Raw genomic sequence first — 57,671 nt, forward strand, 5'->3', positions numbered from 1 at the left:
CGAATCCACCGACGCCCGGCAGGCGGAGACCGCCGGCGACGAACTCCGCGACCAGGTGCGCGACGCGGCTCGGGCCGCTCGGGACGCCGCCGCCGAACTGGCGCTGCTGCCGCGAGGCGCGAAGGACGCGCTGCTGCACGCGATGGCCGATGCGCTCGTCTCCCGCGCCCCGGAGATCTTGGCCGCCAACGAGCTCGACGTCGCGCGCGCGGAGGACAACGGCACCGCCGCCGGGTTGATCGACCGGCTGCGGCTGAGCACCGACCGCGTCGAGGGGATCGCCGACGGGCTGCGCACCGTCGCCGGGTTGCCGGATCCGATCGGCGAGGTCGTGCGCGGCAACGTGCTCGCGAACGGCCTGCAGCTCCAGCAGGTCCGGGTGCCGCTGGGCGTCGTCGGCATCGTCTACGAAGGCCGTCCCAACGTGACCGTGGACGCCGCCGGGCTCACGCTGAAGTCCGGCAACGCCGTGCTGCTGCGCGGTTCCGCGTCGGCGGAGCAGTCGAACACCGCGCTGGTCGCGGTGCTCCGCGAAGTGCTCGTCGAGCACGAGCTGCCCGCCACGGCCGTGCAGCTGCTGCCCAGCCACGACCGCGCCTCGGTGCGGCACCTGATCACCGCGCGCGGCCTGGTGGACGTCGTGATCCCCCGCGGCGGTGCGGGCCTGATCTCCACGGTCGTCGAGCAGTCCACGGTGCCGACGATCGAGACCGGGGTGGGTAACTGCCACGTGTACGTCGACGCGCACGCCGACGCGGACACCGCGCTGCGCATCCTGCTCAACTCCAAGGCGCGTCGCCCGAGCGTGTGCAACGCCGCGGAGACGCTGCTGGTGCACCGGGACGTCGCGGCCGAGTTCGTGCCGCGCGCGGTCGCCGAGCTGCGCGCCGCCGGGGTCACCGTGCACGGCGACGACGAGGTCGTCCGCCTCGGCGGTTCCGGCGTGGTCGCCGCCGAGGAGCACGACTGGGACACCGAGTACGGCTCGCTGGACATCGCCGCCGCCGTCGTGGAGTCGCTGCCCGCGGCGGCCGAGCACATCCGCGCTCACGGATCCGGGCACACCGAGGCCATCGTGACCAGCGATGTCCGCGCCGCGCGCCAGTTCACCGCGCGGGTCGACTCGGCGGCGGTGATGGTCAACGCCTCCACGGCGTTCACCGACGGAGCCGAGTTCGGCATGGGCGCCGAGATCGGCATCTCCACGCAGAAGCTGCACGCCCGCGGCCCGATGGGGCTGCCGGAGCTCACCTCCACGAAGTGGCTCGTGTTCGGCGACGGGCACGTGCGGCCCGCGGGCTGAGCGGCGGCGCGCGGGGCGTGTGATCAGTCACCGTCGCGCAGTTCGCCGGCGCTACCTGGGAGGTCGCTGGATTAGGCTGTGCAGTCATGTCTCGTCGGCGCCGTATCGGGGTCATGGGTGGCACCTTCGACCCGATCCACCACGGTCACCTTGTGGCTGCCAGTGAAGTGCAGGCCCAGTTCGGCCTCGAACAAGTGATCTTCGTGCCGACCGGCCAGCCGTGGCAGAAGGGCCACGACGTGGTCAGCCCGGCCGAGGACCGCTACCTGATGACGGTCATCGCCACGGCGTCGAACCCCCGGTTCCTGGTGAGCCGGGTCGACGTGGACCGCAGCGGCCCCACCTACACCGCCGACACCCTCAGCGACCTGCGCGCGCAGTACCCGGACGCCGAGCTGTACTTCATCACGGGCGCCGACGCGATGGAGCAGATCCTGTCCTGGCACCGGGTGGAGGAGCTGTTCGAGCTCGCGCACTTCATCGGCGTCACGCGTCCCGGCTATTCGCTCGACGACGCGCACCTGCCGCAGGGCTCGGTGTCGCTGGTGGAGATCCCGGCGATGGCGATCTCCTCCACCGGCTGCCGGGAACGCGTGAACGCGGGCCTGCCCGTCTGGTACCTGGTTCCCGACGGGATCGTCCAGTACATCACCAAGCGCGGCCTCTACCGCGCCGAAGACGGCTCACCAGCACCGGAGTGGGGTCCGTGAGCGTCCGATAGGACCTCGATATCGCCGGTCAGGCGCCGCTGTCGAGGTCCAGTGCCATCAGGACGTCGTCGACGTAGTCGCCCTGCAGGAAGAGCTCGCCCCGCAGGGTTCCTTCGACCCGGTAGCCGTGCCGCTGGTACAGCGCCTGCGCGCGGGGGTTGGAGCCGAGCACCTTCAACGTGATCCGGCGTGCGCCGCGCGCGACGGATTCCTGCCGGATCGCGTGCAGCAACGCCGTCCCCACTCCGCGCCCTTGGTGTTCCGGGGCGACCGAACACCCGTAGATCAGTTGGACGTGGGCCGTGACCGAGCCGACCTTGGGCTGGGCGAGCGAGCTCGGGACCAATTTCGCGAAACCCAGCGGGTGCGCGTTCTCGACGGCCACGAGGACGTCCTCGGGGCGGACCGGCTCGGTGAAGGCGGGGGCGTCGAGCGGTGGTCGCGGGAACACCGACGATTCCGGCGACCACGCGGTGTGCACGATTCGTGCGAGTTCTGGTTCGTCGTCCTGAACAGCCGTCCGCACTCGCATCCGCCGACTCCTCTCGCTGACCTCACGTCCAGTTTCCTGTTCGGCGCAACCGATTATCGGGATCGACGGAAATCCGCTGCGGGTCTTCCGCGCCCGCGTCCCGGGGTCTCGGAACTCGTCGCAGTGGTCCACGTCCCGTGCGCACCCCGGTGGTCGTGGTGGGCGTGGTGGGGCTGGCTATCCTGGGGCGCGTGGGCGGAACCGTGCCCGCCTGAGAGGAGTGACGTGGCAGCCACTGAGGAAGCCCGCAGGCTGGCCCTCGTCGCGGCGCAGGCCGCGGCGGACAAGAAGGCGAACGACCTCGTGCTGCTCGACGTCTCCGAGCAGCTGGTGATCACTGATTGCTTCGTGATCGCCTCGGCGCCGAACGAGCGCCAGGTCGACTCGATCGTCGAGGCCGTCGAGGAGAAGATGCGCGCCGCGGGCACCAAGCCGGTGCGCAGGGAAGGCGCCCGCGAGGGGCGCTGGGTGCTGCTCGACTTCGTCGAGGTCGTGGTGCACGTGCAGCACGCCGACGAGCGGTCCGTGTACGAGCTGGAGCGGTTGTGGAAGGACTGCCCGCGCATCGACTTCGTCGACAGCGCCGTTCCCGCTGAGCAGCAGGACGGCGTCGAGTGAGCTTGGATCGCCTGGTGCTGTGGCGCCACGGCGAGACGGACTACAACGCCGCCGGCCGCATCCAGGGGCACCTCGACACGTCGCTGACCGAGAACGGCATCGCGCAGGCGCACCGCGCCGCCCCGGCGATCGCGGCGTTCGAACCGGAGGTCGCGGTCGGGTCGGACCTGCGGCGGGCGAGCGCGACCGCGGCGGCGTTCACCGAGGTCTCCGGCATGCCGGTGCGGCAGGACAAGCGGCTGCGCGAGACCCATCTGGGCGAGTGGCAGGGCCTCAGCGGTGCCGAGGTCGAGCACGGCTGGCCGGGGTCGATGGCGGTGTGGCGATCCGATTCGACGTGGGCGCCGCCCGGTGGCGAGTCCCGCGTGGAGGTCGCCGAGCGCGCGTTCGAGGTCGTCGACGAGCTCGACTCCGCTCATCGGGCGACCGCGCTGGTGTGCGCGCACGGTGGGCTGATCACCGGGTTGACGGCTCGGTTGCTGGAGTGGCCGGTGGAGATGTGGACCGGTCTCGGCGGGGTCTCGAACTGCCACTGGGTGGTGCTGACGCGGCACGCGGTCACCGGTCGGTGGCGGCTGACCACGTACAACGGCGGTATGCCTGCCTGAGCGCCTGGTCACCCTTGAGGGTGCGCGCGGCGGCCGGACCTTAGGGTTGCGCGCGTGTCCGTAGCCGTCGTCACCGATTCGACCGCGTACCTGCCGACCGGGTTCGCGCAGCGGCACGCGGTCCAGGTGGTTCCGCTGCACGTCAGCGTGCAGTCCGCCGAGCCTGTCCCGGAGCACGAGTTCGATTCGGGACGGCTGCTGGCGGCGTGGGACCGCAAGCAGCGGGTGACGACCTCCGGCGCGAGCGTCGGCGAGTTCGCGGCGGCGTACCGGGAGGCGTTGTCCTCCGGTGCCGACGGAGTGGTCTCCATCCACCTGTCCCGCCGGCTGTCGGGCACCTGGGACGCCGCGCGGCTGGCGGCGAGGGAGGTCGACCCGGAACGGGTGCGCGTCGTCGATTCCCGTTCCGCCGCGATGGGGCTGGGTTTCGCCGCGTTGGGGGCGGCGGAGAGCGCCCGCTGCGGGGCGAGCCTGTCCGCGGTGGAGAGCCGGGCCGCGTTGATCGCGCAGCGGACCAGGACGTTGTTCTCCGTGCAGACCTTGGAGCACCTGCGCCGCGGTGGCCGGATCGGTGCCGCGGCGGCCGTGCTGGGCACGGCTCTGGCGATCAAACCGCTGCTGCACGTGCACGAGGGCCGGGTGGAGCTGCTGGAGAAGGTGCGCACCACGGCGCGCGCGCACGCCCGGCTGCTCGACCTGGTGTGCCGGTCCGCGGAGGAGGGGCCGGTGTCGGTGGCGATCCACCACTTGGCCGCTCCCGAATGGGCGGAGCGGCTCGCGGAGCAGTTGCGCAGGCACGCGTCGGCGGCGCTGGAATGCGTCGTGTCCGAGGTGGGGCCGGTGGTAGGGGCGCACATCGGCCCTGGAGCGCTGGGTGCGGTGGTGTTGCCGGGAGGCTGGCGGCCGACTGCTTGATCCTGCGATTCACTCTGATGAATAGCGGATACATCTGCTTTCGAGTGAATTCGACGTCGAGTTGTCCACAGGTCATCGATTCATCCACAGATTCTGACATTCGGTCTGGGCGCGGCCGGAACGGACTTCTAACGTCGATGGCATGGCTGCTCCGACCCGCCTTCGTGGCGTTCTCCACGATTCCCCCGAATCCGCGACCACCCCGCGAGCTCGCCTGCTCGCGCTGAAGCAGCAGGCCGATCGCGAGTCCCGAACCCAGGAACGGGATTCCCGCGAGCACGACGACACCGCGGTTCCGCTCGATTCCGGAATCGAGCACGATTCGCGCGCCGGCCCCGAATCCTCCGGACGGCATTGCGCCACGGCGGAACCGGACACCCGGACGCGACGGGTGCTGCAGCGGTGGCTGCCCGAATCCGTGCTGGGGGCCAGGCTCGACCCCGGCCGCGCGGGACGGCTCGGCCTGCTGCTCGCGGCCGCGCTGGCGCTCATCATCGTCATCGTCACGACCTGGGTGGATCGCCCGGTTGCCGAACCCGCTCCAGGACCGCCGCTGCCCGTTCAACCGGCCCCGGCCGCCCCTGCACCACCCCCACCGCCGCCGGAATTGGTGATCAGCGTCGTCGGCGAGGTCGCTCGCCCCGGCCTCGTCACCGTGCGGCCCGGCGCCCGCGTGGCGGACGCGCTGGAAGCGGCGGGCGGTTCGAACGCGGGATCCGACATCACGGCGCTCAACCTGGCGCGGCGGCTGGCCGACGGCGAACAGCTCTACGTCGCCGTCCCGGTACCACCGGGCGCGAACACCGGGCAGGCCGAGTCGAGCCCCGGAACTGGGACGTCCTCGACGAAGGTCGACCTCAACACCGCTACTGAGGAGCAACTCGATGCGCTGCCCGGAGTCGGCAAGGTCATGGCGGAACGGATCGTGCAGTGGCGCACCGAGCACGGGCGCTTCGGCTCCATCGATCAGTTGCAGGACGTCGACGGCATCGGGGAGACCCGATTGTCCAAGCTGCGCGAACTGGTCCAGGTGTGAGGGCCACGTCCTTCCCGCACTCGGCTCTGCTCGACCTGCGGCTGGTTCCGGCGGCCCTCGTGACCTGGGCGGTGACGCTGGTCGGGCTGCTCGGCGGCTGGGTCCCGGCAGCGGTGCTCGCGTGCTCGTCGGCGGTGCTGCTGGTCGCGGCGTGGTCGGTGCGGGGCCGGGCGTGGCGCAACGGCCTGCTCGCCGTGCTGATCATCGCCGGGGTCGCCGCCGCGGGTGTGGCGGTGCGCGCCCACGCGGTCAGCGCGCACCCGCTGCGCGTCGCGGCACAGCAGGGCGAGCGGGTGACGCTGCGAGCCACGCTCGCGGAACCACCGCGTCCGCTGCAGGGCGCGTCCTACGGGGCGCGGCGTGCCCAGGACCGCTCCCTGGCGCACGTGCGGCTGAGCTCCGTCGACACCGGCGAGGGGAAGACCCGGGTCGGTGGCAGGGCGTTGCTGCTGGTGCCCACGGCGCAGTGGCGGACCTTGATCGCGGGCCAGGAGATGACGGTGACCGGGAGGGCGGTCCCACCGCGCGGCGGGGAACTGCTGGCGGCCGCGGTCCAGGTCAACCGGCCGCCGACCCAGGTGCTCCCGCCGCCCGGCTGGCAGCGGGTGGCGGAAGACCTCCGCGAAGGACTGCGGTCGACTTCGCGAGCGGTGCTGGGCCCGGCCGCCGCCGGACTGCTGCCCGGACTGGTCGTCGGCGACACCGGTCGGTTGCCACCGGAAGTCGTGGAGCAGTTCGACACCGCGGGGCTGACCCACTTGATGGCCGTCTCGGGGGCGAACCTCGCCATCGTGTGCGGAGCGGTGCTGCTGGTGCTGCGGCTGGCCGGGGCGGGACCGGTGCCGTCCTCGGTGGGCGCCGGGCTGGCGATGGCCGGATTCGTGGTGCTGGCCGGACCGGAGCCGAGCGTGCTGCGGGCGGCCGTGATGGGCGCGATCACGCTGTTCGCGCTGGCGCTGGGACGGGAGCGATCGGCGTTGCCGACCTTGTCGGCCAGCGTCATCGGCCTGTTGCTGCTCGCCCCGGGCTTGGCGACCACGGTGGGCTTCGCGCTGTCGGTGGCGGCGACGGCCGGGCTGGTCCTGCTGGCACCGGTGTGGGCGGGTGCGATGCACGCCAGGGGAGTGCCGGTCGGGATCGCCGAGTCGCTGGCGGTGCCCGCGGCGGCGCACCTGGTCACGGCCCCGCTGGTGGCGGCGATCTCCGGGGAGGTCAGCCTCGTCGCGGTGGCGGCGAACCTGCTCGCCGGGCCGCTCGTCGCGCCCGCGACCGTGCTGGGCGTCGCGGCCACCGTGCTGGCTCCGATCTCCGCTGCGCTGGCCGCCGCGCTGGTGTGGCTGGCGGGGCCGGAGCTGGAGTGGGTGCTCGCCGTGGCGCGGCACGCGTCGGCGGTGCCGGGCGCCTCGTTCGGCTGGCCCTCGGGAGTGCTGGGCGGGGCGTTGCTGGCGGTGCTCTCGGTGATCGCCCTGATCGTGCTGCGCGGTCGCATCGCCCGGCTGGTGCTGGCGAGCGTGGTGCTGATCGTCGTGGTGGTGGTGATCCCGATCCGGCACCAGGTGGCGCCGTGGCCGGTGCCGGGCTGGGCCGTGGTGGCCTGCGACGTCGGCCAGGGCGACGGCCTGGTGCTGTCCACCGGGCGCGATCGCGAAGCTGTCGTCATCGACACCGGGCCGGATCCGGTGCTGATGGCCGAATGCCTGCGGCGGCTGCGGATTCGCAGCGTGCCGCTGGTGCTGCTGACCCACCTGCACGCCGATCACGTCAGCGGGCTCCCGGCGGTGCTGTCCGGCCGGGAGGTGGGCTCGGTCGCCGTCGGGCCGCTGAACGAACCCGCGTGGGCGGCGCAGGAAGTGCGGGCGACCGCTCGCGCGCACGGGGCTCACGTGCTCCCGCTGCACGCGGGGCAGCGGCTGCGCTGGCCGGGGCTGGTGCTCGACGTGCTCGGCCCGAGGGGCGAGTTGGCGCGGACCACGTCGGCCGACGACGCCAACGACGCCTCGTTGGTGGTCAAGGCGACGACTCCGGCCGGTCGCGTGCTGCTCACCGGGGATGTCGAACTGCCGGGCCAGTCCGAACTGCTGGCGGCGGGGGTCGATCTCCGCGCGGAGGTGCTCAAGGTGCCGCACCACGGTTCGCGCTACACGTCGCCCGCGCTGCTCGCGGCGGTGCGGCCGCGGGTCGCCGTGATCAGCGTCGGCGCGGGCAACGACTACGGCCACCCCAGCCCGTTGATCCTGGGCGCCCTGACCAGGATGGGCGTGCGGATCCAGCGGACCGACCAGTCCGGGGACATCGCCATCGCCGCCGAGGGCGACGGCCGCGCGGTGGTCGAACGAGGAGATCCGGTGCGGCCGGACGAGAACTGACCGGGGTGGTACGCGCACCACCGTCACGGCCCACGAATCAGGTGGCCCGCCGACTCACCAGAAGCGCAAGATTCGAAGCACGGTGGAAGCGTGGATCCGGCCGAAGCCGAACAGCATCTCCACCCCGTCCGCCAACATGCGCGGGTCGTGTCGCGCGGTCCGCAGCAGTGCGGATGCCCACCGCGGGTTGCGCAGTAGCCGCTGCGAAACGAGGGAGGAGACGAAGTGGGCCCGGTAGCGTCGGCGGAAGTCCGCCTCGAAGCCGGTCAGCGCCGCAGCAAGCGCGGCTCCGTCGTCGAGGCTCGGCGGTAGGGCCTCGACGAGGCGTTCGGCCGCGGAGACCGCATAGGCGATGCCTTCGCCGCTCACCGGGTTGATCATCGACGCGGCGTCGCCGATCAGAACCGCTCGAGGATGCGCCATCTTCGCCAGGCCGCCGACGTGCGGGAGGTGGTAGGCGCGTTGATCATGGAGCTCGCCGAGTTCGATCCCACGCGCCCGCACGCTGTCGGCGAACGTCGACGTGAGCGCCTTGATGTCGTCGCCGCGGTCTTGCATGCTCTTGAGCGAGCCGACGATACCGATGTTGACCAGGCCGTTGGTGAGCGGGAACAGCCAAGCGTAGTGCGGTAGCAAGTCCGCGCGGAATTCGAACAGCAGTCGTGGCCCGATTTTGCCGCCGGGTTGAAAATCTCCACTCTCGGCGTACGCGCGGCTCGCCAGGCCCCGATGTTTCTTGGCTCTGGCCGAATCGGTTTCCGAGGACAGTTCTTTCCGGATCGCCGAGTGTGCCCCGTCGGAGCCCACCACCAATCGAGCGTTGATCGAACGTAATGTCCCGTCGGCGGCTCGCAGCCGGACTTCCCGCGTGCTCGGGCCGTCGACCATGGACAGGTAACGCATGCCCGTGAAGTCCGCGGCTCCGGCTCGCATGGCCGCGCGCACCAGCCGATCGTCCAGCTCCAGCCGGGAGATGACGTGGCCGTGGGCCACACGCCCGTCGTCGCGGGAGATGGCGCTGTGCAGCTGCTCGCCGGCCGGCCCGAAGATCGTGACATCGTTGATCGGCGTGCGGTCGGCGAAAACGTTCCCGAGGCCGAGGCGGTGAATGACTTCGACCGCGCCAGGGCCGACCCCGTCCCCGCACGTCTTATCCCGGGGAAAGGTGGCCCGGTCCACCAACGCGACGCGCAGGCCTCGCCGCGCTGCGGAATATGCTGCGACGGATCCGGCCGGACCGGCGCCGACGACGACGATATCGAACGATTCCTGCGTCATGCGGCGCAGTGTCGCACGCTTCGCGGAAGGGTGGTGCTTTGTCGAATTGCTCGAACCGGGTCGTGTCAATTCCGGTCATCGGCGAAATGTTCCAACTCGCAATTGTGGAATTCGCTGAGGAGAAATTCGGCTGGTGAACGGTGACCGGAGCCGTCCCAGCACCGTGGGCCGCGGCGCACCGCGGCCCACGGGGGACGATCAGAGGCCCAGCGCCTCGTTCACGGCGTCGGTGCTGGGGGCGACCGTGGCCTTCGGCCCGACCTGGTCCTGCACGGCGTCCAGGGTCTTGAGCCCGTCGCCGGTGATCAGCAGCACCGTCTCCTGGTCCGGGTCGATCTTGCCCGCCTCGATGAGCTTCTTCGCGGTCGCCACGGTGACGCCACCGGCGGTCTCGGCGAAGATGCCTTCGGTCCGGGCCAGCAGCCGGATGCCTGCCACGACCTCCTCATCGGTGACGTCCTCGATGGCCCCACCGGTGCGGCGGACCGCGTCGAGCACGTAGGGCCCGTCCGCGGGAGCCCCGATGGCCAGCGAGCGCGCGATGGTGTCCGGGCGCACCGGCTGCACCACGTCGTGGTCGCTCTTGAAGGCGGTGGCGACCGGGGAGCACCCGGTGGCCTGCGCACCGAAGATCCGGTACGGGCTCTGCTCGACCAGACCGGTCTGCCCGAGCTCGCGGAAGCCCTTGTCGACCTTGGTCAGCTGCGAACCGGACGCGATGGGAACGACGATCTGCTCCGGCAGCCGCCAGCCGAGCTGCTCGGCGACCTCGAAGCCGAGGGTCTTGGAGCCCTCCGAGTAGTACGGCCGCACGTTGACGTTGACGAACGCCCAGTCCTCGTGCTCGGCGGCGAGCTCGGTCGCCAGCCGGTTCACGTCGTCGTAGTTGCCGTCCACCGCGAGCAGCGAGCCCTCGTAGACCGCGCTCATCAGGATCTTCGCCCGCTCCAGGTTGGAGGGGACGAGCACCACGGAGTCCCAGCCCGCGCGGGCCGCGGCGGCGGCCACGGCGTTGGCGAGGTTGCCGGTCGAGGGGCAGGCGAGGACCTTGAAACCGAATTCGCGGGCGGCGGCCAGCGCGACCGCGACGACCCGGTCCTTGAAGGAGTGGGTCGGGTTGCCGGTGTCGTCCTTGATCCAGATCCGCTTGACGCCGAGCGCCTTCGCGAGATTGTCGGCACGCACCAGCCTCGTACAACCGGGCTCGGTGTTCGGGTACTCCTCGACGTTCGTCGGCACCGGCAGCAGCTTCTTGTAGCGCCAGATCGACCGCGGGCCGGACTCGATGTCCTCGCGGCGGATGCGCCCGAAGTCGTAGGCGACCTCGAGGGGCGAGAAGTCCTCCAGCGAGACGAACTCGGGTGCCAGGGGCTGGCGGTGGCCCTCTTCCTTCGACACCAGTTCGACGGCGGGACCCAGGTCGTAGGTCTTACCGGTGGAGTTCGGGGCTTGGGCGGCAGCAGTCATCGCGAGGTCCTTTCCTCATCTGTCCCGCGGGCGGGTCGGAGTTGGCACCAATTTCTTCGACTGCCTCGCGAGTGCCGCGAATGGTCGAGATGGTTGCCGGGGCTTCATCGGGCCGTTCCCTCTGCCCCTCTGGATGAGCTATTCGGTTGTGGCGGCAACGTTACGGGAGGGCGCCGCGTCCTGGCCAGCACGGTCCAGCGCACGGGAACGATCCGCGGTGTCGCAGGGTCATGCGACGATGCCCCTATGAGTTCTCCGTCGGTGGTCTGCGACCCGCTGCATTTGATCCTCGGGGACGAGGAACTGCTGGTGGAGCGTGCCCTGTGGGAGGCGGTCGGGGCGGCCCGCGCGGCCGACCCGGAAACCGAGCTGCGCAGGATCAAGGTGAGTGAACTCACCCCGCCGGAGCTCGACGAGCTGCTGAGTCCCTCGTTGTTCGCGGAGGGCCGAGTGGTGGCGCTGGAGGCCGCGCAGGACGCGGGCAAGGAGATCGCCGAAGCGATCTTGTCCCACGCCAGGCAGCCCGCGGACGGCGTGGTGCTCGTGATCGTGCACAACGGCGGGGGCCGCGGCAAGAACGCGAAGGAACTGCCGAACGCGCTGCGCAAGCTCAACGCCCGGGTCACGGAGTGCAACAAGATCACCAAGGGCTCGCAGCGCGAGTCGTTCGTCAAGGACGAGGTGCGGCGCGCGGGCGGGCGCATCGACGCCGCCGCGGTGGGCGCCCTGATCGAGGCGGTCGGCTTCGACCTGCGCGAACTGTCCTCCTCCGCGTCGCAGCTGGTCGCCGACACCGGGGGCAAGATCGACGATGCGGCGGTGCGCCGCTACCACCGCGGTCGTGCTGAGGTGACCGGCTTCGTCGTGGCGGAGAAGGCCGTGACCGGGGACCGGGCCGGGGCGCTGGAGGCGTTGCGGTGGGCGCTGCAGCTGGGCGTGGCGCACGTTCTGATCGCCGACGCCCTGGCCGACTCGGTCCGCACCATCGGCCGGGTCGCCGCTTACGGCCGGGGGGACCCGTTCCGGCTCGCCGGCGAGCTGGGCATGCCCGCGTGGAAGGTGAAGAAGGCGCAGGGCCAGGCGCGGGGCTGGAGCAGCGCCACGGTCTCCGAGGCGCTGCGCGCCGTCGCCGCGCTCAACGCCGACGTCAAGGGCATGGCCGCCGACGCCGATCACGCCTTGGAGCGCACCGTGCTGCGCTTGGTCGACCTGCACTCGTCCCGGAACTGACGCGTACCGCCCACGCGGGTCCAGCGGCGCTTCGTGGTTGCCCCGCACGACGAAACGGGGCCCGTTCCCCGGAGGGAACGGACCCCGTTGTCAGCCTGCGACCGGTCGAGCGCGAAGCCGGCCGGTGCCGCGCGGCTCAGAGCTCGTTGGCGACCTTGGCCAGCGCCGACTTCTTGTTGGCGGCCTGGTTGGCGTGGATGACGCCCTTGCCGGCGGCCTTGTCCAGCGTGCGCGAGGCGGCGCGCTGCAGCTCGAGGGCCTTGTCCTTGTCGCCGGCGGCAGCGGCCTCGCGGAACTTGCGGATGGCCGTCTTGATCGACGACTTCACCGACTTGTTGCGCAGGCGGTTGCGCTCGTTGGTCTTGATCCGCTTCATCTGGGACTTGATGTTGGCCACTGCGGGCGCCTCTTTCCTCGATCGGATTCGTCGTGCCGCGCTGAATCGGCGCTGCCGTGCCGGGTCGAGCGGACCTCGGCGCGCGCAGCTTTCCTCCCTGGCGGAATGCCGCACGGCACGGTCGGCAATCCTAGCAACGCCGCACCCGGCGCCGGCGCCGCGGTCCTGGCTGCGAGGGCGCTCACACGCGGCGCCGTCGCCGGTGGTCGCCGCATAGGGTCACCCGTCGTGTTCACCGCATTGGGCTGGCCCGGCTTCGCCGAACTGTCGCTGGCCGGGTTGATCTTCCTCTGCTGCGCGGCGTTCCTCGCCGGCGCGGTGGACGCCATCGTCGGTGGCGGCGGCCTGATCCAGCTGCCCGCGATGCTGCTGCTGGTTCCTGGTGGCGACCTGATCTATTCGTTGGGCACGAACAAGCTCGCCGCCGTCGCGGGCACCGCTGCCGCGGCCCGCACCTACGCGAAGCGGACCCCGGTGCCGTGGCGCAGCGCGCTGCCGATGGCGGCGGTGGCGTTCGTCGGCGCCTTGGGGGGCGCGATGTTCGCCGCCGCCCTGCCGCAGGCGGTGCTGACCGGAGTGGTGCTGGTGGCGCTGATCGCGGTCGGGATCTACACGTGGCGCAAGCCGGACCTCGGTTCGGTGGAGGCTCCTCGATTCGCTCCGGCCCGGCAGACCCAGGTGATGGTGGCGGGCGGCGCGGTGATCGGGTTCTACGACGGCATCGCCGGTCCGGGCACCGGCTCGTTCCTCGTCTTCCTGCTCGTCGGGCTCGTCGGTTTCGCCTTCGTCGGGGCGTCGGCGACGGCGAAGATCGTCAACGTGGCGACGAACCTCGGGGCGCTGCTGTTCTTCGTCGCCGCGGGCAAGATCCTGTGGGGGCTGGCGCTGGCGATGGCGGTGAGCAACGCGACCGGCAGCGTGCTGGGTGCGGCGATCGCGTCCAGCCGCGGTTCGGTGTTCGTGCGCAAGGTCTTCCTGGCCGTCGTGGTGGCCTTGGTGGCGAGTCTCGGGTGGAAGCTCGCGTCCGGTATCTGAGCCTCCGGAGACCGGTTCCGATCGGGCCGCGGGGCAAGACGTCGCCGCTGCTGCGAAGGGCCGCGACAGGCGCGGGTTGAGATCGAGAACACCGGCGGGTCGCGGGAATGATCCGGCCCTGAGTGTGGTTGTATGAGTCGGCCGATTTTTGTGTTCGTGTTCGACACGCTCGCGAAAGTTGCGGGCGCGACTCTGTCCTGAGCGCAAGCTGGAGAGTTCGCCGTCTGGACTAGGCCCCGTTGCTCGCACAGTGCGGGCATCGGTACTCATCAGCTGTGAGGAGACAGAGATGGCACAGGGCACCGTGAAGTGGTTCAACTCCGAGAAGGGCTTCGGCTTCATCTCCCCCGACGGTGGCGGCCCGGACGTGTTCGTCCACTACTCGGCGATCGACGGCTCCGGCTTCCGCACCCTGGAAGAGAACCAGACCGTGACCTTCGAGATCACCCAGGGCCAGAAGGGCCCGCAGGCCAGCGGAGTTCGCCTGGTCTGAGAGCGGTGATCCGCTCGGCGGGTCCCCCACCTTCGTGGTGGGGGGCCCGCCGTTTTTTCGCCCCGATGCGGCCGAAGCGGTACAACCGGACCCATGGAGGTCCTCAACAGCCGCATGATCCTTCGCCCGCTCGACCCGGAGCGCTCGCTGCGCTTCTACCGGGACGTGCTGGGCCTCGCGATCTCCCGCGAATTCCCGGGAGGCACCGTGTTCTTCCTGGGGCAGGGGTTCCTGGAGTTGTCGGGCCGAGGTGAGCACGGCCCCAGCCCCGATCAGGTGCTGTGGTTGCAGGTGCGGGACCTGCGCTCGGAGTTCGACCGGCTCAGCGGGCTCGGCGTCGCGGTGGAGACCGCGCCGGTCCGGCAGCCGTGGGGCCTGGACGAGGCGTGGATCGCCGACCCGGACGGCATGCGGATCGTGCTCGTGGAGGTCCCGCAGGACCATCCGGTCCGCGCCGACCAGCGCCCGCGGTGAGCTGACCGGCCGCGCCCCGGATCCGGGCATTCGGAACTGGGCATAAGGGGCCGCCCGCGGCGTGGGACGATGTGGGTTGAACGCGCGCCCCGCGAGGACCCCGAGATCCCAAGGAACACCGAGTGAGCAGCTTCGCCGACAACACCTTCACGGACCCGGAGCGCATCCGGAACTTCTGCATCATCGCCCACATCGACCACGGCAAGTCGACGCTGGCGGACCGGATGTTGCAGCTCACCGGGGTGCTGGGGGAGCGGGCGTACCGGGCGCAGTACCTGGACCGGATGGACATCGAGCGCGAACGCGGCATCACGATCAAGGCGCAGAACGTCCGCCTGCCGTGGGAGAAGGACGGTGTCGAACACGTCCTGCACATGATCGACACTCCGGGGCACGTCGACTTCACCTACGAGGTGAGCCGGTCGCTGGCCGCGTGCGAGGGCGCGATCCTGCTGGTCGACGCCGCGCAGGGCATCGAGGCGCAGACGCTGGCGAACCTGTACCTGGCGATGGAGCACGACCTGCAGATCATCCCGGTGCTCAACAAGATCGACCTGCCCGCCGCGGAACCGGACAAGTACGCGGCCGAGCTCGCGCACATCATCGGCTGCGAGCCGGGCGACGTGCTGCGGGTGTCGGCCAAGACCGGCGAGGGCGTCGGGGCGGTCCTCGACGAGGTCGTCAGCCAGATCCCGGCTCCGGAGGGCGATCACGACTCGGCGCCCCGCGCCATGATCTTCGACTCGGTCTACGACACCTACCGGGGCGTGGTGACCTACATCCGGGTGGTGGACGGCAAGATCACGCCGCGGCAGCGCATCCGGATGATGTCCACCAACGCCACGCACGAGCTGCTCGAAGTCGGCATCATCTCGCCGGATCCCAAGCCCTCCGCCGGGCTCGGCGTCGGCGAGGTCGGTTACTTGATCACCGGTGTGAAGGACGTCCGCCAGTCCAAGGTCGGCGACACGGTCACCGCGGAGCGCAAGGGTGCCGTCGAGCCGCTCGGTGGTTATCGCGAGCCCAAGCCGATGGTGTACTCGGGCCTGTACCCGCTGGACGGCTCGGACTACCCGATCCTGCGGGAGGCGCTGGACAAGCTGCAGCTCAACGACGCCGCGCTGACCTACGAGCCGGAGACGTCGGGCGCGCTGGGCTTCGGCTTCCGCTGCGGCTTCCTGGGACTGCTGCACTTGGAGATCACCCGGGACCGGCTGGAGCGCGAGTTCGGCCTGAACCTGATCTCCACCGCGCCGAACGTGGTCTACCAGGTGAAGCTCGACGAAGGTGAGGACTTGGAGGTCACGAACCCGTCGGACTGGCCGGAGGCCAAGATCGGCGAGGTGCACGAGCCGATCGCCAAGTGCACCGTGATCGCCCCGTCCGAGTTCGTGGGCACGATCATGGAGCTGTGCCAGAGCAGGCGCGGCCAGCTCGACGGCATGGACTACCTGTCGGAGAGTCGCGTCGAACTGCGCTACACGCTGCCGCTGGCCGAGATCGTGTTCGACTTCTTCGACCACCTCAAGTCCCGCACCCGCGGATACGCCTCGATGGACTACGAGGAGTCGGGCACGCAGAGCTCGCAGCTGGTCAAGGTCGACATCCTGATGCAGGGCGAACCGGTCGACGCGTTCAGCGCGATCGTGCACAAGGACGCCGCGTACGGCTACGGCACGAAGATGACCTCGAAGCTGCGCGAGCTGATCCCGCGGCAGCAGTTCGAGGTGCCGATCCAGGCGGCCATCGGTTCGCGGATCATCGCGCGGGAGACGGTCCGCGCCATCCGCAAGGACGTGCTGGCCAAGTGCTACGGCGGTGACATCAGCCGGAAGCGCAAGCTGCTGGAGAAGCAGAAGGAAGGCAAGAAGCGGATGAAGACCATCGGCCGGGTCGAGGTCCCGCCGGAGGCCTTCGTCGCCGCGCTGTCCACGGACGACGCGGGCAAGGACGACAAGTCCAAGCCGAAGAAGTGACCTGCCGCGGTCCTGCTTGAGCGGTGCCGGCGGTGGTGTCGCACCGTCGGCGAGGTGCGCGCCATAGGCGTCGGCTATGGCGCGCATCGTGAATCGGTCTTCCCGTCATCGGCATGCATGATCACCAGGCGCGATGCTCGCCGGATGTGTCGTGGACCTCGCTGACCAGCGGCGTCCGGCCCGTGGGAACCCTTGCTCCCGGCCACTCGCCGACTAGCATTCGGTCGGCATCGTGGAGACCCGGAATTCGTTGCGCCGCTTGCGGTTTCGCCTCCCGTGCCCGTTCACCGCATCGCACAGGAGGTAGCACATGGGAGCATCCGACGTATCGCGTGAACACCTGCCGATCCCGGACGCCCCGCCCGCTTCCGCAACATCTCTCGACGCACGAGACCAGGACCCCGCCTTCACCCCGGTCCAGCCGCTGAACGCACCGGCCGGTGCGCCGAACGTGGTGATGGTCCTGATCGACGACATGGGTTTCGGCGCGTCCAGCTCGTTCGGCGGGCCGTGCGAGATGCCCGCGGCGCAGCGCTTGGCCGACGGTGGACTGCGCTACTCCCGGTTCCACGTCACCGCCATCTGCTCGCCGACGCGGCAGGCGCTGCTGACGGGCCGCAACCACCACTCGGTCGGCATGGGCGTCACCACCGAGATGGCCAGCGCCGCGCCCGGCTATTGCGGAATCCGCCCGCGCAGCGCCGCCACGATCGGTCAGCTGCTCAACGGCAACGGGTACAACACGGCCGCGTTCGGCAAGTGGCACCAGACCCCGGCGCGGGACGTGAGCCCGGCTGGTCCGTTCGACCGCTGGCCCACCGGTGAGGGCTTCGAGAAGTTCTACGGGTTCCTGTGCGCGGAGATGAACCACTGGTACCCGGTGCTGTTCGACGGCACGAACCCGGTGGAGCCGGACCGCCGCCCGGAGGACGGCTACCACCTCTCGGAGGACCTGGTGGATCACGCGATCGACTGGATGCAGACCCAGCACACGCTGAAACCGGACACGCCGTTCTTCACGTACCTGCCGTTCGGCGCGACCCACGCCCCGTACCACGTGCCGCAGGAGTACCGGGACAAGTACCGCGGCAAGTTCGACCACGGCTGGGACCGGCAGCGCGAGATCACGTTGCAGCGCCAGAAGGAACTGGGCGTGGTGCCGCCGGACACCGAGCTCGCGCCGTGGGCCGAGGGCGTGCCGCACTGGGACGAGCTGTCCGATGAGGAGCGCCAGGCGGCCGCTTCGTTGATGGAGCTCTACGCCGGTTTCGCCGAGCACACCGATGACCAGGTGGGCCGCCTCGTCGATGCGCTGGACGAGCTGGGCGAGCTCGACAACACGATCTTCATCTACATCCTCGGCGACAACGGCGCTTCGGCCGAAGGCGGCCTGGGCGGCACGTTGAACGAGCACCGCTTCGCCACGGGCATCCCGGACAGCGCCGAGTTCATCAACGCGAACCGCGACGCGCTCGGCGATGCCACGACGCACGCGCACTACCCGGTGGGCTGGGCGCTGGCGATGAACACGCCGTACCAGTGGACCAAGCAGGTCGCCTCGCACCTCGGCGGCACGCGCGACGGCATGATCGTGCACTGGCCGCAGGGCATCGAGGAACGCGGCGGTGTCCGGGACCAGTGGCACCACGTGATCGACGTGGTGCCGACGATCCTGGAAGCCGCGGGCATTCCGCACCCGAGTTCCGTGCAGGGCGTGCCGCAGCAGCCCATCGAGGGCACCAGCATGCTCTACAGCTTCAACGACGCCGCGGCGCCGGACCGGCACCGCGTGCAGTACTTCGAGATGGTCGGCAATCGCGGCATCTACCACGACGGGTGGATGGCCGTGACCCGGCACGGGACGCCGTGGGAGATGGTGCAGGACGGCACTCGCCGGTCCTTCGACGACGACCGCTGGGAGCTCTACGACACCAACGTGGACTGGAGCCAGGCGCACGACATCTCCGCCGAGCACCCCGGCAAGCTCCGCGAGCTGCAGCAGTTGTTCTTGGTGGAGGCCGCCAAGCACCAGGTGTTCCCGCTCGACGACCGGATGACGGAGCGGGAGAACCCGAAGGAGGCCGGTCGGCTCGACCTGCTCGGCGACCGCAAGACCATCACCTTCCACGCCGGTGCCAAGCGGCTCACCGAGGAGACCGCGCCGAACATCAAGAACCGGTCGCACGTGATCACCGCGCAGGTCGAGGTGCCGGAGGCCGGCGCCGAAGGCGTGGTCGTGGCGCAGGGCGGGCGGTTCGGCGGCTGGTCGCTGTACTTCCACGAGGGCCGCCCCAGCTACGCCTACAACTACTTCGGCACCGACATCTACAAGATCACCGGGGAGCGGTTGGAGCCGGGCGTGCACGAGGTGCGGCTCGACTTCGGTTACGACGGTGGCGGTGTCGGCAAGGGCGGGACGGCCCGGTTGGACGTCGACGGCGCGAAGGTCGCCACCGGGCGGGTCGAGGCGACCATCCCGTACTACTTCGCCTTCGACGAGACGTTCGACATCGGCGTGGACCGGGCCTCTCCGGTGGTGGACGACTACGCGCCGGTGGACAACGCGTTCACCGGTCGGCTGCGGTCGGTGCGCTTCGACCTGGGTGACGACCTGGCCAGCGATTCGTCGGACGCCGAGGCGCGGGAGCGCTTCCGCGCGGCCCACGACTGAGCGGTTCCGCTCCGGCCCGGCGGTCGCCGCCGGGCCGGAGCGCTCGCGCAGACCGTCGTGTCCGGGATGGTTACGGTGACCGGATGTGAGAGGAGGCGGTCGTGGAGCGTCGTGAGGTCGAGTACTTCCTGGCCGTCGCCGAACACGGCAGCTTCACCGGTGCCGCGAAAGCGTTGCACGTCGCGCAGCCGTCGTTGTCGGCGGCGATCGGCCAGCTGGAGAACCGCTTGGGCGGCAAGCTGTTCCACCGCCTCCCGCACGGGGTGCGCCTGACCCCGGCGGGCGAGGCGCTGCTGGAGCCGGGCCGCCAGGTGATGCGGGATCTGACCACGGCCCAGGACTCGGTGCGCCAGGTCCTGGGGTTGACCTCCGGTCGGTTGGACATCGTCGCGCAGACCACGCTCGCCATCGATCCGCTCGCCGGGCTGATCGGGAAGTTCCTCCACCACCACCCGCAGGTGGACGTGCGGGTCGTCGATCAGGAGTCGGGAAAGTCGCTGACCGGCATCGTTCGTGCGGGTGAGTGCGAACTCGGCATGGTCGACTCCGGAACCGACCCGGAGGGGATGGACGGGATTCGGTTGCCCGGTCGGGAGATCTACGCCGTGCTGCCGCCCGGCCAGCGCACCACCAAGCGGATCGGGCTGTCCGAGCTGGCCGCCTTGGACTTCGTCACGACACCGGAGGGCACTGCCACCCGCGGGGTCATCGACGACGTGGTCGCCGCCCGCGACCTGCGACCGCGGGTGTCGGTGGAGACGGTGCACCTGGCGATGGTCGTGCCCCTGGTGCTGGCCGGGGCGGGGGTGACCTTGCTGCCGGAGTCGATGGCGGCGGGTGCCGCGCGGGAGGGGGCGACGGTATTGCCGTTGCGCCCGAAGGTCGTCCGGGCCGGGCGGTTGTTCTGGCGTCCCGGACCGCTGTCCCCGGCGGCGTCCCGGTTCGTCGACCTCGTGATGGAATCGGCCGAACCGAAGAGGCGCCGCGCACGGTGATCGCCCCCGGAATCAGGGGTGCGCGCATCGAGCCGGTGCCGCCATCGAAGTCCCGTGGTGAGGGCGCTTCGATGGCGGCCGTGCGTTGGTCCTGCTCGTCCGTTCCTGCGGTCGTGACGCAGGCGGGCGATCTCGGTCAGTGCGTTTCGAGGAACGAGTAGACGTCCGCTTCGTCCACGCCGGGGAACGTTCCGGACGGCAGTGCGGAGAGCACGTGGGAGTGCGCCCGCGCTGACGGCCAGACCATGCCCTGCCACCGGTTCGAGAGCTCTGTCGGCGGGCGCTGGCAGCATTCGCCGTTGGGGCAGCGCGACTTCGAGTGGTTCGTGGTCTCACGTCCGCGGAACCAGCGGGATTCGGTGTAGGGCACTCCCAGCGTGATCGCGAAGTCGCGGCCCCGGTTCGGGTCGACGTGCGCGACGCACCAGTGCGTGGCTCCTGGCTTGTCGGTGTACTGGTAGTGCGTCGAGTACCGGTCAGGTGAGGCGAAGACCGTGCGCCCCGCCCAGTGCCGGCACATCCGCTGGCCCTCGATGGCCCCCGCCGGGTCGGTGGGGAAGACCAGGCCGTCGTTCTCGTACGCCTTGTAGATGATGCCGGTCTCGTCGTTGCGCACGAAGTGGCAGACCAGGTCCAGGTACTGCGTCGCGAGGTTGGTGAACCGGTGCGCGGCCATCTCGTAGGACACCGAGAACACGTCCCGCAGGTCCTCGACCGCCAGGTCGCGATCAGCTTTGGCCTGCTTGAGGTAGCTGACCGCCGTCCGCTCCGGCATCAGTACGGCCGCGGCGAAGTAGTTCGCCTCCACCCGCTGGCGCAGGAAGTCCGCGAAGTCCCGAGGCTGGCTGTGGCCGAGGGTCAGGTGCCCCAGCGTCTGCAGCAGGATGGTGCGCGGGCTGTGCATGCCCAGCGATTCCCGGCGCAGGAAGATCCTGCTGTGGCGCAGGTCGGTGATCGAGCGCACCGAGCGCGGCAGGTCGGTGACGAACCGCAGGCCGTAGCCCATGTGCGTGGCGATGGACTGGATGAGGCCCTCGGAGAGCGCGCCACCGTGGTAGCCGACCCGGTCGAGGATGCCGGAGGCGGCCTGCTCGATGTCCGGGAAGTAGTTGCCGTGCTCGCGCATCATCCGCCGCAGCTCGGCGTTCGCCTTGCGCGCCTCCTCCGGCGTGGCGACCTGCTTGGTCTCCCGGCGCTTGAGCTCGTCGTAGAGCGCGAGCACGTGCTCCAGCGCCTCCGTGGGCACGCGCTTGCCCACCTTCAGCGGCGGCACGTCCAGCCGCTGGTACAGCGGGTCGAGCTGAGCCTGCTCGACGGCGATCTCGAGCTCCGCGCGGCGGTTCGGCGGTTTTTTCGACATCAGTTCGTCCACCGAGCTCCCGAGCGCGTCCGCCAGCGCGCGCAGCAGCGAGAGCTTCGGCTCGCGGTGCCCGTTCTCCAGCAGGGACAGCTGCGAGGGTGCGCGCCCGACGCGTTCGCCCAGCTCAACGAGGGTGAGCCCGGCGGCGCGGCGCAGGTGGCGCAACCGCTGCCCGAAGACCAGAAGGTCTTGGTCGGTGGAAAAATTGCGGTCTTCTTCAGCGGCGAACTCGGCCATGTCGTTGATGTTAGCAGAAAAATCCACGAAATTTCCACGGATTTCTTCTCGGAATGGGCTTGTTCTCCGGCAACACTGGGTTCAGCAACGCCGCAACGAACATCCCGGAAGGGGAAGAACCATGAGCCTCCAGCCTGGAACCCGCCAGCAGGCGATCAAGGCCGCCGAAGAACTCCAGCACGACTGGGACACCAACCCCCGCTGGAAGGGAATCGAGCGTACCCACACCGCCGCGGACGTCGTCCGGCTGCGCGGTTCCGTGCAGGAGGAGCAGACCCTGGCGCGCAACGGCGCCGAGCGGCTCTGGAACCTGCTGCACGAGACCGACTACATCAACTCGCTGGGCGCGATGACCGGTAACCAGGCCGTCCAGCAGGTTCGCGCGGGGCTCAAGGCCATCTACCTCTCCGGCTGGCAGGTCGCCGCCGACGCCAACCTGGCGGGCGAAACCTACCCCGACCAGAGCCTCTACCCGGCGAACTCGGTCCCGCAGGTCGTGCGCCGGATCAACAACGCCCTCAAGCGCGCCGACCAGATCAGCTGGTCCGAGGCGCTGGACCCGGAGACGGAGGAGACCGACTCGGAGCCGACGCAGTGGATGGCCCCGATCGTCGCCGACGCGGAGGCCGGCTTCGGTGGCGTGCTCAACGCCTACGAGCTGATGAAGGGCATGATCCAGGCCGGTGCGGCCGGCGTGCACTGGGAGGACCAGCTGGCCTCCGAGAAGAAGTGCGGCCACCTGGGCGGCAAGGTGCTCATCCCCACCAGCCAGCACGTCAAGACGCTCAACGCCGCCCGCCTCGCCGCGGACGTCGCGGGCGTGCCGTCGCTGGTCGTCGCCCGCACCGACGCGCAGGCCGCGACGCTGCTGACCAGTGACGTCGACGAGCGCGACCAGCAGTTCGTGACCGGCGAGCGCACCTCCGAGGGCTTCTACAAGGTCCGCAACGGCATCGAGCCCTGCATCACCCGCGGTCTGGCCTACGCGCCGCACGCGGACCTGATCTGGATGGAGACCTCGAAGCCGGACCTGGAGGTGGCCAAGCGGTTCGCCGAGGCCATCAAGGACAAGTACCCGGACCAGATGCTGGCCTACAACTGCTCGCCGTCGTTCAACTGGCGCAAGAACCTGGACGACAGCACCATCGCCAAGTTCCAGCGGGAGCTCGGCCACATGGGCTACAAGTTCCAGTTCATCACGCTGGCCGGCTTCCACGCGCTGAACTACGGCATGTTCGACCTGGCCAAGGGCTACGCCGCGGACGGCATGACGTCCTACGTGGACCTGCAGGAGCGCGAGTTCGCCGCCGAGGCGCAGGGCTACACCGCCACCCGCCACCAGCGCGAGGCGGGCACCGGCTACTTCGACCTGATCAGCACCGCGGTGAGCCCGGACTCGTCGACCACCGCGCTGGCCGGGTCGACCGAGGCCGCGCAGTTCTGATCGCGACGTGATCCGATGCCCTGCGGTGTCGGATCGGGCGGGGGAGCGGCGGTTCCGGCCAGCGGCGGCCGGGGCCTGCCGCGCCGGGCACCTCGGTGCCCGCCTCCACAGCACAAAAACGGATGAGCGCTCGTCGCGGGAGCGCTCACCCCAGACGCACCAGCGGCCCTGTGGCGGGGTGTGAGTGATCGCAATGGTGCGAGTGGGCGGGAATCTCCGATGGGGATTCCCGCCCACTTTTTTGCGCTCACACCTTCCGGTGACGGCTGTATCAGATCGGCGGTCTCGTCCCTCTTCATCGCAGACCGGTTCGCGTCGGCGCTCGCGCCGACCGGGCAGCAGGCACCAGCGGAAGGGGACGATCATGCGGATCGAATCGGGAGCGGGACGGCCGTTCAGCGTGCACGACCTGGACGGTTCGCCGGAGGACGGCAGGCGCTACGAATTGATCGACGGCGATCTGATGGTGAGCGCGGCGCCGGGGTGGCCGCACCAGGCGGCGGTGGTGGAACTGGCCTCGCAGCTGCACATCGCCTGCACCTCGGAGTACCGGGTGCTTCCCGCGCCGTTCGCGGTGCGCCCGGACCCGTTCACGGAGTTGCGGCCCGACGTCCTGGTGGCGCGCCACGACGATCTCACGCTGCGGAACCTGCCCGCGGCGCCGGAGCTCGCGGTCGAGGTGATCTCGGCGAGCAGCAGGCTCAAGGACACCACGTTGAAGAAGGCGATCTACGCGAAGCTGGGCGTGCGGTTCTTCTGGCTGGTGGACCCCGACCTGGAGGAACCCGAGATCGCGGCGTGGGAGCTCGTGGGCGGCTCCGGGTACCAGCGGATCGCCCGCGTGCGCAACGACGAGGTGTTCGAGGTGCAGCGCCCGTTCCCCGTCAAGCTCACCGCCTCGGACCTGGTGGCGGGGTTGCGGCCGTGAAGGCGGGCCGTCCGGCCACCGCGCAGGGCACGCGCGCACGAGAGCGGGGCGGGAATCCGCGCCTGGTTCCCGCCCCGCTCAGGTGGCCGATCGGTTCACCGGGGCGCGCGCGAGGCGCGCCCGCCGGTGCGCCGGATCAAGCCGCCAGCCCCAGCGCGTCCAGCGCCGCGCCGATCGAGGACAGCGTGCTGGCCAGCGTCGCGTCCAGCGCCTCGGCGATCGGCGTCAGCTCCGCGGCGTTCGCCGGGAGCGCGAGGCCGACCATGAGGGCGGGGACGGCGACGGCGGCGAAGGCGAAGCGCCGGAGGCGCGTGCGGGGCTCGGCGACGGCGGTCTGCTCGGTCGTCGTGTTCATGTGGATCACCTGTTCTCGATGCGAATTGGCTGGTGTGCCAAGAGATTCGCCGTCGCGATGGCACAGGGCAAGGTCGTTTACAGCTCGTTTTCCCGTTCGGTACGCGTTCGCCCCACTCGTGTCCCGGGGCACAGACCTTCGGTGGTGGCGCCGTCGCGCGGCACGTGGCTCGAAGTCGTCGTGGATCGGCCGAGCGCGGCGATGTCATCCGGACGCGCCCGTCGTCGGCGCTGCGTCGGCGGCGAACCCGGTTGCCGCGTGGGGTGATTCACGAGCCGGGCCGGGGTGATGCCATCGCGCGGCGGCCGGGTGAACACTAGGGTCCGGGCATGATCGAGCGGCGGACTTCTCCGGTGATCGCGGCGCCGATGGCGGGCGGGATCTCCACTCCTGAACTGGTGGCGGCGGTCGGCGGCGCGGGCGGATTCGGCTTCCTGGCGGCGGGCTACCTCGCGGAAGAGGCGCTGGCCGGGCAGATCCGGCGGGTCCGCGAGCTCACCGGCGAGCCGTTCGGGGTGAACCTGTTCGTTCCGGGGCCGCGAGCCGATCTCGACCTGGGCGACTACCGGGAGCGGGTCGCGGCCGAGGCTGAGCGCTACGGCGTGCGGGCGGGATCCGGGCACTGGGACGACGATCTGTACCAGGCGAAGGTCGAGCTGGTGATCGCCGAACGGGTTCCCGTGGTGTCGTTGACCTTCGGCTGTCCGGAGAAGTCCACTGTGGATCGACTGCGGGCGGCCGGCGCGCAGGTGATCTGCACGGTCACCACTCCCGCGGAGGCGCGGCGGGCGGCGGCGGCCAGGGTCGACCTGCTGTGCGTGCAGGGCGCCGAGGCGGGCGGGCACCGGGCGGTGTTCGACGACGACGCGGATTCCGCGGCCGGCGGGGAGCTGTTCGGTCTGCTGGGCGCGCTGCGGGTGATCTCCGGAGCGGTCGATCTCCCGCTGATCGGCGCCGGGGGCATCGTGTCGGGCGCGGACGTGGCGGCGGTGCTCTCGGCCGGTGCGGTGGCGGCGCAGCTCGGTACGGCGTTCCTGGTCTCCGACGAAGCGGGGACCGCGCCCGCGCAGCGCGCGGAGTTCGCGTCCGCGACCAGGGGCACCGCGATCACCCGAGCGTTCAGCGGACGTCCGGCGCGCGGCTTGGTCAACCGGTTCATGGCGGAGCACGGCCCGCACGCCCCGGCCGCCTACCCGCAGCTGCACCACCTCACGAAACCGGTGCGGGGCGCGGCGAGCTCGGCCGGGGATCCGGAGGCGATGTCGCTGTGGGCGGGGCAGACCTACGCGCAGGCGACTCCGCTGCCCGCCGCCGAACTGGTCCGGGCGCTCGACGAGCAGGCCAAGAACGCGCTCGACGCCGCGCGCGCCCGCTGGTCCTGAGGGCGCGGTGCTCAGCGGCCCGTTCGCTGCGAGCTCCGGCCGAGTGTGGGTGAAATCCGGGTGCGTCGCCGGGCTCGGCGCACATAGATTGGCCCGGTGGGTCATGTGCAGTCAGTGAACATCGCCGTGCTCCGGACCGGTCAGTGGACCGGCCGCATGGGCACCACGGGCATCGACAAGCGGCCGGTGCCCGGCCCGGTCAGGTTCACCGAGGCCGGGGTGAGCGGTGATCGCGTGATCGACACCAAGCACCACGGCGCCTGGTACCAGGCCGCCTACGCCTTCGACGTCGAGGACTTCCACTTCTGGTCGGCGGAGCTGGGCAAGGAACTCGTGCCCGGCAACGCCGGCGAGAACCTGAGCCTGCGCGGTTGCGACTCCAGCTCCGCGCTGGTCGGGGAGCGGTGGCGGATCGGCGACGCCGTGCTGCGCGTGACCGGGCCGCGCAACCCGTGCCGGGTATTCGCCGGGTTCTGGGACGTCAAGGGCTTGGTGAAGCGCTTCGCCGAGGTCGGGCGTCCCGGCGCCTACCTCGCGGTGGAACGGGACGGTGAGATCACCGCGGACGATCCGGTCGAGGTGCTCAGCAGGCCCGGCCACCTGGTCACGGTCGCCGACGTGCTCGCCCTGAGCATGGGGGACCGGGAACGCAAGGAGCACGTCGCGGCGGCCGCCGCGGATCTGCCGGAGAAGTGGCGGGTGTCGCTGGGGCTCGCGGAGCTCAGCGGTCGGGAAGGCATTCGATGATGCCGTGGCCGTCGTCGAGCGTGGTGACGGCGGCGACGAACAGCCCGGCGGCGGCGGTGATCCGCTCCGTGCGGTCCATGTCGCGCATCCGGCCGCCCACGTAGATCATCATCCGCAGGTCCGTCTCGGTGAACTCGCCATCCGGGTCGGGCAGCAGCTCGATGATGATCACGCTGCTCTCCGGGCCCGCCGCCTCGGCGCAGCGGGTCAGGATGCGCACCGCGTCCTCGTCCTCCCAGTCGCTGAGCACGTCGCACAGCACGTAGGCGTCGGCACCGGCGGGCAGCGGGTCGAAGAAGTCGCCGACCACCACCTCGGCCCTGTCCCGCACGCCGCGGGACTCCAGGTAGTCCTCCGCGGCGCGGGCCGGACCGGCCAGGTCCACCACCGTGCCGCGCACCGCGGGGTAGCGCTCCACGATCTCCGCGATGAGCACGCCCTTGCCGCCGCCCACATCGGTGACCTGGTCGAACCGGTCCCAAGCCAGTGACGCCGCCACCGACGGGACGAACTCGCCGGACTTGGACTCCATCAGGTCGTCGAAGGAGTCCGACAACTGCGGGCTGTGCGCCAGGTCCTCCCGGAACGAGCGGCCGAACGCGGCCCGGTAGGCGGGGTGGTGCCCGCGAACCTGCTCGATGAGTTCCACGAAGGCCAGATCGGCGCGGCCGACGGCGCCGTCGAGGTCGAGCCATTCGCGGCTCCCGCCCGGAGCGTTGCTCTGCAACGAGCGGGAAGCCTCGTTGGGGCCGAACACGTCCGGTTCGGGCTCGGTGAAGATCCCGCGCCGAACCAGGAATCGCAGCACCCGGCCGAGCGGATCCGCTCGGGTCTCGGACCGCTTCGCGATCTCGTCGAGCGGGACCGGGCCGTCCTGGACGATGTCGGCCACCCGCAGCGTGGCCGCGGTCCGCACGGCGAAGGGCGTGACCAGGTCGGCCATCGCCCAGACGTCCACCGGCTCAGAGGCCATGCGGGCAGGATAGGCGCGGCTCCGGAACCTGGCAGGGGCGTCGGTCCCGGTCAGTCCTGCAGGACCGACACGATCCGCTCGGCGGTCTCCCGCATGTGCTCGCGCACGACCTCGCGGGCCTTCGCGGCGTCCCCGGCCTCGATGGCGTCCACGATCGGGGAATGCCGCTGCCAGGCCATGTTGCGCACGGCCAGCTCCGGCCCGGATCGGACGATGGTGGCCCGGGTGAGCCCGGAGATGTGCTGCCAGGACTGCACCAGCGCGGCGTTGCCGGTGAGCTCGCACATCCGCTGGTGGAAGGCCAGGTCCGCTTCGACCAGCGTCGCCATGCTCTGGTCGAGGTCGCGCAGCCGGTCCACCGATTCGCGCAGCTCCGCGACGCTGGTGCTCCGGTCCGGCGCCTCGCAGAGCGCCTCCACCGCCAGCGATTCCAGGGCGGCGCGCACGGCGAAGATGTCCCGCACCTCCGCCGTGGTCAGGGCGCGCACCAGCAGCTTGCCGCGTTCGTCGGCGACCACGAGGCCTTCCTGCACCAGGTGGCGCAGGGCTTCGCGCAGCGTTCCCCGGGAGACCGAGAGCGCATCGCTGAGCTCCGTCTCGATCAGTCGCCTGCCGGGTTCGAGCTGGCCGCTGCTGATCGCCTCGCGCAGCTTCCGCAACGACTGCTCGCGCAAGGTCTGCCGGTCGACGCCGCCGAGCGCCGGAACATCCAGGGGCACTTGTGCATCGCCTCTCTGCTGGTGGTCGCGCTCATCGTAATCCACCACCGCTTCGCCGAATAACGGTCGACTGTTGACAGTCGACGAGACTCGCCGTTAACTGTGCGCTACCTAACGCACGAAGGGGTGAGGCGGATGCCGGAGTTGGGCTGCTCGACGATCTCGTTCCGGCAGCGGCCGGTGCGCGAGGCGCTCGCTGTCATCCGGGAACTCGGCTTCGACGGCATCGACCTCGGCGGCCTCCCCGGCGTCTGCGACCACATCCCCACCCCGCTGGCCGGCTCCGCGGACGAGCTCGTGGACGTGGTCCGGGAGTCCGGATCGCGCACGTGGGCGATCAACGTGGACCCGGGCCCGCTGAACGATCCGAGGCTCGACGAGCACGACCTGCGCGACTCCGGCCGGGAGCTCATCGGGCTCGCCGCGAGCCTGAACGCGGCGATGATCGTGCCGTGCGGGGCCCAGCACCGGGAACCGTTCGTCGACGAGGCGACCGATCTCGACCGGATCGCGCACGGCCTGGGCCTGCTCGGCGAGCTCGCCGAGCAGCGCGGGGTGCGGCTGCTGGTCGAAGGGCTGCACCACTACCGCTTCTGCCACACGACCGAGCGAGCCGAGGCGCTGCTGGACCGGGTTCCCGCGGCCGCGGCGGGCTTCGTCTTCGACGTCAGCCACGTCGTGGCGGGCGGGTTCGACGAGGTCGCCTTCGCGCGGGAGTTCGCCGAACGCATCGAGCACGTGCACTTGCGCGACGCCGAACCCGGCGACATCAACCTCAGCATCGGCCGCGGCCGGGCCGACTTCGCCGGGGTCGTCCGGGCGCTGCGCGAGCACGGCTACACCGGCCGCTACGTGCTCGAACTCGAAACCCACGACGTCGCCGAGCAGGACCGGCCCGCCGAGGCCGCGGCGGCACGAGCGGCCATCGCCGCGCTGCTGGACTGACCCGCACCTGCCGGCCGCACTCCCCGATTCCGGCGTCAGCGCACGAGCCTGGCGACCGACCGCAGATCCGACCCGTTTTGGAGGACCCGCATGTCCGAATCCGCTCGCACCGCCCTGATCACCGGCGCAGGCTCGGAACGCGGCATCGGCCGGGAGACCGCCCGCGAGCTCGCCGCCGCGGGCTTCGACATCGCCGTGCTCGACCTCGACGGCGAAGCCGCCCAGCGCACCGCCGACCTGGTCGCCGAGGAGCACGGGGTCCGCGCGCTGGGCGTGCGGGCCGACGTCACCGATCAGGCGTCGGTCGACGTGGCTGTCAGCGCGGTCGAAGCCTCGGAGCTCCCGGCGGTCGCCGCCCTGGTCAACAACGCGGGCATCACCCGCCCCACCCGCTTCCTGGACATCGAACCCGAGGAGTGGGACCTGGTGTTCAAGGTCAACGTCACCGGCACCTACCTGGTGACCCAGCGCGTGCTGCCCGGCCTGGTGGAGCGCGGGTACGGCCGCATCGTCAACGTCTCCTCGGTCAGCGCGCAGCGCGGTGGCGGCGTGTTCGGCGGCTCGCACTACTCCGCGGCGAAGGCCGCCGTGCTCGGCCTCACCAAGGCGCTGGCGCGGGAGGTCGGCCCGAACGGGGTCGTGGTCAACGCGGTCACGCCGGGCCTCATCGACACCGACATCACCGGCGGTCTGCTGACCGGTGAGCGCAAGGAGGAGCTGATCGCCGGCGTGCCGGTCGGGCGCAACGGCCGCACCACCGACGTCGCCGCCACCATCGCTTTCCTCTCGGGTGACGCCGTCGGCTACATCACCGGCGCCACGTTCGACATCAACGGCGGCTCGCACATCAACTGATCACGCGGCCTGCCGCGTCGTTTCCAGGTGCCTCGCGACGTGCGACGACGTGCTCCTGGAAGCTCGACCGGCCGGGGACCGCCCACCCGCCGCACCGCCTCAACGACGAGGATCACGGAAAGAACGAGTGGTATGCCCAACTCCCTCATCCTGCTGCACACGGCCATCACCGTGGTCGGCATCGTCACGCTGATCGTGGCGGCACGGCTCAACCCGGTCATCGTGCTGGTGCTGGGTTCGCTCTACCTGGGGCTGGCCACCGGCCTCGGTTTCGAGGAGACCGCGAAGGCCGTCACGGACGGCTTCGGCGGCTTGATGGCCGAGGTCGGCCTCATCATCGGGTTCGGCGTGCTGCTGGGCTCGCTGCTGTCGGCGACCGGGACGTTGCAGCGCATCGTCGAGCTGTTCCTGAAGGCCTTCGGCAAGTCCCGGTCGCCGTACGCGCTCGGGCTGTCCTCCGGCGTGGTGTTCCCGGCGATCTACTTCGACGTGGCGCTGGTGATGCTGGCGCCCATCGCCCGGTCGGTCGCGGCGCGCACCGGGGCGAGCGTCGCCGCCGTCGGCGGGGCGCTGGCCATCGGCCTGGAGGTGGGCCTGCTGATGGTGCTGCCGGGCGCGGCGGCGCTGGCGATCAGCGGTTCGCTGGGCGTCGGGCCGGGCATGATGCTGCTGTGCGGCATCGGGATCGGGGTGCTCTCGATCGTCATCTCGGTGTTCCTGCACGGCAGGCTGATGCGCCGCACGTGGAATCCGGCGAAGGACGAGGTCGCCGCCGACGGCGGCCCCCAGGGCGTGGAGGCCGCTGCGGAGGAGTCGCCGCGCCGAACCCTGCCGCTGATCGTGCTGGTCCTGCCGGTGCTGGTGCCGCTGGCCCTGATCGTGCTGGGCACGGTGACGGAGACGGCGGGCGTGCAGATCGGCTGGGTCTCGTTCCTGGCCGATCCGGTGGTGGCGCTGCTGTTCGGCCTGCTCATCGGCTGCGCGCTCACGGCGTGGACGTTGTCGCGCGACGCGGTGGAACGGGCGCTGACCAGGGGTGCTTCGACGAGCGGCACGATCCTGCTGTTCACCGGTGTCGCGGGCTCGCTCGGCGAGGTGATCAGCCGGACCGGGGTGGGCGACATCGTCTCCGGCTTGTTCCACGCGGGCAGCGCGTCGCCGCTGCTGCTGGCGTGGGCGGTCGCGGCGCTGCTGCGGCTGGCGCAGGGGTCGGGGTCGGTCGCGGCGATCACCGGCGCGACGCTGCTCGCCCCGGTGGTCGGCGAACTCGGCACTCCCGCGGTGCTGGTGGCGCTGGCCGCCGCCGCGGGCGCGAGCTTCGGCGGGCACGTCAGCGACAACACCTTCTGGATGTTCCGCACGATGCTCGGGTTGTCCACTCGGGGCGCCTTCCAGGTCTACACCGTCGCCCAGTCGATCATGTCCGTGGTCGCGCTGGCGCTGGTGCTGGCCGCGGACCTGGTGCTGTGAGCCGCTGACGCCCCGCGCGTTCACCCGGCGGGAGAGGCCGGGACGGACGCACCCTGGTGGTCGGCGTGCTGCCGGACCGGGGGCGCGCTTCGAGAATCGGGCGGCGCCGTCGCGCGGGCCGCCTGGCGCGAAGCCGTGGTGGGGCGGGGAAACGATGACGCGCTTGTTCAACGATCCGGCCTCGTTCGCCGAGGACGCGCTGGCCGGTTTCTGCGACCTGCACGCCGCGCGGGTGCGCAGGGTCGAGGGCGGAGTGGTGCGAGCGGTCCCGTCGGCGCAGGGCAACGTGGCGGTGGTCGCCGGAGGGGGCTCCGGGCACTACCCGGCGTTCCACGGGCTCGTCGGAGCGGGATTGGCCGAGGGCGCGGTGGTGGGCGACGTGTTCACCTCGCCGTCGTCGCGGGAGGTGTTGTCGGTGGCGCGGGCCGCGCACCGCGGTGGTGGCGTGCTGTTCGCCTTCGGCAACCGCGCGGGCACCGTCGAGAACTTCGAGGCCGCGCGGGCGCGGTTGTTCCGGGACGGCATCGACTGCCGCGCGGTGGCGGTCACCGACGACATCGCTTCGGCGCAGGCTCCGTCGCGGCGCAGCGGGGCCGCCGGGAACTTCGTGGTGCTCAAGATGGCGGCGGCAGCGGCGGACCAGGGCCTGGTGCTCGACGAGGTGCAGCGGGTCGCGGTCACCGCCAACGAGCGCACCCGGACCCTCGGCGTCGCGGTGGACGGGTGCACCTTGCCGGGGCGGGACGGTCCGCTGTTCACGGAACCGGTCGGCAAGGTCGGGCTGGGGCCGGGTGCGCGGGGCGAGCCGGCGGCGTCCGGCGTGGGCTTCTCCACGGCGGCGGAACTCGCCGACGTCGTCGTCGACGGGGTGCTGGCGGAGTCCCCGGCCGGCGCGGGCGGCCGGGTCGGCGTGGTGCTCAACGGGTTGGGACGCACCGAGCACGAGGAGCTGTTCGTGCTGTGGTCCCGGATCGCGGCGCGGTTGCGCGGCGCCGGGCTGGAGGCCGTGGAACCGGAGTCCGGCGAGCTCGTGACCAGTCTCGACACGGCGGGCGTGTCGCTGACCCTGGTGTGGCTGGACGAGGAGCTGGAGCGGTTCTGGCGCGCCTCGGCCGACGCTCCCGCGTACCGCAAGCGCGCTCGGCCGCGGACCGCGACGGTGCGGGCCGTCGCGGATAGTGCTCCCGCGAGCCTGCGGGCGTACCCCGAATCGCTCCTGGAGTCCCGCCGGGCCGCGACGGCGGCGGCCTCGGTGCTGGGCGAGATCCACCGGGTGATCGAGGCGCACGCCGCGGAGATCGACCGGCTCGACGCGGTCGCCGCCGACGGTGATCACGGCCGCAGCATGGCGCGGGGGACCGGCGCCGCGCACGCGGCCGCGATGACCGCGGTGCGGGCGGGCGCGGGGGTCCGCTCGACGTTGGCGGGGGCCGGCGATGCCTGGGCAGCGCGGGCGGGCGGGACCTCGGGCGTGCTGTGGGGCACCGGCCTGCGCGCCTTCGCCGGTGAGCTCTCCGACGGGGAGGCGCCGTCGGCCGCCGAGCTGGCCGCCGGGGTGGCGGCGTTCGCGGAGTCGATCGTGCGAACGGGCGGGGCGCAGCAGGGGGACAAGACGATGGTGGACGCGATCGCGCCGTTCGCGGCGGAGTTCGCCGGTTCCGGTTCGTGGGCGCGCGCGGCCGAGGCGGCCCGTGCGGCGGCAGGGGAGACGGCGTCGTTGCAGCCGAAGGTGGGCCGGGCCCGGCCGATGGCGCAGCGCAGCCTCGGCACCTCCGATCCAGGTGCGATGTCGTTCGCCCTGATCGCCGAGACGATCGCGGCGGCGGCCGGGACCGCAGGCTGAGCCGGGGCAATCCGGTTCGCGAGCGGTGCCGGTGGTCCGCTCGGCGCGTGCGGCGGCACCGCTTCGACGTCCGTGGAATCCGGCCCTCCTCGCAGCTCAACGGCGGTGCGCACCTCCTCCCGGGAATCGGCCGAACGAGGGCTTCACCCGTTCGAATGCTGTGACGTGCGGCACCTGTAGCAGCCGGACCGACTAGAGTGATGATTGGGTGACCGAAGGTTGGAAGCCCGACTAAATTGCGAACCGGGGAAGGCTCGATCCGGTGAGCGCGGGCCCGTCCGGGATCAACGGTGAGATCGGCGAAAGGTGCGGTGCGGTATGTCCCAGGAGTTGGAGCACTTCATCGGCGGCAAGCGTGTCGCCGGAACCTCCGGGAACTTCGGTGACGTCTTCGACCCGAACACCGGGCGGGTGCAGGCCAAGGTGCCGCTGGCGTCGACCCAGGAGGTCTCCGCCGCGATCGCCAACGCCGCGGAGGCGCAGCCCGCGTGGGCGGCGCAGAACCCGCAGAAGCGCGCCCGGATCATGATGCGCTTCCTGCAGCTGGTCAACGAGGAGATGGACTCGCTGGCCCGGCTGCTGTCCGCCGAGCACGGCAAGACCGTCCCCGACGCCAAGGGCGACATCCAGCGCGGCCTGGAGGTCGCCGAGTTCGCCGTCGGCATCCCGCACCTGCTCAAGGGCGAGTACAGCGAGAACGCGGGCACCGGCATCGACGTGTACTCGATGCGCCAGCCGCTGGGTGTGGTCGCGGGCATCACGCCGTTCAACTTCCCCGCGATGATCCCGCTGTGGAAAGCGGCGCCGGCCATCGCCGCGGGCAACACGTTCGTGCTCAAGCCCTCCGAGCGCGATCCCTCGGTGCCGCTGCGGCTCGCGGAGCTGTTCATCGAGGCCGGGTTGCCGCCGGGCGTGCTCAACGTGGTCAACGGCGACAAGGTCGCGGTCGACGCGGTGCTCACCGACCCGCGCATCGAGGCGGTCGGGTTCGTCGGCTCCTCCTCGATCGCCGAGTACATCTACAGCACCGCCGCCGCGCACGGGAAGCGCGCGCAGTGCTTCGGCGGCGCCAAGAACCACATGATCGTGATGCCGGACGCCGACCTCGACCAGGTGGTGGACGCGCTGGTCGGCGCGGGCTACGGCTCGGCGGGCGAGCGCTGCATGGCGATCTCGGTGGCGGTTCCGGTGGGGCAGCCCACCGCGGACGCGCTGGTGGACAAGCTCACCGAGCGGGTCCGCAAGCTCAAGATCGGCACCAGCTTCGACGAGACCGCGGACTTCGGCCCGCTGGTGACGAAGCAGGCGCTGCAGCGGGTCGACGAGCTCGTCGCCGCCGGGGTCGAGGAGGGCGCCGAGCTGGTCGTCGACGGCCGCGGGTTCTCGCTGGAGGGCCACGAGGACGGGTTCTTCGCGGGCGCCTCGCTGTTCGACCACGTCACAACGGACATGCGGATCTACCGCGAGGAGATCTTCGGGCCGGTGCTGTCGATCGTGCGCGCCGCCGACTACGAGGAAGCGCTCCGGTTGCCCAGCGAGAACGAGTACGGCAACGGCGTCGCGATCTTCACCAGGGACGGCGACGCCGCGCGCGAGTTCACCAGCCGCGTGAACGCGGGCATGGTCGGCGTGAACGTCCCGATCCCGGTGCCGATCGCGTACCACACCTTCGGCGGCTGGAAGCGCTCCGGGTTCGGCGACCTCAACCAGCACGGGCCGGACTCGATCAAGTTCTACACCAAGACGAAGACGGTGACCTCGCGCTGGCCCTCCGGGCTCAAGGAAGGCGCCAGCTTCACCATCCCGACCATGAACTGACTCGGCAGCGGGCAGGGCCGGCCGCACCACGTCGGCTGGTCCTGCCCGGGAAACTCGAAGGTAGGAGTGAACGTGTCGGTAGCAGCGGTTTCCGGACCTTCCGGCGCGGTGTCGCCGTTCGCGCTGACCGAGGACCAGCGGGCGATCCAGCAGCTCGCCCGCGAGTTCGCGGTCGAGCAGCTCGCGCCGCACGCGGTGCAGTGGGACCAGGACAAGCATTTCCCGGTCGACGTGCTGCGGGCCGCCGGTGAGCTGGGCATCGGGGGCATCTACGTCGACGAGGCCTACGGCGGCACCGGGCTGAGCCGGTTCGAGTCGGTGCTCATCTTCGAGGCGCTGGCCTCCGGTGATCCCTCGGTGGCGGCGTACCTGTCGATCCACAACATGGTCGCGGGCATGATCGACCGCTTCGGCGACGCCGAGCAGCGGGCGCGCTGGCTGCCGTCGCTGTGCGCGCTGGAGACCCGCGCGAGCTACTGCCTCACCGAACCAGAAGCCGGGTCCGATGCGGCGGCGCTGCAGACCCGAGCGGTGCGCGACGGCGACGACTACGTGCTGACCGGGGTGAAGCAGTTCATCTCCGGCGGCGGCAGCTCCGACGTGTACGTGGTGATGGCGCGGACCGGGGAGAGCGGCTCGAAGGGCATCTCCACGTTCATCGTCGAAAGCGGCTCCGAGGGGCTCTCGTTCGGGCCGAACGAGAAGAAGATGGGCTGGAACGCCCAGCCCACCCGCCAGGTGATCCTCGACGGCGTGCGGGTTCCGGAGAGCAGGCGCCTCGGCCCCGAGGGGATCGGGTTCAAGATCGCCATGGCCGGGCTGGACGGCGGCAGGCTCAGCATCGCGTCCTGCTCGCTGGGCGGTGCGCGGGCCGCACTGGACCAGAGCCTCGGCTACGTGCGGGAGCGCAGCGCCTTCGGCTCGAAGCTCAGCGAGTTCCAGGTGCTGCAGTTCAAGCTCGCCGACATGGCCACCGAGCTGGAGGCCGCGCGGATGCTGCTGTGGCGCGCCGCGTGGGCGCTGGACTCCCGCGACGGGGACGCGACGAGGCTGTGCGCGATGGCCAAGCGGCTGGCCACCGACGTGGGCTTCACCGTGGCGAACGAGGCGCTTCAGATCCACGGTGGATACGGATACCTTGCCGAGTACGGCCTGGAGAAGATCGTGCGCGACCTGCGCGTGCACCAGATCCTCGAGGGCACGAACGAGATCATGCGACTGATCATTTCCCGTGGACTGCTGGAGTCGGCATCATGACAACACCCGCCCCGGAGCAGGTTCTGCTCAGCGTCGAGGGCGCGCTCGGACGCATCACGCTCAACCGCCCCAAAGCGATCAACTCGCTGACCCTGGAGATGGTCCGGGAGATCACCGCCGCGCTGCGGCGGTGGAGCTCCGACGACCAGGTCCAGGTGGTGCTCATCGAGGGCGCGGGCGAACGCGGCCTGTGCGCGGGCGGCGACATCCGGGCGCTCTACGACGCGGCGAAGGCGCAGGACGACTCGCTGCCGAAGGCGTTCTGGAGCGAGGAGTACCGGCTCAACACGATGCTGGCGCACTACCCGAAGCCGGTCGTGGGGCTGATGGACGGCGTCTGCATGGGCGGCGGGGTCGGCATCTCCGCGCACGGTTCGCACCGGGTCGTGACGGAACGGACGAAGATCGGCATGCCGGAGGTCGGCATCGGCTTCGTGCCCGACGTCGGCGGTACGTTCCTGCTCTCGCAGGCCCCCGGCGAGCTCGGCACGCACCTGGCGCTGACCGGCGCGCCCGTCGGCGGCGCGGACGCGGTGGCGCTGGGGCTGGCCGACCACTACCTGCCCAGCGAGCGCATCGACGATCTCGTCAAGGCGCTGACCACCGGTGACGCGGACGCGGCGCTGGCCAGGTTCGCCGAGCCCGCACCGGAGTCCCCGGTGGCGGCGCAGCGGGAGTGGATCGACGCCGCCTACGCCGGGGACGACGTGGCGGAGATCCTCGCGCGGCTGCGCGCCCGGCCGGAGGAGGCGGCCGGCAAGGCCGCGGACGCCATCGAGTCGAAGTCCCCGACCTCGCTGAAGCTGACGCTGCGCGCCTTGCGCAGCCGCCCCGGCACGCTGGAGGTCGCGCTCGACCAGGAGTTCCGGATCGCGCTGCGCTGCCTCACCGCGGGCGACTTCGTGGAGGGCGTGCGCGCCACCCTCGTGGACAAGGACCGCGACCCGAAGTGGTCGCCGAACCGGCTCGACGACGTGGGCGAAGACCAGGTGCAGCGGTTCTTCGCCCCGCTCGGCGCGGACGAACTGGGCCTGTCGGGCTGACCGCCTGCCGTTGACCTCGCCTGCCGGGTGAGCTGCGTTGCGGACGTCGAGCGCGAGGTTCCGCTGCCCGCCCCGCGCAGGCCGAGGTCGAAGGCAGGTCCTGAGCACCCGGGCCGCGCGCCCGGATCGAACCACCGCACCCGCAGAAGGGAACATGACAATGGCTGTCATCGGTTTCATCGGGCTGGGCCACATGGGCGGCCCGATGTCGGCGAACCTGGTCAGGGCCGGGCACACCGTGCGCGGGTTCGACCTGGTGCCCGCGGCGCTGGACGCGGCGCGCGCGAACGGGGTGACCGTGGCCGACTCGGCCGCCGAGGCCGTCGCCGGTGCCGAAGCGGTGATCACGATGCTGCCCAGCGGCAAGCACCTGCTGGACTGCTACGAGCAGGTGCTGCCCGCGGCGGAACCGGGCGCGCTGCTCGTCGACTCCTCGACGGTCGACGTCGCCGACGCCAGGGCCGCCCACGAGCTGGCCGGGGCGGAGGGCTTCGGTTCGCTGGACGCGCCGGTCTCCGGCGGCACGGCGGGCGCGGAGGCGGGCACCCTCACGTTCATGGTGGGCGGTGCCGAGGAGCACTTCCAGCGCGCGGAGTCGCTGCTGGAGCCGATGGCCCGCAAGGTGATCCACTGCGGTGGTCCGGGCAACGGCCAGGTCACCAAGATGTGCAACAACCTCATCCTCGGGGCTTCGATGGTCGCCGTCGGCGAGGCCTTCGTGCTGGGCGAGCGGCTCGGCTTGAGCAACCAGGCGCTCTACGACGTGGCGTCGATCTCCACCGGCCAGTGCTGGGCGCTGACCACGAACTGCCCGGTGCCGGACCTGGTGGAGACCAGCCGCGCCAACCACGACTACGAGCCGGGCTTCTCGGCCGCCCTGATGCTCAAGGACCTGAAGCTGGCGGAGTCGGCGGCGCGGCAGAGCGGCACCGACGCGTCGATCGGGCGGCTGGCCACGGAGCTGTACCAGCGGTTCAACGAGGAAGGCGGCGGCGGGTACGACTTCGGCGCCATCATCCGCTCCATCCGGGAGCACTCGGAGCGCTCCGCCGAAGCGTCCCCCGAGGTCACCGGCACCCCGTGACCGCCGTCGCCGCGCGGCACGGCCCCGGTGCCGTGCCGCGGCCGGGGCGGGATGAGGCCCGGAAGGTCCCGGCGTACGCTGGCGCCTCGTGATGGACTGGCTGTTCGAGTGGTGGGACGGCGTCGAGCTGTGGCTCGTTCAGCTGTGGTACCCGCTGCTGGTGACCCTGGTCCTGGTCGTGCTGCTGCCGGTGTGCTGGTACCTGGCGCGCGTCCTCGACCGGGCCATCGACGGGATCGGCGCGAAGCTGACCCGAGTGCGCGACGCCGAGCCGCCGGTGCGGACCCCGCGCGGAACGGACGTGTCGTGAGCAGGTTGAGTTCGCGCAAGCGCATCACCATCGCCCTGGTCGGCCTGATCGCGCTGGTCGTCATCGGGTGGTTCGTCCAGCAGGGCACGACGGGGCACCGTTCCGCGACGCCGGTTGACGGCGGGGGCACGCTGGTGTGGCAGGCTGTGCCCGTTCTGCCGGATTCATCGGTCTCGGCGGTGCCGTGGCGAGCGTTCGCCCTTCCGGGGCCGTCCGCGTCGCTGGCGTGACCGTGCGGGCTCCGGACCGTGGCGCATCGCCTCGGCATTGCGGTGAACAACACCTGTTCCTGGTTGTTGACGTGTGTGGTTGAGTGGGATGTTTGCGACGAAAAAGCCTCAGGTAATCCGGAAGGAGCCGGCGGTGGGCAAGCTGGAGCAGCCTGGCGTGAGCGCGAAGACGGCGGCTGAGGACGCGGAGCGGCGCGGTGCGTCCGTGCACGTGCTCGACGGCAGCGACCTGATCAACAAGCGGACCGCGCTGGACGGGATCGCGGCGGTGCTGTCGTTCCCGGAGTGGGCCGGGCGCAACCTGGACGCGCTCTACGACTGCCTGACCGACCTGTCCTGGTTGCCGGAAGGCGAGCACGTGCTCATCTGGTCCGGCGCGCAGAACCTCGCGGAGCACGACCCGAAGGCCTACGCGAAGATCAACACGGTGCTGCAGGACGCCGCCAGCAACACGATCTGCGGCCGCGGCTTCGCCACGATCCTCACCCGCGACTGAGCGTTCCCGCCCGCGATCACTCCGGGCGGCGGGGGATCCAGGCGGCCGGGCGCTTCTCGGCGAAGGCGCGGATGCCCTCCTGGCCCTCCTCGGAGGCGAAGTGGCTCGCGGAGAGCTCGAGGACGGCGTCGAAGTCCTCGCTGATGGTGGCCGCGCGCGGGCGCCGCAGCAGTTCCTTGGTGGCGGCCAAGGCGTTCGGAGCGCCACGGGTGAGCAGGTCGGCGTAGCGGGCGACCTCCGCGTCCAGCGACTCCGCGGGGACCGCCGAATTCAGCAGGCCGATCTCGACGGCGCGGGCCGCGTCGAAGTTCTCCCCGGTCAGGAACAGCTCGTGCGCGGCGCGCGGTTGCAGCCGGGGCAGCACGGTCAGCGAGATGACCGCGGGCACCACGCCGATGCGCACCTCGGAGAAGCCGAACGTCGCGGTGTCCGCGGCCACGGCGAGGTCGCAGGCCGCGACGATGCCGACACCACCGGCCCGCGCCGGCCCCGCCAGTTTCGCGATGACCGGTTTCGGGCTGGTCCACAGCGCTTCGAGCAGTTCGGGCAGCTCCCGCACGCCTTGCTGGTCCGCGTCGGCGGAGCGGGATTCCTTGAGGTCCATCCCGGCGCAGAACACCGGTCCGGTGTGGGCGAGCACGACGACCCGCACGGTGTCCTCGGCCAGCGCCGCGGCCAGGTGATCGCGCAGTTCGCGGCGCAGCTGCGCGGACAGCGCGTTGCGGTTGTGCGGGGAGTCCAGCGTGATCGTCGCGATGCCCGCGTCGACGGTGCGGTGCACGAGTTCGTCGCCCATGCGCCGCACGTTAGCCGCACCGACGGCATCGGAGCCAGGCCCGGAACACCGGAGCCCGCGCTTTCGTGACGGGTTGGCGGCGTTCGTCCCCGCCGCTGAGCGGTGACGAGACGACCGCTCGCTGGTGCTCGGCCTTCCTCTTGTGCGGACGGCTCTTCGGCGCCCACTTGGGAAAAATCCCGCCGTGAGATGACAACCGAGGTTCCGATACCCGACTACGCGGGCCGAGCGCGAACGCAAGCCCTCACGTCGGTGGGTAGCGCGTCGTCCAGTCTTCGGTGTCCGGGGGGTGCGGGCCGAACTCCAGGCTCGCGTCGTGGGCGAGCTGTTCGATCACGTCGTGCAGTTCGAGCTCGGTGCGCCACCGGTCCGGGATCTTCGCCGCCCCCGCCTGCGCGCCGACGAGGCTGCCGCAGACGGCGCCGGTGGTGGCGGAGTTGCCGGAGTGGTTGACCGCCAGCGGCAGCGCGACGTCGATGTCGCCGTCGGCCACCAGCGCGGCGTACAGGCCGATGCCGAGCGCGTCGGCGGCGCTCCAGCCGTTGCCGATGCCGGTTTCCAGGTGGGTCGGCGTGGTCTCGGCGGACGCGGCGTAGCGCACCGCGGCGGCGACCTTGCGGGAGACCTCCTGCTGACCGCGGTGCCCGCTGAGCTCGTCCAGCGCCTCGTCGACGGCAGTGGCGAGGTCGCAGCCGGTGAGCAGCCGGGACACCAGGAACGCGAGCGTGCCCGCGCTGAGGTAGGCGACCGGATCGCCGTGGGTGAGCGCGGCCGTGTTCTGCCCGACGCGGAACACCTCCGCCGGGTCGTCGCTCCATAACGCCGCGGGGACCGCCCGCATCACCGCCGTGCTGCCCTGCGAGTCGCTGACCGGGTGGTCCGGGGTGCCCATCGGTTGTTGGCCCTTGGCGAACGCGATGAGCGTGCGCATCATGGTGCGGCCCGGGTTCCGGGTCTGGTACAGGGCGCGGTGCCCCACCAGCCAGCCGTCCGGGGCGGGGGTGTGCTTGAGGAATTCGCCCGCCGCGCGCCCCCAGCTGAGGTGCTGGGTGTGCAGCCAGCGCTGGTAGGCGTGCTGGATGTGCCGGGACGGGTCGGCGACCTCGCCGGTACGGCGGCTCACCCCGGCGCGGATGGTGCCTTCGAGCGAGAACAGCAGCAGCTGGGTGTCGCTGCCGAGGCGTCCCGCGGGATGCCCGGCGGGCACGTAGTTGCGCAGGCCCTGCGGCCCGTGCCGGTCCTGGATGTCGTCCCAGCCGCTGCCCGCGATGGGCGTGCCGAGTGCTTCACCGATGGCGCATCCCAGCACCGCTCCGAGGAAGCGGTCCCTGGAGGCGGCGAGTCTGGGCACGGCGTGCAGGCTCCTTCTCCGGTCGGGGGCGTGCGCAGGGGCGCCGACGGGGTACCGCTGGAGCCACTCGGCGGATTCGTCCGGGTAGGGACCGAATTCGGTGGTGGCGTCCTCGGCGAGCCGTTCCAGCACCGCGAGCGCGGCGGGTTTCTCGGCCCACGGTAGGGGAATCGCGGCGGGCCCGTGGGCGGCTCCGAGCAATTGGCCGCACAGCACGGCCGTGGTCCGGGTGTCGCCGCCGTGGTCGGCCGCGGCGGCGACGGCGGTGGTGAAGTCGTCGGGGCACGCGGCGGCGACGCGCAACGCCACGGCGAGCGCCTCGGTGCCGGTGCGGCCCGCGCCCATCGCGTCGAGCTGGGCGGCTCCGGGGGCGAAGCCGACCGGGCTGGTCGCGCCGAGGCGCAGCGCGCGGTCCAGCAGCGCGGGCCGGGAGTCGGCGGGTTCCCAGGACGCGACGGCCCGGGACAGGCTCTCGTGCAGCGGAATTCCGCGCAGCAGCAGGGAGATCGCGACGCCGAGCGCTCCGGCGGGACGGTGCCCGTCCGGGTGGCCGTGGGACAGGGCGGCGAGGTCCTTGGCGCCGCCGAACACAGCGGTGCCCGACCACAGCGCCGCCACGGCGCCCAGCGGTACGCCCGACGCGCCGGACGCGTGCGCGGAGGCCCTGTCCCCGGCGGCGATCCTGGTCAGCGCGGTGAGCAGCGCCGGGTCGTCGACCGAGTCGGCGCGCAGCTCGGGCCGGTCGACCAGCCAGCCGTCCGGTCCTTCGGCCGGGTCGGCGACGCAGTCCTGCCACGGGATCCCGCGGGTGTGCAGCCACCGCTGCAGTCCATTGAGGACGGAGGCGGGGACGTCGGCGGCGCCGTGCACGCGCAGCGCGGTGTGCGCGCGGATCACGCCCTCCAGCGCGAACAGCGCCGACGTGGTGCGTTCGCCGATGCGGCCCGCGACGGTGAATTCGGCGCAGGCGGCGCCCAGCAGCATCCCGGCGAACCGGCTCGCGGCGTCCGCCCGGTAGCCGGAGTCGTCGGCGAGGCCGGTCGCGGGCACCGGCGGTGCCGGATCGGTGCCGATGCGCTGGCGCAACGCCGCGAACCACGGCGGCCGGGTCAGCGGACGATCCCGCCACGACCGCCACTTCTCCAGCAGCAGCCGCTCATCGGCGTCGGCGGGCTCGGCCGACGCCAAGGGCGAGGTGCCCGGTCCGGGCGTGTCGGATTCCGCGCCCTCGGCGGAATCCGAGCGCGCGGTCGCCGAATCCGGCGTCGCCGAACGGCGCCGTTCCCGGTATGCCGCCAGCAACGCCCGTTCCGCCTCGGTGAGCCCGTCGGAGGCCCTCGCGTCCGTCACCCGTGCAACGTTACTGCCTGTCTTCGATCTTGTTCTGCGCGGCGGTGCGGGTGGTGGAAACTCGGCACCCGGCGTCGAACCCGATCCGCGACGGCGGTCGTTCAGCGCGGCCCCGGCGGCTTGCTCGCTGCGGGATCGATGCCGCGAGCGGCGCGGCCGACGGGACATCGTCGTGTTCGCGAGACACCCGCAGGGATCGAGCCGGATGCCGCCCAGTGGGGCGGCCGTTGGCGGGGCACCGGCCGAGGGCGCTGCTCAGCGGGAGCGACAGTGCCTCGGCCTGCTCGTCGCGGGACCACCTTGGCGAGCGCCTTCGCTGCGCCGTCCCCGCGAACTCGTGGCGGTGCCGAGCGCCCTGGTCGCTTACTCCCAGCGCTGGCGCGGCACCGCCCGCGAAGTCCTCGCGCGCACCGGGCCCCAGGGCGCCTCAGCCCGTGTAGCGCTTGGTCCAGTCCGGTGCCGTGCCGTCGGGGGTCAGGTCGGTCTCGGCGCGGCGCGCGTCGGTGATCAGCTGCTCCACCTGGTCGTGCAGCTCCAGCTGGTCGAGCCACTCCGGCGGGATCTCCGCCGCACCGCGCGCCGCTCCGAGCAGCCCGCCGCACAGGGCCGCGGTGGCGGCGGAGTCACCGGAGTGCGTCGCGGCCAGCGCGACCGCGTCCGCGAACGAGTCGGGGTGCGTCAAGGCCGCGGCCACCGCGACACCGAGCGCGGCCGGGGCGTGCCTGCCGGCCCCGAGCTTCTCCAGCGCCGGCACCGGAACCGGGCCGTGCTCGGCCAGTTCGAGCGCGTCGCGCAGCGAGCGGACCGTGTTCTCGTTGCCCTCCCAGGCCTTCAGCTCGTTGAGCGTGGTGTGCACGCTCTCGGCCAGGGTCTGGCCGTCGCGCAGCGCGGCGACCATCGCGGCGACCGCCGCAGCCGGGAGGTAGCCGTCCGGGTGGCCGTGGGTGAGCACGCCGATCGTGATGCCCAGTTCGACGGCCGCGCCGGGAGTGTCGGCGTGCAGCCCGACCACGGCGCCCCGCGCCGCGGCGGCCGCGCCGGTGGCCTGGTTCGGCGGGGTGCTCGGAGTGGGGGCGGCGCTCTCGCCGTCCCATCCGGCGAGCGCGGTGAGGGTGGCCTCGTCGGGGAACCGCTGCACGCGCAGCACGGCCTGCTCGGCGAGCGCGGCGGGCCGCACGGCGGGCTCGATCGGCGCCCCCTGGGTGAGCACCCAGTGCTGCAGGGTGCCGCGCACCAGGTCCACCGGCTCGGCGCCGGGCCGGTTCAGTCCGTTGTGGACGGTGCTGCGCAGCAGTCCGTCCAGCACGAACACCGACTGCTGGCCCACCGCGGTGGACCGGCCGCGGCCGCCGAGGTACTCGGCCGGTTCGCGGACGCCGTCCGGATTGCGGCGCAGGATCGCCCGCTGGGACAGGAACGTCCACGGTGCGCCCAGCGCGTCGCCCGCGAGCACGCCCAGGGCGCATCCGGCGAGCCGGTCCAGGCGGTCCAGCGCCGCCGGGACCTCCTCGGCGAGCTCCCCGTCGGCTTCGCCCGCGGCCACCAGCTGCGCGGCGCGTTCGGCGCCGAACGCCTCCTGGAGCAGCTTGTGCAGGCCTTCGGAGAGGTCGTTGGGGGTGTCGTCCTCGCCGTCGCGGAACTTGCGCCACGCGGCGAGCAGCCGCAGTTCCTCGTCGTTGAGGCCGTCGCCGGCCTCCTCGTCGGCGGAAGCATCGGCCGGGGCAGCGGTCTCGGCAGCGGCGGGAACCTCCGCCGCGGCGGGAACCTCCGGCGTGGCCGGGGACTTCGACGGTGCGGGAACCTCCGGCGTGGCCGGAGATGTCGACGTTGCTGGGGCCTCCGGCGTGGCCGGAGCCTCCGAGACCGCGGGCGCTTCGGATGCCGCAGTAGTCGCGGAAGCCTTGGCCGCCTGCGGCGTCGCCGACGCCGGGGAGGCCTCGGGTGCCGCTGGAGTCGCGGAAGCCGGAGAAGCCTCGGGTGCTCGCGGAGCCGCGGACGCCGGAGCGGCCCCCGCAGCCGGCGGAGCGGGCTCGTCGTCGGTGATGGCCGGGATCGGGGCGAGCACCGCGGTGGTCTCCGCCGCGGTCTCCGGCACCGCCGTGCGCTGCTTCGGCTCGGCCGGGCGCTCGGGCTTGCGCGGCGGCGCCGCCTTCGCCCCGGGCGCGCTGCCCGCGGGGTAGCGGCGCAGCCACTCCGGGACCGACGGCGGGTGCTCCCCGAACTCCTCCGTCGCGTCCCGCGCGAGCTGCTCGATGACCTCGCCCAGCTCCACCCGCTGCCGCCACGCGTGCGGAACGGCGCTCGCGGTGTGCGCGGCGCCCATGATGTTCCCGCAGATCGAGGCGGTCGCGTCGCTGTCGCCGGAGTGGTTCGCGGCCAGCACCACGGCGTCGGCGTAGGAGGACGGCCGGGCGAGCGCGGCGCACACCGCGATGGCCAGCGCCTGCTCGCCGACCCGGCCTTCGCCGAGCCGGTGCTGGATCTGCTCCGGGGTGGGAGTGCCCTCGGTGGCGAGTTCGATCGCCCGGCGCAGCGCGCTCGTGGTCTCCTCGTGGCCTTCCCACCCGGACAGCTCGGTGAGCGCGCGATCCACGCCCTCCGGCAGCGATCGGCCGCTGAGCAGCTGGGCCACGATGACGGCCAGCGCGCCCGCGGGCAGGAACCCGCTCGGGTGCCCGTGGGTGAGCGCGGCGGTCGCCGCACCCACCCGGAACGTCTCGGTGGGGTCCGCCGACCAGAAACCGGCCGGGGCCGCGCGCATCACGCCGCCGCAGCCCTTGGAGTCGTTGATCCGGTTCGTCAGGGTGCCCAGTCGGCCGCTGGTGGCGTAGGCGTGCAACGCCTGCACGCAGGTGGCGCCCGGCGCGCGGCGCACGAACAGGCCCTTCTCCCGGATCAGCCAGCCGTCCGGCGGCGCGGCGGCGATCGGGCCGCCCGCTTCCTTCCAGTCGAAGCCCTGGGTGTGCAGCCAGCGCTGGTAGGCGTGCTGGACCTGCGGCGCCGGATCTGTCTCGTCGTAGAGCCTGCGGCGGATCGAGGCGCGGATCAGGCCGTCGGTGGTGAACAGGGTCAGCTGGGTGTCGTCGCTGATCGAGCCGCCGGGGCGGTGCGCGTCGACGAAGTCGACCACGCCCGCGGCGCCGTGCTTGGCGCGGATGGTCTCGATCGAGTCGTCCTCGACGGGGTAGCCGAGGGCGTCGCCGACCGCGCCGCCGAGCAGGCAGCCGAGGATGCGGGCGCCGCGCTCGGTCGCGGGCTCGCTGAGGGTGCGGGTGGGGCCGCTGTAGGAGGGCTGGGGCGTCGCCGGGCGGGTCGCGGGCTGCTGCGCCGCCGGTGCGGCCTGGGCTTTCTCCTGCGGCGGGGCGGTCTCGCCGTTCGCCGGGGAGGACGTGGGCCAGGAGCCCATGGTGGGCAGCGGCGGAGTGCCGGACTTCTCGGCGTCGGCGGGGGCCTGCGCCGCCTCGTCGTCGGCCGAGTCCTCCTCGTCCGCCGGAACCGGGGGCTTCCCGGTGGTCTGCTGCGCGGGCTCGTCCGCGGAGGCCGCTTCCTCGGCGGCAGCGGGCGCGGCGGAGTCCTCGGACCCGTCCGCCGGGACGGCGGCGGCGGTCCGGCCACCGGGCGCCAGCTCGGCAGCGGAGTCCGAAGTGGACTGCGCGGCCGGCGCGGTCTCGTCCTGCTTCGCCGAACCACCCGCGGCGGACTCGGTCTTCCCGGCGGACGCGCCCGCCGGGATCGGGAACCGCGCCACCGGATCGGACTTCCCCGCGGTCGTCGCGGCGGTGCCGGTCCCGGCGTCGCCCTTCGCGGCCTGCTCGCCGCTCGCCGCCTTGGCGCCGTCCTGGACCGCGGGCTGCTCGGAGGTCCGCGCCACGGCGTTGTCCCGCACGGTGCGCGGCAGCTCGGACTCGAAGTCCAGGTCGATGAGGTCCCGCTCGGCGGGGTAGCGCTGCGACCAGGTCTCGTCGGTGCGCGGCTGCGGGCCGAATTCCACCAGCGCGTCGGTGGCCAGCTTCTCGATCGTCTCCCGCTGCTTGAGGTCGCGCAGCCACACTCCCGGCATCGCGGACACGCCTTCGCGGGCACCGACGATCGCACCGCAGATGGCCCCCGTCGAATCGCTGTCGCCGGAGTGGTTCACCGCGGCCATCACGGCGGGGCCGATGCCGTCGTGGCTCAGCGCCGCGCACACGGCGATGGCCAGGGCCTCGTGCCCGGTCCAGCCGCCGCCGAGCAGGTCCTTGATCTGTTCCGCGGTCGGCGCGCCCTGCGCGGCGAGGTCCTCGGCGACCAGCAACAACCGCTCGGTCTGCTGGTGCCCGTCGCACTCGACGAGCAGGTCGCGGGCCGCGTTCAGCGCCTCCGGCAGCGTGGCGCCGCCCAGCAGGCCGTGCACCAGCACGGCGAGCACCCCGGCGGGCAGGTAGCCGCTGGGCTTCGAGCAGGTCAGCGCGGCACCGGCCGCGGCGAGCCGGAACACCTCGCGCGGGTCCTCGGACCACAGCGCGAACGGTGCCGCGCGCACCACGCCGGTGTTGTCGTCGGAGTCGTTGATGGGGCGCTGGAACGTGCCGGGCGCGCCGATGGAGGCGAACTCGCGCAGCGCGGTGATGCACTCACTGTTCGGGGAGCGCACGGCGAACAGGTCGCGTTCGGCGATGAGCCAGCCGTCGGGCTCCGGGTGCCGCTCGGCGAACGGGCCCGCCGCCCGCGACCACGCGTGGCCCTGGGTGTGCAGCCAGCGCTGGTAGCCGAGCTGGACGGCGGCCAGCGGGCCGCCGGTGGCGCCGCCCCGCGCCGCGACGTGGCCGCGGATGAGGCCTTCCAGCGTGAACAGGATCAGCTGCGTGTCGTCGGTGAACTCGCCGGGGTGGTCGCCGCCGCGCTCGTAGTCGGTGACGCCGCGCTCGCCGAAGCGGCTGCGGATCTGCTCCACCGGGTACGTCTCGATCGGTGCGCCCAGCGCGTCGCCCGCGGCGGCGGCCAGCACGCTGCCGAGGAAGCGCTGCCCCCGGTCGCTGGTGATGGGGTCCGGGGCCTGCTGCTCGGCGGTCGGCACCTTCGCGGGCTGCGTGACGTCCGGAGCGGGGTTCGCGGGTGCGGGGGTCGGAGCGCCGCGGGTACCGGCCGACTTGATCAGGTCTTCGCCGGGGATGCGTGCCTTGACCTGGCTCGTCGGGTTGATCTGCAGGTCCATACCGGTGGGGTTGCGCTCGACGAGCTGCCTGCCGGTCATGCGCTGCCAGGTCGTCCAGTTCGCCGGGAGGTAGGCGTCCGAGGTGAACAGCTGCAGCTGCCGGCGCCCCGAGTCGTGGTCCATGGTGAACAGGCCGCTGCCCTGAGGCTGTGCGAACAGGATCAGCTCGGCGTCCAGCAGCGCCGCGAGCAGGGTGGGGGCCTGCGCGTAGCCGGTGGTGGTCAGCTGCAGCGCGCGCTCGACGTCGTTGGTCGGCGCGGGCAGCCGCAGCGCGACCGGGGAGGGGCGGTAGTTCGGGTTCGGGGAGAAGTCGTCGGTGAGCTCGCCGCGTTCGTCGACCCGGTAGCCGCCGATGAAGCCCCAGGGCGGCACTTCCGCGTTCGGGTCGCTGAAGATCGGATCCACCACGTACAGCCAGGTGTTCGGCTGTTTGGCGGCCTGCTCCCGCATGGCCGGCGTGATCACCGGCCGGCTCGGTTGCTGGGTGTTCATCTCCCGCACTCGCCCCCGACTTGTCGTTGCACCTTGATCCTTGCCGCCGAGGTTCACTGGCTCACCCGAAAGTGTGGTTTCGCGCCGCGATACCGCTCGGCTGCGCTGCGACGCACCACCGTCGCGTAGTTGATCCGCACTCTCTCATGGCCACTTGGGGTGAAGTTTAGTGTTCCACAAAAACACCCTGCGTCAGCGAGGGTGATCTCAGCCGGAGGGGTGAGGAACCGGGCGGCTCCGGACGAACCGGGCCACCCGGCGGCGACCCGAAGTCGGGGTAACCGGGCCGCCGCCGGGCGTCGGTGCGCCCATGTCGGGGCCGCACGAACCGCATCTTGCCCGGATGGTTGCGCACCTGGGCGAACTTGTCGGAATTCCGCAAGAACGGCCCAATCCGCTGCCCCGCTCGGCGCCGCGCGCTGGGCCGAACGTCGAACCGTGAATCCGGGGATTCCGCCATGTGAGTGGCCGGATCACGCGACGCCGGTGGTGTCCTCGTCGCGGTCCAGGGCCTGCGCGTGGCGGGTGAGGACGAGCTCGGCGACGGCGGGGGAGTCGGCCATCGGCGCGGCGATCAGCGGGGAATCCCCCGCGGCGTGGGTCTCGACGGCGTCGATGACGCGGTCGGTGAGCAGGCCGGGGGCGAGGAACCAGAACGCCACCGCGATCCGGCGGGCACCGCGTTCCCGCAGCAGGGAGATCGCGGCGGGCACGTCGGGTTCGGCGGCGGTCGCGAACGCGGCGACCGCGCCCGCCCACGAAGTCCGCTGCTGCCACCGCTCGGCGACCCGCGCGACGAGCCGGTTGGCCGGGGCGTGCGCCGAGCCGACCCCGGCGAGCACCACGCCCAGCTCGGAATCCGCCGTGGTGGCACCGGTTTCGGCGAGCCGGTCCAGCGCCGCCGACTCCAGCAGCGGGTCCGGACCGAGCACGTCCGCGGTGCGCAGCCGCAACCCCGGCAGCCGCGCGCCCGCCTCGGCGACGACGGCGGGCAGGTCCACCTTCGCGTGGAAGGCGCTGCCCAGCAGCAGCGGCACGATCACCGCTTCGCGGTGCCCGTCGGCGTGCACCGCGCTGAGCACGTCGCCCACCCGCGGCGCGGACAGGTCCAGGAAGGCGGCGCGCACGTCCAGGTCGGGGCGCTCGGCGCGCACCACGTCCAGCAGGGCGTGGACGGTGCGCGCCGAGCGAGGGTCCCGGCTGCCGTGCGCGACGGCGATCAGGGCGGGCCGCACCGCGTCAGCTCGCGACGGCCGCCGCGAGCGGAGCCAGCGGCAGCCCGATCAGGCCGGCGGCCAGCGTGGTGCCGTCCGCCGGGTCGATCACCAGGAACGAGCCGGTGCGCCGGGACTCGGCGTACTCGTCCACCGGCAGCGGCTCGGCGGTGCGCAGCTGCACGCGACCGATCTCGTTGAGCTGCAACGCATCCGGAGTGTCCACACTGGCCAGTTCCTGCTCGTCGAAGCGCGCCGACAGCTCCGTCACCATGGCCTGCACGGTCCGGGTGCCGTGCTTGACCAGCACCCGCGCGCCCGGCTGCAACGGCTTCTCGGCCAGCCAGCAGACGGTGGCGTCGAGCTCGTCGGTGACCCGCGGCGCGGAGTCCGCCGCGGCGATCAGATCGCCCCGGGACAGGTCCACGTCATCTTCCAGCAGCAACGTCACCGAACGCCCTGCCGCGGCGCGCGGCACCGGCCCGTCCGGAGTGTCCACTTGGGACACACGAGTGCGGATGCCCGCGGGCAGCACGACGACCTCGTCGCCCTGCGCGATCACGCCCGCCGACACCTGGCCCGCGTAGCCGCGGTAGTCCGGGAGCTCGGCCGTGCGCGGCCGGATCACGTACTGCACCGGCATCCGGAACGGCGCGTCGAACGGGTCCGGCGCGACCGGCACCGTCTCCAAGTGCTCCAGCAGCGCGGGCCCCGAGTACCACGGGGTGCGCTCCGAGCGCTCCACCACGTTGTCGCCGTGCAGCGCCGACACCGGGATCGTGACCACGTCGTCGTCGGCGTAGCCGAGCGCGCGGGCGTGCCCGGCGAACTCCGCGGCGATGCGCTCGTAGATCGCGCCGCCGTAGTCCACCATGTCGATCTTGTTGACGGCGAGCACCAGCTGCGGCACGCCCAGCAGCGCCAGCACCGCCGCGTGCCTGCGGGTCTGCTCGATGACGCCCTTGCGCGCGTCCACCAGCAGGATCGCCAGCTGCGCCGTGGACGCGCCGGTCACCGTGTTGCGGGTGTACTGCACGTGCCCCGGGGTGTCGGCGAGCACGAACGTCCGCTTCGGCGTCGCGAAGTACCGGTAGGCCACGTCGATCGTGATGCCCTGCTCGCGCTCCGCGCGCAGGCCGTCCACCAGCAGCGACAGGTCCGGCGTCTGCAGGCCCCGGTCCGCGCTGGCGCGGTGCACCGCGTCCAGCTGGTCGGCCAGCACCGACTTCGTGTCGTGCAGCAACCGGCCCACCAGGGTCGACTTGCCGTCGTCGACCGAACCGGCAGTGGCCAACCGCAGCAGGTCCGTGTGCACCGGCAGCACCACTTCGGCACCGGAATCCGGTGCGGTGCGGGTCGTGGTCTCGGTCATCAGAAGTAGCCCTCCCGCTTGCGGTCCTCCATCGCGGCCTCCGACATCCGGTCGTCGGCCCGCGTCGCGCCGCGCTCGGTGAGCCGGCTCGCGGCGACCTCGGCGATCACGTCGTCCACCGTGTACGCCTCGGACTCCACGGCGCCCGTGCAGGAGCCGTCGCCGACGGTGCGGTAGCGGACGATCTTCTCCTCGACGGTCTCGCCGTCGCGGGCGCCGCCCCACGGTCCCGAGGTCAGCCACATGCCGTCGCGCTGGTACACCTCGCGGCGGTGCGCGTAGTAGATGTCCGGCAGCTCGATCTTCTCGCGCTGGATGTAGCGCCAGATGTCGAGTTCCGTCCAGTTCGACAGCGGGAACACCCGCACGTGCTCACCGGGACGGTGCCTGCCGTTGTAGAGGTTCCACAGCTCCGGGCGCTGGCGGCGCGGATCCCACTGGCCGAAGGCGTTGCGCAGGCTGAAGATGCGCTCCTTCGCCCGCGCCCGCTCCTCGTCGCGCCTGCCGCCGCCGAAGACCGCGTCGAACTTGTTCTCCGTGATCCCGTCCAGCAGCGGCGTGGTCTGCAGCGGGTTGCGGATGCCGTCGGGGCGCTCGGTGAGCCTGCCGTCGTCGATGTAGTCCTGCACCGAGGCCACCACGAGCCGCAGGTCGTGCTTCGCGACGAGCCGGTCGCGGAACGCGATGACCTCGTCGAAGTTGTGCCCGGTGTCCACGTGCAGCAGCGGGAACGGCACCGCCGCCGGGCGGAACGCCTTGATCGCCAGGTGCGCCAGCACCGTCGAGTCCTTGCCGCCGGAGAACAGGATCACCGGCCGGTCGAACTCCCCTGCCACCTCGCGGAAGATGTGGATGGCCTCGGACTCCAGGGCGTCGAGGTTGTCGACCTGCGGCGGTGCCCCCGTGGACACCGGGTCCTCCGGCAGGTCGAGCTGTTGCTCGGCGGTCATACCCATCCTCTCCGGGTGTGCGTGCAGGCGAGTCCTTGCACGGTGGTCCTAGTCCTGTGGCTCGTCAGCGAGGAAGCCGCTGCGGTTCCGCTGATCGATCCGCCGCGCGACTCGATCCGCAAGGACTCCTTCTGATCAGCCGTGCAGGCCGCATTCGGTCTTCGACGTTCCCGCCCAGCGCCCGCTGCGCGGGTCGGCGCCCGGCGCGGGCTTCGCCGTGCACGGCGCGCAGCCGATCGACGGGTAGCCGGCGGGCACCAGCGGGTTCACCAGCACGCCGTGCTGCTCGATGTAGGCGTTCATCTCGTCGTCGCTCCACGCCGCGACCGGGTTGATCTTGACGAGGCCGTTGCGGTCGTCCCAGGTCACGATCGGCGTGTTCGCCCGCGTCGGGGCCTCAACCCGGCGCACCCCGGTCACCCAGGCCTCGTAGCGGGCCAAGGTGTCGCGCAGCGGCACGACCTTGCGCAGGAAGCAGCAGCGCCCCGGATCGCGGTCGTGCAGCTTCGGGCCCTCCGCCGCGTCCTGCTCGGCCACCGACTGCGCGGCCTGCGCGTTGACGATGTTCACGTCGTAGACCTGCGCCACCGCGTCGCGGGTGCCGATGGTCTCGGCGAAGTGGTAGCCGGTCTCCAGGAACAGCACGTCCACGCCCGGCTGCTGCTTCGCCGCCAGGTCGACCAGCGCGGCGTCCTGCATGTTGGAGGCGACGATCAAGCCGTCGCCGAAGGTCTCGGCGGCCCAGCGCAGCGCCTCCTCGGCGCTCGCCTCGGCCAGGCGGGGAGCGGCCTCCTCGACCAGCGCGCGCAGCTCCTCGTCGCTGCGGCGCACGCCGATGCCGGTGGCGGGGATGTCCGTGGTGGTCTCAGCAGTCATGAGTCTCCGTCTCCTCAGCCGCTCGCCAGTCCGACGAGCCGTACGGTGAACACCCGCAGGCAGGCCGTGCATTTCCAGGCGCCCGCGGGTTCCGCCTCCGGAACCAGTTCCTCGTCGCCGCAGTAAGGGCAGTAGAACGGCACCATCCGGCCTTCCGGCGCGGCACCGCCGTCGGCACTCACTTGAGCGAGTCCTCTTCGGCGCGGCCCACCCACTGCGCGAACCGCTCGTCCTGCTCGCGCTGGGCGAGGTAGTTGCGCACCAGGCGCTCCACGTAGTCGCCGAGATCGGTCGAGGTCACCTTGTGCCCGCGGATCTTGCGGCCGAACCCGGCGTCGAGGCCGAGCCCGCCACCGAGGTGCACCTGGAAGCCCTCGACCTGGTTGCCCTCGTCATCGCGCACCATCTGGCCCTTGAGTCCGATGTCGGCGGTCTGCGTGCGGGCGCAGGCGTTCGGGCAGCCGTTGAGGTTGATCGTCACCGGGTCCTTGACGTCGCCCTGGACGTCGTCCAGCCGCCGCTCCAGGTCGTTGATCAGGTCGATGGCGCGCTGCTTGGTCTCGACGATCGCGAGCTTGCAGAACTCGATGCCGGTGCAGGCCATCACGTTGCGCCGCCACGGCGTCGGCGTGCTGTGCAGGCCGAGCCCGGCCAGGTCCGCGACCAGGCCCTCGACCTGCTGCTGCGGCACGTCCAGCACCAGCAGGTTCTGCTCCACGGTGGTTCGCACGCGGGCGGATCCGACGCGCTCGGCGGCCTTCGCGACCTCCACCAGCGTCGAACCGCTGACCCGACCGGCCTGCGACTTCACGCCGACGTAGAAGTTGCCGTCGACCTGCGGGTTCACCCCGAGGTGGTCGCGGTGCCCGCTCGGCGTCTCCGGCTTGGGACCGTCGAGCAGCTTGCGGCCGAGGTACTCGTCCTCGATGACCTGCCGCGTCTTCTCGGCGCCCCAGTCGTCGACGAGGAACTTCAACCGGGCCCGGTGCCGCAGCCTGCGGTAGCCGTAGTCGCGGAACAGGGAGGTCACCGCGTGCCACACCTCGGCGGCCTCCTCGATCGGCACCCAGGCGCCCAGCCGCACGGCCAGCTTCGGGTTCGTCGACAGGCCGCCGCCGACCCACAGGTCGAAACCGGGGCCGTGCTCCGGGTGCTCCACGCCGACCAGCGAGATGTCGTTGATCTCCGGCACGGTGTCCCAGCGCGGGGAACCGCTGATCGCGGTCTTGAACTTGCGGGGCAGGTTCGACAGCGACCTGTCACCGATGTAGCGCTCGGTGATCTCCTTGATCGCAGGGGTGGCGTCGATGATCTCGTCCGCCGCGACCCCCGCGACGGGGGAGCCCAGCAGCACTCGCGGGCAGTCGCCGCAGGCCTCGGTGGTGTAGAGGCCGACCGACTCCAGCTTCTCCCAGATCGTCGGCATGTCCTCGACCCGGATCCAGTGCAGCTGCACGTTCTGCCGGTCGGTGATGTCCGCGGTGTCGCGGGCGTAGGTCTGCGAGATCTCACCGACGACGCGCAGCTGCTCGGTGGTCATCGCGCCGCCGTCGACGCGGACTCGGAGCATGAAGTAGGAGGCGTCGAGCTCTTCCGGCTCGATGGTGCCGGTGCGGGCCCCGGGGATCCCGGCGGCGCGCTGCGTGTAGAGACCCCACCAGCGGAAACGTCCGCGCAGGTCGGCGGGGTCGATGGAGTCGAAGCCGCCGTGCGCGTAGATCGTCTCGATCCGGTGGCGGACGTTGAGCGGGTTGTCGTCCTTCTTCGACCGCTCGTTCGCGTTCAGCGGTTCGCGGTAGCCGAGCGCCCACTGACCCTCACCACGCGTCTTGCCCTTGCGGGCTGGGGCGCGGCGCTCGGTACGGCTTTGAGCTTCCGTCGGGGGGACCATGGCCCGACCTCCGTGGTGGTGGACGAGGCACTCGGGTCGACGCCGCGCGGAGGCCAGTCAGCAGGTCTCGCAGTCGGCGTGTCCCCGGCGCCGACTGGACAGTTCGGAACGCGACGGCGGGTTCAGCCCGTAAGACGGCACAGTGCGCTGGAGACTCGTCGCAGATCCAGGTAGCGACGAGCGACCAACAGCAGCCTTGTTGCGGGCGCACCCATGACGGCCAGCGTGCCACGCGTCCACCCTGTGGTCCAACGTCAACCGGATAGTGAGACGAGGGTCAAACTCCGGCGCGCTCCGGCTGCTCACGCGCACTTTGGGACACTGGACGGGTGCCTTCGCAGCCACCACCAGGTGAACCGGCTCCGCCGGACGGATCACTGCCCGCGAGCGCCCTGACCGGGCTCGGCGAGCGCCCCTTCGGCGTGTACGTGCACGTCCCGTTCTGCGCCACGCGCTGCGGCTACTGCGACTTCAACACCTACACCGCCGATGAGCTGGGCTCTTCGGGTGGTTTCGCGGACTGGCTGGACGGGCTGCGCGCCGAACTCGACCTCGGCGCGCGGGCGCTGGCCGCCGGCGGCGGGACGGTTCCGGCGGCCCGCACCGTGTTCGTCGGCGGCGGCACGCCGTCACTGCTCGGCGCGGAGCGGCTCTCCTCCGTGGTGTCCGCCATCCGGGATTCGTTCGGCCTCACCGCCGACGCCGAGATCACGACCGAGTCCAACCCCGAGTCGACCTCGCCGGAGTTCTTCGCCGGCATCCGCGAGGGCGGCTACAACCGGGTCTCGCTGGGCATGCAGTCCGCCGCCGAGCACGTCCTGCGGGTGCTGGAGCGCAACCACACTCCGGGACGAGCCGTGACCGCGGCGCGCGAGGCGCGGGCGGCGGGCTTCGAGCACGTGAACCTGGACCTGATCTACGGCACGCCGGGGGAGACCGACGACGACCTGCGGGCCTCGCTGCGCGCGGTGCTCGACGCGGGAGTGGACCACGTCTCGGCGTACTCGCTGATCGTCGAGGACGGCACCGCGATGGCCCGCAAGGTGCGCCGCGGCGAGCTGCCGATGCCGGACGAGGACGTGCTCGCCGACCGCTACGAGATCATCGATTCGACGCTGGCCGAGGTCGGTCTGCGCTGGTACGAGGTCTCCAACTGGGCCACCGGCGACGCCGCGCGGTGCGCGCACAACCTCGGCTACTGGCAGGGCGGTGACTGGTGGGGCGCCGGTCCCGGCGCGCACAGCCACGTCGGCGGCGTGCGCTGGTGGAACGTCAAGCACCCGGCCCGCTACTCGGCGCTGCTGGCGGAGGGCCGTTCCCCCGCGCACGCCAGGGAGCTGCTCGACACCGAGGACCAGCGGGTGGAGCGGATCATGCTGGAGCTCCGCGTCGCCGAAGGACTCCCGCTGTCCGCGCTCACCGCGGACGGGGTCCTGGCCGCGAAGCAGGCCGCCGAAGACGGCCTCCTGCGCCCGGACGCCCTGAGCGCGGGCCGTTGCGTGCTCACCGACCGCGGCCGCCTCCTCGCCGACGCCGTGGTCCAACGCCTGCTGTGAGCATCAGCGCGGCGGAATCCCGCGTTCTAACCAGGGGCGCTGACCAAGATGCCGTTTTTCACGGTTGCGTCCGCAAGCCGCGCGTCGTAAGTGATCATCAGGTCCGCGTCCAGCGCGATGGCCGCGGCGAGATGGATCGCATCCAAAGACCGCAACAGGTCCGGCTCGACTCGGCGGGACAGATTCATGATCTCTGAGTCCAGCGGATGTTCGGCGATCCCGGACATGGCGGCGCGAAGATCGTCGGCCACTTCCTGGTACGACATGGAGCCTCTGTTGCGCAGTGCGCGGGCGACTTCCGTCCACGCCAGCGACGTCGAGACCAGCAGCACGCCCTCGCGGTGGAACCGGTCGATCTCCTCGGCAAGCGGTTCGGACTCGGCTTCCCGCACCGCTCTTTTGAGCAGGGCGCTGCTGTCCACGTAGACGCGCATCAGAAGCGGTCGTCACGGTCGAGCAGATCGCTGCTGTGCTGCCCGGGCGGGAGCGTCTTCGTGGGGACGACCTTCCGGTAGACGCCTCGCGGTGGGAGCACCTTTCCGGAGGTGATCAAGTGGTCCCATTCGTGCTGCGGGGCTCGCGCATCGCCGATCCCCAGGAACTGATCGACCGCCGCGCGGAGCAACTCCTGCTGGGAGCGGCCGGTCCGTTCCGCCTCTGCGCGCAGGGCGGCCTCGGCTTCGGGGCCGAGTCGAAGATTGAGAGCCATACCTGGATGGTACCGAAATCGGTGCCATATTCGGTACCACGATCGAGGGAGGTTGCGGCTCCCTCCTTCTCGAGGGAGCCGTGCCGAGGCGGATTCCAGCTGAGGGCGTCGGGGCGTGGGGGCGAGCACCGTAAACTTGACGGGAGACGCACCGGGAGCGGTGTGCGGCCTGGGGCGATGCGGAGGTGACGTGGTGAACGCCGATCAACGGCGGTTCGAGGTCCTGCGGGCGATCGTGGCCGACTTCGTGTCGACCAACGAGCCGGTCGGCTCGAAGGCGCTGGTCGACCGCCACAACCTCGGCGTCTCCAGCGCCACCG

51 protein-coding genes and 1 riboswitch (2 of these 52 running past the window's edge) are annotated in these 57,671 nt (G+C 71.6%); of the genes, 31 read left to right on the top strand and 20 right to left on the bottom strand.

What is annotated here, in order from left to right; genetic code table 11:
* On the top strand, positions 1-1,303 hold the 3' portion of the coding sequence (locus BJ969_RS04875; protein WP_425503523.1) for a glutamate-5-semialdehyde dehydrogenase. 14 nt of this gene lie to the left of the window's left edge; only the last 1,303 of its 1,317 coding nucleotides appear in the window; its start codon lies off the left edge, out of view; the stop codon is at positions 1,301-1,303.
* Between the two features lie 86 nt (positions 1,304-1,389).
* A complete protein-coding gene (gene nadD / locus BJ969_RS04880) occupies positions 1,390-2,013 on the top strand; it encodes a nicotinate-nucleotide adenylyltransferase (RefSeq protein WP_184477672.1) in 624 nt (207 codons plus the stop codon).
* Between the two features lie 28 nt (positions 2,014-2,041).
* Here nadD and BJ969_RS04885 read toward each other — a convergent pair whose 3' ends face one another.
* Positions 2,042-2,545, bottom strand: coding sequence for a GNAT family N-acetyltransferase (locus tag BJ969_RS04885; RefSeq protein ID WP_184477673.1), 504 nt, complete (start codon positions 2,543-2,545; stop codon positions 2,042-2,044).
* Between the two features lie 225 nt (positions 2,546-2,770).
* On the opposite strand from BJ969_RS04885, the gene rsfS reads away from it, so the two are divergent.
* The 5 genes from rsfS (at position 2,771) to BJ969_RS04910 (ending at position 8,088) form a co-directional block, all read left to right on the top strand.
* Positions 2,771-3,163 carry a ribosome silencing factor gene (rsfS, locus tag BJ969_RS04890; RefSeq protein ID WP_184477674.1) on the top strand — a complete coding sequence of 131 codons (393 nt, stop codon included), beginning with the start codon at positions 2,771-2,773 and terminating at the stop codon, positions 3,161-3,163.
* Positions 3,160-3,771, top strand: a complete 612-nt coding sequence (locus BJ969_RS04895) for a histidine phosphatase family protein (protein WP_184477675.1) — start codon at positions 3,160-3,162, stop codon at positions 3,769-3,771. The genes rsfS and BJ969_RS04895 overlap by 4 nt, the downstream gene beginning before the upstream one ends.
* A 54-nt stretch (positions 3,772-3,825) precedes the next feature.
* Complete coding sequence (locus tag BJ969_RS04900) at positions 3,826-4,686, top strand: DegV family protein (RefSeq protein WP_184477676.1); 861 nt, start codon at positions 3,826-3,828, stop codon at positions 4,684-4,686.
* A gap of 142 nt (positions 4,687-4,828) precedes the next feature.
* Positions 4,829-5,722 carry a ComEA family DNA-binding protein gene (locus tag BJ969_RS04905; protein WP_184477677.1) on the top strand — a complete coding sequence of 298 codons (894 nt, stop codon included), beginning with the start codon at positions 4,829-4,831 and terminating at the stop codon, positions 5,720-5,722.
* On the top strand, positions 5,719-8,088 hold the full coding sequence (locus tag BJ969_RS04910; RefSeq protein WP_184477678.1) for a ComEC/Rec2 family competence protein: 2,370 nt from the start codon (positions 5,719-5,721) through the stop codon (positions 8,086-8,088). Before BJ969_RS04905 ends, BJ969_RS04910 begins: the two co-directional genes overlap by 4 nt.
* Positions 8,089-8,142: 54 nt before the next feature.
* Here the strand turns inward: BJ969_RS04910 and BJ969_RS04915 are convergent, their stop codons facing one another.
* A complete protein-coding gene (locus BJ969_RS04915) occupies positions 8,143-9,366 on the bottom strand; it encodes a geranylgeranyl reductase family protein (protein WP_184477679.1) in 1,224 nt (407 codons plus the stop codon).
* Between the two features lie 198 nt (positions 9,367-9,564).
* Positions 9,565-10,833, bottom strand: coding sequence for a threonine synthase (gene thrC / locus BJ969_RS04920; RefSeq protein ID WP_184477680.1), 1,269 nt, complete (start codon positions 10,831-10,833; stop codon positions 9,565-9,567).
* 12 nt (positions 10,834-10,845) lie between these two features.
* Positions 10,846-10,973: riboswitch (SAM riboswitch) on the bottom strand.
* A gap of 106 nt (positions 10,974-11,079) precedes the next feature.
* Between thrC and holA the strand changes: the two genes are divergently transcribed.
* Complete coding sequence (gene holA / locus BJ969_RS04925; RefSeq protein ID WP_184477681.1) at positions 11,080-12,063, top strand: DNA polymerase III subunit delta; 984 nt, start codon at positions 11,080-11,082, stop codon at positions 12,061-12,063.
* A 136-nt stretch (positions 12,064-12,199) separates the two neighbouring features.
* Here holA and rpsT read toward each other — a convergent pair whose 3' ends face one another.
* Positions 12,200-12,460 carry a 30S ribosomal protein S20 gene (rpsT, locus tag BJ969_RS04930; RefSeq protein ID WP_184477682.1) on the bottom strand — a complete coding sequence of 87 codons (261 nt, stop codon included), beginning with the start codon at positions 12,458-12,460 and terminating at the stop codon, positions 12,200-12,202.
* A gap of 228 nt (positions 12,461-12,688) precedes the next feature.
* On the opposite strand from rpsT, the gene BJ969_RS04935 reads away from it, so the two are divergent.
* The 6 genes from BJ969_RS04935 (at position 12,689) to BJ969_RS04960 (ending at position 20,104) form a co-directional block, all read left to right on the top strand.
* The gene (locus BJ969_RS04935) at positions 12,689-13,495 is read left to right on the top strand and encodes a TSUP family transporter (protein WP_343071231.1); all 807 of its coding nucleotides are present in this window, start codon (positions 12,689-12,691) and stop codon (positions 13,493-13,495) included.
* A gap of 289 nt (positions 13,496-13,784) precedes the next feature.
* On the top strand, positions 13,785-13,988 hold the full coding sequence (locus tag BJ969_RS04940; protein ID WP_184477684.1) for a cold-shock protein: 204 nt from the start codon (positions 13,785-13,787) through the stop codon (positions 13,986-13,988).
* Between the two features lie 93 nt (positions 13,989-14,081).
* The gene (locus BJ969_RS04945; RefSeq protein WP_184477685.1) at positions 14,082-14,462 is read left to right on the top strand and encodes a VOC family protein; all 381 of its coding nucleotides are present in this window, start codon (positions 14,082-14,084) and stop codon (positions 14,460-14,462) included.
* A gap of 122 nt (positions 14,463-14,584) precedes the next feature.
* Positions 14,585-16,438 carry a translation elongation factor 4 gene (gene lepA, locus BJ969_RS04950; protein ID WP_184477686.1) on the top strand — a complete coding sequence of 618 codons (1,854 nt, stop codon included), beginning with the start codon at positions 14,585-14,587 and terminating at the stop codon, positions 16,436-16,438.
* Positions 16,439-16,748: 310 nt separating this feature from the next.
* On the top strand, positions 16,749-19,109 hold the full coding sequence (locus tag BJ969_RS04955) for an arylsulfatase (RefSeq protein ID WP_184477687.1): 2,361 nt from the start codon (positions 16,749-16,751) through the stop codon (positions 19,107-19,109).
* 101 nt (positions 19,110-19,210) lie between these two features.
* Positions 19,211-20,104: a LysR substrate-binding domain-containing protein gene (locus tag BJ969_RS04960; protein WP_184477688.1), complete on the top strand. Its 894-nt coding sequence runs from the start codon at positions 19,211-19,213 to the stop codon at positions 20,102-20,104.
* Positions 20,105-20,240: 136 nt separating this feature from the next.
* Here the strand turns inward: BJ969_RS04960 and BJ969_RS04965 are convergent, their stop codons facing one another.
* Positions 20,241-21,728, bottom strand: a complete 1,488-nt coding sequence (locus BJ969_RS04965; protein WP_343071232.1) for a helix-turn-helix domain-containing protein — start codon at positions 21,726-21,728, stop codon at positions 20,241-20,243.
* Positions 21,729-21,822: 94 nt separating this feature from the next.
* Between BJ969_RS04965 and aceA the strand changes: the two genes are divergently transcribed.
* Together aceA and BJ969_RS04975 are read left to right on the top strand one after the other, a co-directional pair.
* On the top strand, positions 21,823-23,145 hold the full coding sequence (gene aceA / locus BJ969_RS04970) for an isocitrate lyase (RefSeq protein WP_184477689.1): 1,323 nt from the start codon (positions 21,823-21,825) through the stop codon (positions 23,143-23,145).
* A 364-nt stretch (positions 23,146-23,509) separates the two neighbouring features.
* Entirely contained in the window at positions 23,510-24,073 is a 564-nt protein-coding gene (locus BJ969_RS04975; protein ID WP_184477690.1) for a Uma2 family endonuclease, read from the top strand.
* Between the two features lie 136 nt (positions 24,074-24,209).
* Here BJ969_RS04975 and BJ969_RS04980 read toward each other — a convergent pair whose 3' ends face one another.
* Positions 24,210-24,428 (bottom strand): hypothetical protein, encoded by a 219-nt coding sequence (locus BJ969_RS04980; protein WP_184486138.1) that lies wholly within the window; start codon positions 24,426-24,428, stop codon positions 24,210-24,212.
* Positions 24,429-24,757: 329 nt separating this feature from the next.
* Between BJ969_RS04980 and BJ969_RS04985 the strand changes: the two genes are divergently transcribed.
* Complete coding sequence (locus BJ969_RS04985) at positions 24,758-25,810, top strand: nitronate monooxygenase (protein ID WP_184477691.1); 1,053 nt, start codon at positions 24,758-24,760, stop codon at positions 25,808-25,810.
* A gap of 96 nt (positions 25,811-25,906) precedes the next feature.
* Positions 25,907-26,557, top strand: coding sequence for an MOSC domain-containing protein (locus tag BJ969_RS04990; protein ID WP_343071233.1), 651 nt, complete (start codon positions 25,907-25,909; stop codon positions 26,555-26,557).
* Here BJ969_RS04990 and BJ969_RS04995 read toward each other — a convergent pair.
* Both BJ969_RS04995 and BJ969_RS05000 read right to left on the bottom strand, forming a co-directional pair.
* Positions 26,532-27,530 (bottom strand): methyltransferase, encoded by a 999-nt coding sequence (locus BJ969_RS04995; RefSeq protein WP_246456682.1) that lies wholly within the window; start codon positions 27,528-27,530, stop codon positions 26,532-26,534. The two genes, BJ969_RS04990 and BJ969_RS04995, sit on opposite strands and share 26 nt — an antisense overlap.
* A gap of 50 nt (positions 27,531-27,580) precedes the next feature.
* Positions 27,581-28,249 carry an FCD domain-containing protein gene (locus tag BJ969_RS05000; RefSeq protein ID WP_184477692.1) on the bottom strand — a complete coding sequence of 223 codons (669 nt, stop codon included), beginning with the start codon at positions 28,247-28,249 and terminating at the stop codon, positions 27,581-27,583.
* Positions 28,250-28,384: 135 nt separating this feature from the next.
* Here BJ969_RS05000 and BJ969_RS05005 point away from each other — a divergent pair, with 135 nt between their 5' ends.
* The 11 genes from BJ969_RS05005 (at position 28,385) to BJ969_RS05055 (ending at position 39,600) form a co-directional block, all read left to right on the top strand.
* The gene (locus BJ969_RS05005) at positions 28,385-29,194 is read left to right on the top strand and encodes a sugar phosphate isomerase/epimerase family protein (protein WP_184477693.1); all 810 of its coding nucleotides are present in this window, start codon (positions 28,385-28,387) and stop codon (positions 29,192-29,194) included.
* Between the two features lie 90 nt (positions 29,195-29,284).
* Entirely contained in the window at positions 29,285-30,049 is a 765-nt protein-coding gene (locus BJ969_RS05010; protein WP_184477694.1) for an SDR family NAD(P)-dependent oxidoreductase, read from the top strand.
* Positions 30,050-30,181: 132 nt separating this feature from the next.
* Complete coding sequence (locus BJ969_RS05015) at positions 30,182-31,519, top strand: GntP family permease (RefSeq protein ID WP_184477695.1); 1,338 nt, start codon at positions 30,182-30,184, stop codon at positions 31,517-31,519.
* Between the two features lie 154 nt (positions 31,520-31,673).
* A complete protein-coding gene (locus tag BJ969_RS05020) occupies positions 31,674-33,362 on the top strand; it encodes a dihydroxyacetone kinase family protein (RefSeq protein WP_184477696.1) in 1,689 nt (562 codons plus the stop codon).
* 318 nt (positions 33,363-33,680) lie between these two features.
* Entirely contained in the window at positions 33,681-35,180 is a 1,500-nt protein-coding gene (locus BJ969_RS05025) for a CoA-acylating methylmalonate-semialdehyde dehydrogenase (protein ID WP_184477697.1), read from the top strand.
* Between the two features lie 72 nt (positions 35,181-35,252).
* Positions 35,253-36,437: an acyl-CoA dehydrogenase family protein gene (locus BJ969_RS05030; protein WP_343071234.1), complete on the top strand. Its 1,185-nt coding sequence runs from the start codon at positions 35,253-35,255 to the stop codon at positions 36,435-36,437.
* The gene (locus BJ969_RS05035) at positions 36,434-37,480 is read left to right on the top strand and encodes an enoyl-CoA hydratase/isomerase family protein (protein WP_184477698.1); all 1,047 of its coding nucleotides are present in this window, start codon (positions 36,434-36,436) and stop codon (positions 37,478-37,480) included. Before BJ969_RS05030 ends, BJ969_RS05035 begins: the two co-directional genes overlap by 4 nt.
* A 160-nt stretch (positions 37,481-37,640) precedes the next feature.
* On the top strand, positions 37,641-38,564 hold the full coding sequence (gene mmsB, locus BJ969_RS05040) for a 3-hydroxyisobutyrate dehydrogenase (RefSeq protein ID WP_184477699.1): 924 nt from the start codon (positions 37,641-37,643) through the stop codon (positions 38,562-38,564).
* Between the two features lie 91 nt (positions 38,565-38,655).
* On the top strand, positions 38,656-38,874 hold the full coding sequence (locus BJ969_RS05045) for a hypothetical protein (protein WP_221316169.1): 219 nt from the start codon (positions 38,656-38,658) through the stop codon (positions 38,872-38,874).
* The gene (locus BJ969_RS30030) at positions 38,871-39,104 is read left to right on the top strand and encodes a hypothetical protein (RefSeq protein WP_246456683.1); all 234 of its coding nucleotides are present in this window, start codon (positions 38,871-38,873) and stop codon (positions 39,102-39,104) included. The genes BJ969_RS05045 and BJ969_RS30030 overlap by 4 nt, the downstream gene beginning before the upstream one ends.
* Positions 39,105-39,237: 133 nt before the next feature.
* A complete protein-coding gene (locus BJ969_RS05055; RefSeq protein ID WP_343071235.1) occupies positions 39,238-39,600 on the top strand; it encodes a barstar family protein in 363 nt (120 codons plus the stop codon).
* A 16-nt stretch (positions 39,601-39,616) separates the two neighbouring features.
* Here the strand turns inward: BJ969_RS05055 and BJ969_RS05060 are convergent, their stop codons facing one another.
* The 10 genes from BJ969_RS05060 to BJ969_RS30960 form a co-directional block, all read right to left on the bottom strand.
* Positions 39,617-40,396, bottom strand: a complete 780-nt coding sequence (locus BJ969_RS05060) for an enoyl-CoA hydratase-related protein (RefSeq protein ID WP_184477702.1) — start codon at positions 40,394-40,396, stop codon at positions 39,617-39,619.
* A 244-nt stretch (positions 40,397-40,640) separates the two neighbouring features.
* Positions 40,641-43,097, bottom strand: a complete 2,457-nt coding sequence (locus tag BJ969_RS05065) for an ADP-ribosylglycohydrolase family protein (RefSeq protein WP_343071236.1) — start codon at positions 43,095-43,097, stop codon at positions 40,641-40,643.
* A 427-nt stretch (positions 43,098-43,524) separates the two neighbouring features.
* A complete protein-coding gene (locus tag BJ969_RS05070) occupies positions 43,525-48,783 on the bottom strand; it encodes a type VII secretion system-associated protein (RefSeq protein WP_184477703.1) in 5,259 nt (1,752 codons plus the stop codon).
* Between the two features lie 473 nt (positions 48,784-49,256).
* Positions 49,257-50,018, bottom strand: a complete 762-nt coding sequence (locus BJ969_RS05075; protein WP_184477704.1) for a CbiX/SirB N-terminal domain-containing protein — start codon at positions 50,016-50,018, stop codon at positions 49,257-49,259.
* A gap of 4 nt (positions 50,019-50,022) precedes the next feature.
* Positions 50,023-51,369 (bottom strand): sulfate adenylyltransferase subunit 1, encoded by a 1,347-nt coding sequence (locus BJ969_RS05080; protein ID WP_184477705.1) that lies wholly within the window; start codon positions 51,367-51,369, stop codon positions 50,023-50,025.
* On the bottom strand, positions 51,369-52,319 hold the full coding sequence (cysD, locus tag BJ969_RS05085) for a sulfate adenylyltransferase subunit CysD (RefSeq protein WP_246456684.1): 951 nt from the start codon (positions 52,317-52,319) through the stop codon (positions 51,369-51,371). Before cysD ends, BJ969_RS05080 begins: the two co-directional genes overlap by 1 nt.
* A 135-nt stretch (positions 52,320-52,454) precedes the next feature.
* Positions 52,455-53,195 carry a phosphoadenylyl-sulfate reductase gene (locus tag BJ969_RS05090; protein WP_184477706.1) on the bottom strand — a complete coding sequence of 247 codons (741 nt, stop codon included), beginning with the start codon at positions 53,193-53,195 and terminating at the stop codon, positions 52,455-52,457.
* Between the two features lie 14 nt (positions 53,196-53,209).
* On the bottom strand, positions 53,210-53,377 hold the full coding sequence (locus BJ969_RS05095; RefSeq protein WP_425503525.1) for a hypothetical protein: 168 nt from the start codon (positions 53,375-53,377) through the stop codon (positions 53,210-53,212).
* Complete coding sequence (locus tag BJ969_RS05100) at positions 53,374-55,086, bottom strand: nitrite/sulfite reductase (protein ID WP_184477707.1); 1,713 nt, start codon at positions 55,084-55,086, stop codon at positions 53,374-53,376. Before BJ969_RS05100 ends, BJ969_RS05095 begins: the two co-directional genes overlap by 4 nt.
* Positions 55,087-55,208: 122 nt before the next feature.
* Entirely contained in the window at positions 55,209-55,301 is a 93-nt protein-coding gene (locus BJ969_RS30960) for a putative leader peptide (RefSeq protein ID WP_416309439.1), read from the bottom strand.
* A 114-nt stretch (positions 55,302-55,415) separates the two neighbouring features.
* Between BJ969_RS30960 and hemW the strand changes: the two genes are divergently transcribed.
* Complete coding sequence (gene hemW / locus BJ969_RS05105; protein WP_184477708.1) at positions 55,416-56,642, top strand: radical SAM family heme chaperone HemW; 1,227 nt, start codon at positions 55,416-55,418, stop codon at positions 56,640-56,642.
* A gap of 26 nt (positions 56,643-56,668) precedes the next feature.
* Here hemW and BJ969_RS05110 read toward each other — a convergent pair whose 3' ends face one another.
* The gene (locus BJ969_RS05110) at positions 56,669-57,076 is read right to left on the bottom strand and encodes a PIN domain-containing protein (protein ID WP_184477709.1); all 408 of its coding nucleotides are present in this window, start codon (positions 57,074-57,076) and stop codon (positions 56,669-56,671) included.
* Positions 57,076-57,351, bottom strand: coding sequence for a ribbon-helix-helix protein, CopG family (locus tag BJ969_RS05115; protein WP_184477710.1), 276 nt, complete (start codon positions 57,349-57,351; stop codon positions 57,076-57,078). The genes BJ969_RS05110 and BJ969_RS05115 overlap by 1 nt, the downstream gene beginning before the upstream one ends.
* A 190-nt stretch (positions 57,352-57,541) precedes the next feature.
* On the opposite strand from BJ969_RS05115, the gene hrcA reads away from it, so the two are divergent.
* A protein-coding gene (gene hrcA, locus BJ969_RS05120; RefSeq protein ID WP_184477711.1) for a heat-inducible transcriptional repressor HrcA crosses the window boundary here: on the top strand, positions 57,542-57,671 show its 5' portion. It continues 896 nt past the right edge of the window; only the first 130 of its 1,026 coding nucleotides appear in the window; the start codon lies at positions 57,542-57,544; the stop codon falls past the right edge of the window.

The sequence above is a fragment of the Saccharopolyspora gloriosae genome (genome assembly GCF_014203325.1).
GTDB lineage: Bacteria > Actinomycetota > Actinomycetes > Mycobacteriales > Pseudonocardiaceae > Saccharopolyspora_C > Saccharopolyspora_C gloriosae.

Coding starts and splice junctions, on each gene's coding strand:
- nadD (WP_184477672.1), top strand. CDS start 1,390: ATGTCTCGTCGGCGCCGTATCGGGGTCATGGGTGGCACCTTCGACCCG.
- BJ969_RS04885 (WP_184477673.1), bottom strand. CDS start 2,545: ATGCGAGTGCGGACGGCTGTTCAGGACGACGAACCAGAACTCGCACGA.
- BJ969_RS04905 (WP_184477677.1), top strand. CDS start 4,829: ATGGCTGCTCCGACCCGCCTTCGTGGCGTTCTCCACGATTCCCCCGAA.
- BJ969_RS04915 (WP_184477679.1), bottom strand. CDS start 9,366: ATGACGCAGGAATCGTTCGATATCGTCGTCGTCGGCGCCGGTCCGGCC.
- thrC (WP_184477680.1), bottom strand. CDS start 10,833: ATGACTGCTGCCGCCCAAGCCCCGAACTCCACCGGTAAGACCTACGAC.
- holA (WP_184477681.1), top strand. CDS start 11,080: ATGAGTTCTCCGTCGGTGGTCTGCGACCCGCTGCATTTGATCCTCGGG.
- BJ969_RS04940 (WP_184477684.1), top strand. CDS start 13,785: ATGGCACAGGGCACCGTGAAGTGGTTCAACTCCGAGAAGGGCTTCGGC.
- BJ969_RS04945 (WP_184477685.1), top strand. CDS start 14,082: ATGGAGGTCCTCAACAGCCGCATGATCCTTCGCCCGCTCGACCCGGAG.
- BJ969_RS04955 (WP_184477687.1), top strand. CDS start 16,749: ATGGGAGCATCCGACGTATCGCGTGAACACCTGCCGATCCCGGACGCC.
- aceA (WP_184477689.1), top strand. CDS start 21,823: ATGAGCCTCCAGCCTGGAACCCGCCAGCAGGCGATCAAGGCCGCCGAA.
- BJ969_RS04975 (WP_184477690.1), top strand. CDS start 23,510: ATGCGGATCGAATCGGGAGCGGGACGGCCGTTCAGCGTGCACGACCTG.
- BJ969_RS04980 (WP_184486138.1), bottom strand. CDS start 24,428: ATGAACACGACGACCGAGCAGACCGCCGTCGCCGAGCCCCGCACGCGC.
- BJ969_RS04985 (WP_184477691.1), top strand. CDS start 24,758: ATGATCGAGCGGCGGACTTCTCCGGTGATCGCGGCGCCGATGGCGGGC.
- BJ969_RS04995 (WP_246456682.1), bottom strand. CDS start 27,530: ATGGCCTCTGAGCCGGTGGACGTCTGGGCGATGGCCGACCTGGTCACG.
- BJ969_RS05005 (WP_184477693.1), top strand. CDS start 28,385: ATGCCGGAGTTGGGCTGCTCGACGATCTCGTTCCGGCAGCGGCCGGTG.
- BJ969_RS05010 (WP_184477694.1), top strand. CDS start 29,285: ATGTCCGAATCCGCTCGCACCGCCCTGATCACCGGCGCAGGCTCGGAA.
- BJ969_RS05015 (WP_184477695.1), top strand. CDS start 30,182: ATGCCCAACTCCCTCATCCTGCTGCACACGGCCATCACCGTGGTCGGC.
- BJ969_RS05020 (WP_184477696.1), top strand. CDS start 31,674: ATGACGCGCTTGTTCAACGATCCGGCCTCGTTCGCCGAGGACGCGCTG.
- BJ969_RS05025 (WP_184477697.1), top strand. CDS start 33,681: ATGTCCCAGGAGTTGGAGCACTTCATCGGCGGCAAGCGTGTCGCCGGA.
- BJ969_RS05035 (WP_184477698.1), top strand. CDS start 36,434: ATGACAACACCCGCCCCGGAGCAGGTTCTGCTCAGCGTCGAGGGCGCG.
- mmsB (WP_184477699.1), top strand. CDS start 37,641: ATGGCTGTCATCGGTTTCATCGGGCTGGGCCACATGGGCGGCCCGATG.
- BJ969_RS05045 (WP_221316169.1), top strand. CDS start 38,656: ATGGACTGGCTGTTCGAGTGGTGGGACGGCGTCGAGCTGTGGCTCGTT.
- BJ969_RS05060 (WP_184477702.1), bottom strand. CDS start 40,396: ATGGGCGACGAACTCGTGCACCGCACCGTCGACGCGGGCATCGCGACG.
- BJ969_RS05070 (WP_184477703.1), bottom strand. CDS start 48,783: ATGAACACCCAGCAACCGAGCCGGCCGGTGATCACGCCGGCCATGCGG.
- BJ969_RS05080 (WP_184477705.1), bottom strand. CDS start 51,369: ATGACCGAGACCACGACCCGCACCGCACCGGATTCCGGTGCCGAAGTG.
- cysD (WP_246456684.1), bottom strand. CDS start 52,319: ATGACCGCCGAGCAACAGCTCGACCTGCCGGAGGACCCGGTGTCCACG.
- BJ969_RS05090 (WP_184477706.1), bottom strand. CDS start 53,195: ATGACTGCTGAGACCACCACGGACATCCCCGCCACCGGCATCGGCGTG.
- BJ969_RS05100 (WP_184477707.1), bottom strand. CDS start 55,086: ATGGTCCCCCCGACGGAAGCTCAAAGCCGTACCGAGCGCCGCGCCCCA.
- BJ969_RS30960 (WP_416309439.1), bottom strand. CDS start 55,301: ATGGGTGCGCCCGCAACAAGGCTGCTGTTGGTCGCTCGTCGCTACCTG.
- BJ969_RS05110 (WP_184477709.1), bottom strand. CDS start 57,076: ATGCGCGTCTACGTGGACAGCAGCGCCCTGCTCAAAAGAGCGGTGCGG.
- BJ969_RS05115 (WP_184477710.1), bottom strand. CDS start 57,351: ATGGCTCTCAATCTTCGACTCGGCCCCGAAGCCGAGGCCGCCCTGCGC.